This is a genomic window from Virgibacillus sp. DJP39, assembly GCF_049310925.1.
GTDB lineage: Bacteria > Bacillota > Bacilli > Bacillales > Amphibacillaceae > Virgibacillus_F.
In genome coordinates this window covers 1-57,671 of the sequence record NZ_JBMERP010000012.1, presented here as the reverse complement: position 1 = coordinate 57,671, position 57,671 = coordinate 1, and the positions used below count along the sequence as shown (strand labels likewise).

At 38.9% G+C, this 57,671-nt stretch carries 54 protein-coding genes, 1 riboswitch and 2 other annotated features (1 of these 57 running past the window's edge); of the genes, 25 read left to right on the top strand and 29 right to left on the bottom strand.

The genetic code is table 11. The features are described from left to right. The 3 genes in view from hisF to hisC are tightly spaced (at most 2 nt apart) and all read left to right on the top strand, a layout consistent with a single transcriptional unit that may run on beyond the window. Positions 1-193, top strand: partial view of an imidazole glycerol phosphate synthase subunit HisF gene (gene hisF / locus ACOI1D_RS06455; protein ID WP_422500182.1) — the final stretch only. The gene continues 569 nt to the left of window position 1, outside the view; only the last 193 of its 762 coding nucleotides appear in the window; its start codon lies beyond the left edge, outside the window; it ends in the stop codon at positions 191-193. Positions 194-195: 2 nt separating this feature from the next. Then, positions 196-837, top strand: a complete 642-nt coding sequence (gene hisIE / locus ACOI1D_RS06450) for a bifunctional phosphoribosyl-AMP cyclohydrolase/phosphoribosyl-ATP diphosphatase HisIE (protein ID WP_422500180.1) — start codon at positions 196-198, stop codon at positions 835-837. After that, entirely contained in the window at positions 830-1,888 is a 1,059-nt protein-coding gene (gene hisC, locus ACOI1D_RS06445) for a histidinol-phosphate transaminase (protein WP_422500178.1), read from the top strand. The genes hisIE and hisC overlap by 8 nt, the downstream gene beginning before the upstream one ends. Positions 1,889-2,063: 175 nt before the next feature. Here the strand turns inward: hisC and ACOI1D_RS06440 are convergent, their stop codons facing one another. From ACOI1D_RS06440 to ACOI1D_RS06405, 8 genes are all read right to left on the bottom strand, one after another. After that, positions 2,064-2,783, bottom strand: coding sequence for a SurA N-terminal domain-containing protein (locus ACOI1D_RS06440; RefSeq protein ID WP_422500176.1), 720 nt, complete (start codon positions 2,781-2,783; stop codon positions 2,064-2,066). A gap of 292 nt (positions 2,784-3,075) precedes the next feature. Further along, complete coding sequence (locus ACOI1D_RS06435) at positions 3,076-3,798, bottom strand: DsbA family oxidoreductase (RefSeq protein ID WP_422500174.1); 723 nt, start codon at positions 3,796-3,798, stop codon at positions 3,076-3,078. Between the two features lie 71 nt (positions 3,799-3,869). After that, positions 3,870-4,739, bottom strand: a complete 870-nt coding sequence (locus ACOI1D_RS06430; RefSeq protein ID WP_422500172.1) for an MBL fold metallo-hydrolase — start codon at positions 4,737-4,739, stop codon at positions 3,870-3,872. Positions 4,740-4,906: 167 nt separating this feature from the next. Beyond that, positions 4,907-5,347 (bottom strand): DUF2188 domain-containing protein, encoded by a 441-nt coding sequence (locus ACOI1D_RS06425; RefSeq protein ID WP_422500170.1) that lies wholly within the window; start codon positions 5,345-5,347, stop codon positions 4,907-4,909. Between the two features lie 78 nt (positions 5,348-5,425). Beyond that, the gene (locus tag ACOI1D_RS06420; protein ID WP_422500168.1) at positions 5,426-6,289 is read right to left on the bottom strand and encodes a VanW family protein; all 864 of its coding nucleotides are present in this window, start codon (positions 6,287-6,289) and stop codon (positions 5,426-5,428) included. Positions 6,290-6,379: 90 nt separating this feature from the next. Beyond that, positions 6,380-7,435, bottom strand: a complete 1,056-nt coding sequence (gene fni / locus ACOI1D_RS06415) for a type 2 isopentenyl-diphosphate Delta-isomerase (protein WP_422500166.1) — start codon at positions 7,433-7,435, stop codon at positions 6,380-6,382. Positions 7,436-7,452: 17 nt separating this feature from the next. After that, complete coding sequence (locus tag ACOI1D_RS06410; RefSeq protein WP_422500164.1) at positions 7,453-8,376, bottom strand: DMT family transporter; 924 nt, start codon at positions 8,374-8,376, stop codon at positions 7,453-7,455. 543 nt (positions 8,377-8,919) lie between these two features. After that, positions 8,920-9,762, bottom strand: a complete 843-nt coding sequence (locus ACOI1D_RS06405) for a VOC family protein (protein WP_422500162.1) — start codon at positions 9,760-9,762, stop codon at positions 8,920-8,922. A 163-nt stretch (positions 9,763-9,925) separates the two neighbouring features. Here ACOI1D_RS06405 and ACOI1D_RS06400 point away from each other — a divergent pair, with 163 nt between their 5' ends. After that, positions 9,926-10,465, top strand: a complete 540-nt coding sequence (locus ACOI1D_RS06400; RefSeq protein WP_422500160.1) for an HD domain-containing protein — start codon at positions 9,926-9,928, stop codon at positions 10,463-10,465. Positions 10,466-10,534: 69 nt separating this feature from the next. Here the strand turns inward: ACOI1D_RS06400 and rsgA are convergent, their stop codons facing one another. The 6 genes from rsgA to ACOI1D_RS06370 all read right to left on the bottom strand — a co-directional run bounded on the left by rsgA (position 10,535) and on the right by ACOI1D_RS06370 (position 16,803). After that, positions 10,535-11,599, bottom strand: coding sequence for a ribosome small subunit-dependent GTPase A (gene rsgA / locus ACOI1D_RS06395; RefSeq protein WP_422500158.1), 1,065 nt, complete (start codon positions 11,597-11,599; stop codon positions 10,535-10,537). Between the two features lie 325 nt (positions 11,600-11,924). After that, a complete protein-coding gene (locus ACOI1D_RS06390; RefSeq protein ID WP_422500156.1) occupies positions 11,925-12,749 on the bottom strand; it encodes an aldo/keto reductase in 825 nt (274 codons plus the stop codon). 184 nt (positions 12,750-12,933) lie between these two features. Further along, positions 12,934-14,574, bottom strand: coding sequence for a ribosomal protection-like ABC-F family protein (gene abc-f / locus ACOI1D_RS06385; RefSeq protein WP_422500154.1), 1,641 nt, complete (start codon positions 14,572-14,574; stop codon positions 12,934-12,936). Between the two features lie 111 nt (positions 14,575-14,685). After that, the gene (locus ACOI1D_RS06380; RefSeq protein ID WP_422500152.1) at positions 14,686-14,808 is read right to left on the bottom strand and encodes an RAxF-45 family protein; all 123 of its coding nucleotides are present in this window, start codon (positions 14,806-14,808) and stop codon (positions 14,686-14,688) included. Positions 14,809-14,923: 115 nt separating this feature from the next. After that, positions 14,924-16,462 carry a cation acetate symporter gene (locus tag ACOI1D_RS06375; RefSeq protein ID WP_422500150.1) on the bottom strand — a complete coding sequence of 513 codons (1,539 nt, stop codon included), beginning with the start codon at positions 16,460-16,462 and terminating at the stop codon, positions 14,924-14,926. Further along, the gene (locus ACOI1D_RS06370) at positions 16,459-16,803 is read right to left on the bottom strand and encodes a DUF485 domain-containing protein (RefSeq protein ID WP_422500148.1); all 345 of its coding nucleotides are present in this window, start codon (positions 16,801-16,803) and stop codon (positions 16,459-16,461) included. Before ACOI1D_RS06370 ends, ACOI1D_RS06375 begins: the two co-directional genes overlap by 4 nt. Before the next feature lie 277 nt (positions 16,804-17,080). Between ACOI1D_RS06370 and ACOI1D_RS06365 the strand changes: the two genes are divergently transcribed. The 4 genes from ACOI1D_RS06365 (at position 17,081) to ACOI1D_RS06350 (ending at position 21,550) form a co-directional block, all read left to right on the top strand. Beyond that, on the top strand, positions 17,081-18,511 hold the full coding sequence (locus ACOI1D_RS06365) for an FAD-binding oxidoreductase (RefSeq protein ID WP_422500146.1): 1,431 nt from the start codon (positions 17,081-17,083) through the stop codon (positions 18,509-18,511). Continuing rightward, positions 18,508-19,044, top strand: coding sequence for an MFS transporter (locus tag ACOI1D_RS06360; RefSeq protein WP_422500144.1), 537 nt, complete (start codon positions 18,508-18,510; stop codon positions 19,042-19,044). Before ACOI1D_RS06365 ends, ACOI1D_RS06360 begins: the two co-directional genes overlap by 4 nt. A 120-nt stretch (positions 19,045-19,164) precedes the next feature. Next, on the top strand, positions 19,165-20,016 hold the full coding sequence (locus ACOI1D_RS06355; RefSeq protein WP_422500142.1) for a DegV family protein: 852 nt from the start codon (positions 19,165-19,167) through the stop codon (positions 20,014-20,016). 88 nt (positions 20,017-20,104) lie between these two features. After that, positions 20,105-21,550 carry an amidase family protein gene (locus tag ACOI1D_RS06350; protein WP_422500140.1) on the top strand — a complete coding sequence of 482 codons (1,446 nt, stop codon included), beginning with the start codon at positions 20,105-20,107 and terminating at the stop codon, positions 21,548-21,550. Between the two features lie 133 nt (positions 21,551-21,683). Here the strand turns inward: ACOI1D_RS06350 and ACOI1D_RS06345 are convergent, their stop codons facing one another. Continuing rightward, positions 21,684-22,196, bottom strand: a complete 513-nt coding sequence (locus ACOI1D_RS06345) for a hypothetical protein (RefSeq protein WP_422500138.1) — start codon at positions 22,194-22,196, stop codon at positions 21,684-21,686. Between the two features lie 255 nt (positions 22,197-22,451). On the opposite strand from ACOI1D_RS06345, the gene ACOI1D_RS06340 reads away from it, so the two are divergent. Next, positions 22,452-24,209 (top strand): methyl-accepting chemotaxis protein, encoded by a 1,758-nt coding sequence (locus ACOI1D_RS06340; RefSeq protein WP_422500136.1) that lies wholly within the window; start codon positions 22,452-22,454, stop codon positions 24,207-24,209. A gap of 644 nt (positions 24,210-24,853) precedes the next feature. On the opposite strand, the gene ACOI1D_RS06335 is transcribed toward ACOI1D_RS06340, so the two are convergent. From ACOI1D_RS06335 to ACOI1D_RS06325, 3 genes are read right to left on the bottom strand one after another with little or no spacing between them, the layout of a single operon-like run. After that, on the bottom strand, positions 24,854-25,417 hold the full coding sequence (locus ACOI1D_RS06335) for a DNA-3-methyladenine glycosylase I (protein ID WP_422500135.1): 564 nt from the start codon (positions 25,415-25,417) through the stop codon (positions 24,854-24,856). Positions 25,418-25,436: 19 nt separating this feature from the next. Next, complete coding sequence (locus tag ACOI1D_RS06330; protein ID WP_422500133.1) at positions 25,437-26,279, bottom strand: sulfurtransferase; 843 nt, start codon at positions 26,277-26,279, stop codon at positions 25,437-25,439. 30 nt (positions 26,280-26,309) lie between these two features. Beyond that, a complete protein-coding gene (locus ACOI1D_RS06325) occupies positions 26,310-26,804 on the bottom strand; it encodes a GNAT family N-acetyltransferase (RefSeq protein ID WP_422500131.1) in 495 nt (164 codons plus the stop codon). A 107-nt stretch (positions 26,805-26,911) separates the two neighbouring features. Here ACOI1D_RS06325 and pepT point away from each other — a divergent pair, with 107 nt between their 5' ends. Continuing rightward, entirely contained in the window at positions 26,912-28,141 is a 1,230-nt protein-coding gene (gene pepT / locus ACOI1D_RS06320; protein ID WP_422500129.1) for a peptidase T, read from the top strand. 30 nt (positions 28,142-28,171) lie between these two features. On the opposite strand, the gene ACOI1D_RS06315 is transcribed toward pepT, so the two are convergent. Genes ACOI1D_RS06315 through ACOI1D_RS06305 form a run of 3 tightly spaced genes read right to left on the bottom strand, consistent with a single transcriptional unit; the run spans position 28,172 to position 30,674 of the window. Beyond that, complete coding sequence (locus ACOI1D_RS06315; protein ID WP_422500127.1) at positions 28,172-29,368, bottom strand: MFS transporter; 1,197 nt, start codon at positions 29,366-29,368, stop codon at positions 28,172-28,174. A 55-nt stretch (positions 29,369-29,423) separates the two neighbouring features. Further along, a complete protein-coding gene (locus tag ACOI1D_RS06310) occupies positions 29,424-30,044 on the bottom strand; it encodes an NAD(P)-dependent oxidoreductase (RefSeq protein ID WP_422500125.1) in 621 nt (206 codons plus the stop codon). Positions 30,045-30,065: 21 nt separating this feature from the next. Further along, entirely contained in the window at positions 30,066-30,674 is a 609-nt protein-coding gene (locus tag ACOI1D_RS06305; protein ID WP_422500123.1) for an alpha/beta hydrolase, read from the bottom strand. Between the two features lie 156 nt (positions 30,675-30,830). On the opposite strand from ACOI1D_RS06305, the gene ACOI1D_RS06300 reads away from it, so the two are divergent. Then, complete coding sequence (locus ACOI1D_RS06300; protein ID WP_422500121.1) at positions 30,831-31,835, top strand: D-alanyl-D-alanine carboxypeptidase family protein; 1,005 nt, start codon at positions 30,831-30,833, stop codon at positions 31,833-31,835. Between the two features lie 595 nt (positions 31,836-32,430). Here the strand turns inward: ACOI1D_RS06300 and ACOI1D_RS06295 are convergent. Beyond that, positions 32,431-32,964 carry an HD domain-containing protein gene (locus ACOI1D_RS06295; protein WP_422500119.1) on the bottom strand — a complete coding sequence of 178 codons (534 nt, stop codon included), beginning with the start codon at positions 32,962-32,964 and terminating at the stop codon, positions 32,431-32,433. A gap of 237 nt (positions 32,965-33,201) precedes the next feature. Here ACOI1D_RS06295 and ACOI1D_RS06290 point away from each other — a divergent pair, with 237 nt between their 5' ends. From ACOI1D_RS06290 to ACOI1D_RS06280, 3 genes are read left to right on the top strand one after another with little or no spacing between them, the layout of a single operon-like run. Further along, a complete protein-coding gene (locus ACOI1D_RS06290; protein WP_422500117.1) occupies positions 33,202-33,954 on the top strand; it encodes a DeoR/GlpR family DNA-binding transcription regulator in 753 nt (250 codons plus the stop codon). Next, a complete protein-coding gene (gene pfkB, locus ACOI1D_RS06285; RefSeq protein ID WP_422500115.1) occupies positions 33,951-34,880 on the top strand; it encodes a 1-phosphofructokinase in 930 nt (309 codons plus the stop codon). Before ACOI1D_RS06290 ends, pfkB begins: the two co-directional genes overlap by 4 nt. Continuing rightward, positions 34,881-36,770 carry a PTS fructose transporter subunit IIABC gene (locus tag ACOI1D_RS06280; protein ID WP_422500113.1) on the top strand — a complete coding sequence of 630 codons (1,890 nt, stop codon included), beginning with the start codon at positions 34,881-34,883 and terminating at the stop codon, positions 36,768-36,770. A 239-nt stretch (positions 36,771-37,009) separates the two neighbouring features. Here the strand turns inward: ACOI1D_RS06280 and ACOI1D_RS06275 are convergent, their stop codons facing one another. Continuing rightward, positions 37,010-37,462 carry a DUF2269 family protein gene (locus ACOI1D_RS06275; protein ID WP_422500111.1) on the bottom strand — a complete coding sequence of 151 codons (453 nt, stop codon included), beginning with the start codon at positions 37,460-37,462 and terminating at the stop codon, positions 37,010-37,012. Between the two features lie 93 nt (positions 37,463-37,555). Beyond that, positions 37,556-39,358, bottom strand: coding sequence for a ribosomal protection-like ABC-F family protein (gene abc-f / locus ACOI1D_RS06270; protein ID WP_422500109.1), 1,803 nt, complete (start codon positions 39,356-39,358; stop codon positions 37,556-37,558). Between the two features lie 550 nt (positions 39,359-39,908). On the opposite strand from abc-f (ACOI1D_RS06270), the gene ACOI1D_RS06265 reads away from it, so the two are divergent. Then, on the top strand, positions 39,909-41,576 hold the full coding sequence (locus ACOI1D_RS06265) for a peptide ABC transporter substrate-binding protein (protein ID WP_422500107.1): 1,668 nt from the start codon (positions 39,909-39,911) through the stop codon (positions 41,574-41,576). Positions 41,577-41,667: 91 nt separating this feature from the next. On the opposite strand, the gene ACOI1D_RS06260 is transcribed toward ACOI1D_RS06265, so the two are convergent. Continuing rightward, positions 41,668-42,711 (bottom strand): PTS transporter subunit IIC, encoded by a 1,044-nt coding sequence (locus ACOI1D_RS06260; RefSeq protein ID WP_422500105.1) that lies wholly within the window; start codon positions 42,709-42,711, stop codon positions 41,668-41,670. A gap of 220 nt (positions 42,712-42,931) precedes the next feature. On the opposite strand from ACOI1D_RS06260, the gene ACOI1D_RS06255 reads away from it, so the two are divergent. Further along, the gene (locus ACOI1D_RS06255) at positions 42,932-43,492 is read left to right on the top strand and encodes a nitroreductase family protein (protein WP_422500103.1); all 561 of its coding nucleotides are present in this window, start codon (positions 42,932-42,934) and stop codon (positions 43,490-43,492) included. A 654-nt stretch (positions 43,493-44,146) separates the two neighbouring features. Here ACOI1D_RS06255 and ddlA read toward each other — a convergent pair. Then, positions 44,147-45,253, bottom strand: coding sequence for a D-alanine--D-alanine ligase (ddlA, locus tag ACOI1D_RS06250; protein ID WP_422500101.1), 1,107 nt, complete (start codon positions 45,251-45,253; stop codon positions 44,147-44,149). Between the two features lie 143 nt (positions 45,254-45,396). Continuing rightward, positions 45,397-45,644: a binding site (T-box leader), on the top strand. Positions 45,645-45,681: 37 nt separating this feature from the next. Then, positions 45,682-45,937, top strand: a binding site (T-box leader). A 360-nt stretch (positions 45,938-46,297) separates the two neighbouring features. On the opposite strand from ddlA, the gene trpE reads away from it, so the two are divergent. From trpE to trpA, 7 genes are read left to right on the top strand one after another with little or no spacing between them, the layout of a single operon-like run. Next, positions 46,298-47,707 (top strand): anthranilate synthase component I, encoded by a 1,410-nt coding sequence (gene trpE, locus ACOI1D_RS06245; RefSeq protein WP_422500099.1) that lies wholly within the window; start codon positions 46,298-46,300, stop codon positions 47,705-47,707. Then, positions 47,691-48,284: an aminodeoxychorismate/anthranilate synthase component II gene (locus tag ACOI1D_RS06240; protein WP_422500097.1), complete on the top strand. Its 594-nt coding sequence runs from the start codon at positions 47,691-47,693 to the stop codon at positions 48,282-48,284. Before trpE ends, ACOI1D_RS06240 begins: the two co-directional genes overlap by 17 nt. Beyond that, entirely contained in the window at positions 48,281-49,306 is a 1,026-nt protein-coding gene (gene trpD, locus ACOI1D_RS06235; RefSeq protein ID WP_422500095.1) for an anthranilate phosphoribosyltransferase, read from the top strand. Before ACOI1D_RS06240 ends, trpD begins: the two co-directional genes overlap by 4 nt. Before the next feature lies 1 nt (position 49,307). Continuing rightward, positions 49,308-50,102 (top strand): indole-3-glycerol phosphate synthase TrpC, encoded by a 795-nt coding sequence (gene trpC / locus ACOI1D_RS06230; protein ID WP_422500093.1) that lies wholly within the window; start codon positions 49,308-49,310, stop codon positions 50,100-50,102. Beyond that, positions 50,092-50,691 (top strand): phosphoribosylanthranilate isomerase, encoded by a 600-nt coding sequence (locus ACOI1D_RS06225; RefSeq protein WP_422500091.1) that lies wholly within the window; start codon positions 50,092-50,094, stop codon positions 50,689-50,691. Before trpC ends, ACOI1D_RS06225 begins: the two co-directional genes overlap by 11 nt. A gap of 5 nt (positions 50,692-50,696) precedes the next feature. Continuing rightward, positions 50,697-51,902 carry a tryptophan synthase subunit beta gene (trpB, locus tag ACOI1D_RS06220; protein ID WP_422500090.1) on the top strand — a complete coding sequence of 402 codons (1,206 nt, stop codon included), beginning with the start codon at positions 50,697-50,699 and terminating at the stop codon, positions 51,900-51,902. After that, positions 51,895-52,668: a tryptophan synthase subunit alpha gene (trpA, locus tag ACOI1D_RS06215; protein ID WP_422500088.1), complete on the top strand. Its 774-nt coding sequence runs from the start codon at positions 51,895-51,897 to the stop codon at positions 52,666-52,668. The genes trpB and trpA overlap by 8 nt, the downstream gene beginning before the upstream one ends. 344 nt (positions 52,669-53,012) lie before the next feature. On the opposite strand, the gene ACOI1D_RS06210 is transcribed toward trpA, so the two are convergent. Next, the gene (locus ACOI1D_RS06210; RefSeq protein WP_422500086.1) at positions 53,013-53,906 is read right to left on the bottom strand and encodes a GNAT family N-acetyltransferase; all 894 of its coding nucleotides are present in this window, start codon (positions 53,904-53,906) and stop codon (positions 53,013-53,015) included. Positions 53,907-54,006: 100 nt separating this feature from the next. After that, positions 54,007-55,020 carry a S66 family peptidase gene (locus ACOI1D_RS06205; RefSeq protein WP_422500085.1) on the bottom strand — a complete coding sequence of 338 codons (1,014 nt, stop codon included), beginning with the start codon at positions 55,018-55,020 and terminating at the stop codon, positions 54,007-54,009. Positions 55,021-55,141: 121 nt separating this feature from the next. Next, positions 55,142-55,246, top strand: a riboswitch (TPP riboswitch). Positions 55,247-55,465: 219 nt separating this feature from the next. Here ACOI1D_RS06205 and ACOI1D_RS06200 point away from each other — a divergent pair. Beyond that, positions 55,466-56,236 carry a lipoate--protein ligase family protein gene (locus ACOI1D_RS06200; RefSeq protein ID WP_422500205.1) on the top strand — a complete coding sequence of 257 codons (771 nt, stop codon included), beginning with the start codon at positions 55,466-55,468 and terminating at the stop codon, positions 56,234-56,236. Positions 56,237-56,239: 3 nt separating this feature from the next. Beyond that, positions 56,240-57,184, top strand: a complete 945-nt coding sequence (gene lipA / locus ACOI1D_RS06195; RefSeq protein WP_422500084.1) for a lipoyl synthase — start codon at positions 56,240-56,242, stop codon at positions 57,182-57,184. Between the two features lie 108 nt (positions 57,185-57,292). On the opposite strand, the gene ACOI1D_RS06190 is transcribed toward lipA, so the two are convergent. After that, positions 57,293-57,502, bottom strand: a complete 210-nt coding sequence (locus ACOI1D_RS06190; protein ID WP_422500082.1) for a hypothetical protein — start codon at positions 57,500-57,502, stop codon at positions 57,293-57,295. Positions 57,503-57,671 lie beyond the last annotated feature (169 nt).

The window sequence follows — 57,671 nt, the reverse complement described above, 5'->3', positions numbered from 1 at the left end:
AATTGCTGAGAGCGTAAATATTCCTATCGTTGCCAGTGGTGGCGCAGGATCATTTGAACACTTTTCCAAAGTCTTAACCAATGGAAAAGCAGACGCGGCACTTGCTGCTTCTGTATTTCATTATGATGAAATTAGAATACCAGACTTAAAAGATTATCTAATTCGTAATAACATAGCCATAAGGAGTGTGTAATCATGAAGGCAGATTTAGATCAGCTTACATTCGATGAAAAAGGTTTGATTCCTGCAGTTATCCAGGATGCTACTAACGGAGAAGTTCTAATGCTTGGATATATGAACGAGGAATCCTTGGCAAAAACAATGGAAACAAATGAAACATGGTTCTTTAGTCGCTCCAGGCAAGAATTGTGGAATAAAGGAGAAACGTCCGGCAACAAACAGGTTGTCCAGGATATCACATTTGACTGTGACGCTGATACGCTTCTCATTCAAGTAGAACCACAAGGACCTGCATGCCATACGGGAGAAGAAAGCTGCTTTTATCGTACACTTCACGAAAACGAGCCCAACCAACGCAACGTGGTTCATGCATTAACCAAGAAGATACAAGAAAGACACCAAAACCCTGTTGATGGTTCATACACAACTTATTTATTCAACGAAGGCATTGACAAGGTATTAAAAAAGGTTGGAGAAGAGACGAGCGAAGTGATCATTGGCGCTAAAAATAATGATAGACAGGAAGTTATTTGGGAAATTGCGGATTTAACCTACCATACTCTTGTATTAATGGAGATACTTGAGGTTTCCATTAATGACATTAAGAAGGAACTGTATGGACGCCACATACAAAAGGAAGGGAACCAACGTGAATAAATTTTGGAGCTCAGCTGTATTTCGTGCAGAACCCTATGTACCTGGCGAACAAATCGAAAAGGTGGATTTGGTAAAATTAAATACGAATGAGAACCCATACCCACCCTCGCCTATGGTAATAAATGCGATTCAGGCAGAACTGAACAATAAACTTCACCGTTACCCTTCACCAACCGTTGATTCATTACGGGAAAAAATTGCAAGCTATAATAAGCTCGACTCGGATCAGGTTTTTGTTGGAAATGGTTCAGATGAAGTTCTCGCTTTTAGTTTTATGGCATTCTTTGAACCTGATCAGACTATTCGTTTTCCCAGTATTTCATACAGTTTTTACCCAGTGTATGCAAAGCTGTTTAATATACCATACGAAGAAGTGCCGCTTAATCGAGATTTTTCTTTAGCAATTGATAAATTTTTTCAATCAGAAGGCGGTGTGATTTTTCCAAATCCAAACGCGCCTACAAGCGTTTATTTAGACTTGGCTCATGTAGCCGATATAGTGGAAAGCAACCCTAATCGTGTTGTTATTATAGATGAGGCATATGTGGATTTTGCAAAAGAATCTGCAGTAACTCTAGTTAACAGATACGAAAATCTACTCGTTGTACAGACCATGTCAAAATCCCGTTCCCTTGCCGGCCTGCGTATTGGCTTTGCATTAGGCCATCCAGGACTTATTGAGGCGTTAAACCGAGTCAAGAATTCCTTTAATTCGTATACAATTGACCGTCTGGCTATAGCTGGAGCTGAGGCAGCAATAACAGATGAAGATTATTTTAATAACACCGTGGCAAATGTAGTCTCCACTCGGGAATGGGTAACGCAATCACTTAAGAAAATGGGTTTTTCCATTTTGCCGTCGGACACAAACTTCCTATTTGTGTGCCATTATAAAATAAATGCCAATACCGTTTATACAAAGTTAAAAGAACAAAATGTATTAGTGAGACATTTTAATAAATCACCTATAGATAATTATCTGCGAATCACAATCGGTACAGATGAGGATATGGAATTTTTACTAAATAAGCTGAAATTTATTATTCAATAACAAAAGCGTAAGCGCCCTGGGTAGAGACGTACGAAGGCGAGGGAAGTCTCGCTAGTCTCTGGGCGCTGGAGCTGGACGTGGCTGTTACTGTAAGCAAGCTTAACAAAGCCAAATTTTTATACTTTCTTATTTCATGAAAAAGACTCCTGCCATCTAAAAGGCAGGAGTCTTTACTTTATATCATATGCTTAATAGTTGCTTGTTCCTTTAACTGTTTCACTTTAGCCTGTAACTTCTCTTGTTGATCCTGTTGTTTCAATTGGCTTTTTATTTGTTCCTTCACTTCTTCTAATTTAGGCACATCTTTGCTTTGCTCTTTTAACTTTTCATAGTAGGCTTGTACTTCATCTTCAGTAACTTCTGTAGCTTTTAATTCCTTCTTCATATACTTTTGAAGTGTAATTTCAAACGCTAACTGCTCTTTGTAAGTCTCCTCAGTTAGATTATACTGCTCCAATGCCGTCTTAAACTTATCGGCATTTTCTGATTTAATGGTTTCAAACTCTTTTTGAATTTCTTCATCAGTTACCTTAATACCCTTGTCCTCAGCAGCTTGTTTTAGAAGCTCCTGTTCAACGATGACGTTTAACGTTTGTTCCTTCACCTTTTTTACATCACTTACATCTTGTTCATAACGATCCATTAACATTTTTGTTTGGGCATAGGAAGCGTTGTATTGTTTTCCTTTAATCTCTTCTCCATTTATTTTAGTGACAACCTTTTCTTTGTCTACTTTTTCATCATCTGTGATTTTAATTTCTTCGCTCTTCGGTTCAGTGGTTTCTTTAGAGCTCTTGTCATCCTTGTTAGTGCTTGCAGAATCAGAATCATCACTACATGCAGCTAGAACTACAGTTAAACTTAATGCCAAAACTAACATAATCATTTTTTTCATGGGTGAGTCCCTCATTTCATAACTTTATCTTTACATTCAAACACATTTCGGGATAGCAATGCAAGTACTAAGTTCGTGTTAAATCCCTTTAAACCCTTGCACAAACAACAGTTAAACGGGTTCTTTACACTTTGGAGTCATTTTAGTGCTGTTGTACCTTAATTTTGCCACATATATTTGGTTGCACTTATGCAGAAAGAAAGCTTTTATACCTTTCTTTATTGCCAAAAAAGCCGGCATTCAGAAGAAGTTTTAACCCTTCCAAATGACAGCTTTTTCGATAAGAATCAAGCTATTCTGTTTCACTCTCACATCCATCACCAGTACAATAAGTTGTCTCTGACTTCTTTGGATTTAAAGTTTGTATTATTGGCTGATCCTTTTCTTCTTCCCAGACTTTCTCAATTACTTCAGAAAACGCTTCTGGTGGTTGTGCACCAGAAACTGCATACTTCTCATTGAAAACAAAGAATGGTACACCCTTTACTCCAATCTGCTGTGCTTCCTGCTCGTCTCTTCTAACTGCTTTCGCATAGTCGCTTGACTCAAGTACGTCAATGACCGCATCCTTATCTAGGCCTAAATCTTCAGCTATATCTACTAACGTGGCGTAATCCGAGATGTGCAGTGATTCTGTAAAATATGCATGCAGCAAACGCTCCGTCATCTCTTTACCCTTGCCTTGCTCCTCAGCGTACTTTGCAAGTCGGTGAGCATCAAAGGTATTTGTATGTTTCATCGTTTCAAACCGATATGTTAACCCAAGTTCTGCTGCTTGGATTCCCAGGTTTTCATTTGATTGCTTCGCCTTTTCCACACTCATCCCATACTTGCTAGCTAGCAATTCGTGTATCGATTTATTAGGGTTTTTTTCTGCATTCGGGTCAAGTTCATAGCTTTTATATGTGATCGTTACTTTATCTTTATTTGAAAATTGTTCTAATGCTAATTCCAATCTGCGTTTACCAATGTAGCAGAATGGACAAACAAAATCTGAATAGACGTCAATTCTCATAACTAACACCTCATTTCTGTTAGTTATTGTAGCATAGAATAAGGGTTTCTCGATAACATTGTGCTTATGCCCTAATGCAGATTCTTGTCAATATACTTCCCATAATCAGGTATCGCTACTTGATTGAAGTTTTCAACCAGGCTTTTTAACCCGGTTTCAAGTTTTTCACCATCAATTGCAGGACCGTGTCCAGGCACCATTATACTAGGGTTAAGTGCCGCGATCTTATTAACTGATTCACGTGCAGCATCCCAATCTGTAGTAAGGTATCGTGGTGGCCCGTTCAGTTCAGGGCTTTGCATTAGCACATTATAAAAGGAATCCTGCTTAACTGTAATACATGCATCCCCAGAGATTAGTACACGATCTTTTTTCCTGAATAAGGATACATGTCCTGGTGTGTGGCCTGGAGTATGAATCCATTGCCAATCCTCAAGACCGGGTAAACTTCCATCAGCTGGCAACGCTTTTACAGATTCCCCCAAATTTACAGATTCATTCGGAAAGTACGCAGAAGCCTTGGCCACCAGCCCACCTTCGACAGTTGAATCCGGTTTCGGATATGACTTCTCTCCATTTAAATACGGAATTTCCAATTCATGCGCATATACAGGGACCTCCCATTCGTCCACTAAATCTACAAGACCGCCAACATGATCAAAGTGGCCATGAGTGAGAATAATTGCAGAAGGCCTACTTTCCCGTCCAAAGCGATCCACTACAACCGATTTAATTTCAGGTGTAGCTTTAGGCATTCCAGCGTCAAGTAACACCCAATCCCCTGATTCTGGTGTGCCAATAAAACAAATATTTACAATCTGATCGGTATAATAATACACGTCGTTAAGCACTTCACTACCTGTGCCACTTGTAATTGAAGTCATCGGCATAAAGCGCAGCATGCTGTTCTCTATTTGATTTTCATTCGTCTGTTTATCCATTTGTTACACCTCCATTTTTTTAGTATGAGAGGAAATGGACAATATTAACCAAAAAAAGTTACCCTTCACTTTTGAGGGTAACTTGTACTTGGTTTTGTGTGATTTTGGGCCATCTAAGTGTGAACTTGAGCCAAAATCGTGTGAACTTCAGCCGATTGCTCGAAAGTCTATGACTTCTGAACTGTTCCGTCCTGCTTGTACACTACTAGTTTTGTTCCTTCATTCTTAGCAATTTCGCGACCCCGCTTAATTGCGTCATCTTTGTTATCGAAAACTTGACTAGGTTGCTTAGCATTTCTTGATTTCACTGCCCACCCATCTTCATGCGAGACTACTATTTCATCCTCTTCAAGTCGCTCGGGATTGTTGTCATATTTTTTTCCTTCTTCTGAGCGTTTGGTGGGTTGACCATTCTTATCATAGTCGTTTATTTCATTTTCACTGGCATTTTCATACCATTCCTTAGCTTGGCTGGTTGCGATAGGAATTGCTCTATCTTCACCATAACCCTCATCCAGCATTGAATTTGCAATATCAATGGCTTTTTTTCGAATAACTTTATCTAGGTTTTTGAATGATGAAGGATAATCTTCTAAAGTCCAAGGCATATGTCGACCCTCCTGTTTTATTTTTCATGTAAGTATAATACCCCACACAAGTTGTATTAAACTACAGAACATAAAAACTCATTCACCTTTATAAATTTCTGTAGAACTAGAGGAGAAAATTCCGATTTCCATCTTTCCTTCAAAAGATTTTGCACGAATTAAAATTGGTTGATTATATATATTCTTAAAAACGAAATCCGGTCCCCACCAACTAACAGTAGCATCTTTTCCCGGTGGAACATATGGCACACTCCTGCTATGTGAATAGCGTTCAACAATCTGAACTCCTTTTAAGCTGACTGCATTATATAATGTCGATGAAACCTGGCAAATCCCTCCTCCAATATCTTCAGCAATTTCCCCTTTAACAATGACTGGCGCACGTTTATACCCCCGTTCTTTTGTGCGCTTTCCGACAACCTTGTTAAACGAAAATGTTGCACCTGGAAAAACAACACTATTGTTGATTGCAGCTGCAGCAAGTTTAATATTATGTGTCCTTTCCTTGTTACTTTTCTTATAATACGTAACATAATGACCAATTTTATTTTCCTTAATTTCTGATAAAAGTTCCGTATCAACATGTGGATACACTTTTTTTGTAGGGATTTCGATAGTAGTGGTTTTTCCAGAATAGAAAGATTTTAGGAAAAGTAGTTGAAATTTATGTCGATCCAACCCTATCCCGAGTTTTTCTTTATTAATTTCTCCTTTCTTGTTTAATGTTGCATTTACAGGTGCTTTGTAAATATCTTCATTTATTTTATTACTAAGACTTCCTAATTCTTTGTTATTTATGAAATAACTATTTAAGTAAGATAATTCATATTTTGCTAGTTCAATTTTTCGAATCTCCTGTTCACTGGAATTAATGATTAGTTGATGGTTTATATTTTCTAATGGAACCATAAATAAATGCAATGACAAAAAAAATTCAAGCATAAGTTATATCCCTCCTAGTATTAGTATTGCTTAAGGGATAGAAAATCATGTAATCGATTGACATGAAAAAAAAGCTAAAACCCTGGAGTTTTAGCTTTTATCTAATAATGAACGTCCCATTATAGTTACTCGATTCGTATTTTTTAATTCATCAATGGTTTTAACACCTATGCCAAACATGGTCATTTTTAATTCCATCTCAATTTGATCCATTGCTTTAATGACAGCATCCTCCGACTCGGTTGCAGCCTGTAGCAGTTTACGAGCAAAGCCAATTACATCAGCACCAATTGTTAATGCTTTTGCCGCGTCAACTCCTGTTTTCATTCCTCCGCTGGCTACAACTGGTACCGCTGATCCTAGTTCACTTTTAACTGAAACAATACAGTCCTTTGTGGGAATACCCCAGCTGTTAAAGGCTTCTGCCGCCGCTTTTCGTAATGGGTCCTTTGAGCGAAGCTTTTCAACTTGACTCCAGGAGGTCCCACCAGCTCCAGCAACATCAATGTACGAGATTCCTGCATCAAATAATCGCCTTGCAACTGTACCTTCTATCCCAAACCCAACCTCTTTGACGCCAACTGGAACGGTTAGTTTTTTACAAACTTCTTCTATTTTGGGGAGCAATTCATGAAAGTTAATATCTCCCTCGTCCTGGGTGATTTCCTGCAGGCTGTTTAAATGCAGGACAATCGAATCCGCCTCTGTTAAATCAACAATTCGTTGACATTCTCTTGCTCCATATCCGTAATTAAATTGTACCGCACCAATGTTTGCAATCAACGGAGCGGTAGGTGCATGCTGTCGAACAAGAAACGAGTTCATATGCGCGTCACTCTCAAGCAATGCACGAGTGGATCCAAGTGCGATTGCCCACCCTTTTTGCTCAGCAGCTTTAGCCAAATTACCATTAATTTCTTCAGCGAGCTCAGAGCCCCCAGTCATAGAACTAACGAGAAATGGTGCATTGACTTTTTTACCCAGAAAAGTGGTTTCTAACTGAATATCATTAAAGTCAATTTCTGGTAAAGCGTTATGTATAAATGAAATTCCTTCAAGTCCTGTTGTTTTGTTGACACCTTCCACGTTGTCATTTAAGCACAATCGAATATGTTCCGTTTTACGTTTGTTTATTCCTAAATCCATGTGTATACCCTCCACATTTATTTTGCTGCGATTCTTTGTTTATTTTTCAAGTATGGGTGTAATGTTACAAAATAAACACCCATGATCACCATAACCATACCAAGAATTTGCGCCCAAGTGATAGTTGATTGGTAAAAAACAACTGCCAGCCACGCGGTGTTAATTGGGACTAAGTTCATATAAATACTCGCTTTACTGGCCCCGATTTGCTTAATACCATTGTTCCACAATAAGAATCCGATTACTGATGAACAGACAATCATAAAGGCCATTTCTCCCCAAGCCTGAGTTGACATGTCAAGAATGTCACCCCACCCACCTTCAAAAAGAGAAACTGCGCTAAGAAAAATGGAACCAATTAATGTTGTTGCCGCTGTTGTAACTACTGGAGAAACATCTCGCATCGCAATCTTACCTAGAAGACCATGCGCTACCCAGCTGAGCAAACCGCCTATAAACAGTAAATCTCCTGCGTTAAATTCAAGTGATAATATTGTTGATAAGGAGCCTTTAGAGATGACAACAAAGACTCCTAGTAATGATAGGATTAACCCAAAACTAAGTTGCTTATTCCATACCTCACCTAAAAACAATACCGCACCTAGTGTTACAAGTACCGGAGTTGTTGCTACAATTAATGAACCGTTTATTGCTGAAGTAATATCCAAAGCGATAAAAAAGAAAATATTATATCCAAATATACCTGTGATGGCCATAGCCAATACGGTCTTCCATTGTTTTTTAAAAGCTTCTATATCAATTCTTTTATTCCAAAGAACATAGATTGATAGTAATATACCAGCAATGCCAAACCGAAATGCCGCAGCAGTCACTGGGGGGATTTCGGTGATAACATGCTCTGCTGCTACGAATGCACCACCCCAGAACAATGGGACAAGCAGCATCCAGAAATAAATGGCGATAGATTGGTTGTCCTTCATTCGATGAGCCTTCTTCCATATTCTTTCCTGCAAAAACTATATCAAATGCATATGGAAAAAGCCAACTGTGTGTTCCGTGATAATTGTTTAGCTAAGGCAGTTTATCAATAAACTGCGACGTAACATCTGAATTTATTTCCTACCACCATTTATTAGATGGTGCTAAATCCAGCGCTACGGAAAAACACTCGCTTTCCATGGGGAACGCTTCAGCCTCCTCGGAGCAAAAACCGCTCACTGCGGGGTCTTCAGACTGTTCCTTTCCCATTGGAGTCTCGCATTTTTCCTCCGCTTAAATAGCTTTCTGTTCAAGGGAGAAGTATCCCGTAAAAACACAGAATTAATGAGTAGGAATCTATCTTAGTGTAGGCAGAATACGAACCCCGGAAGAAGCGTTCTTTGCTTCTGAGGAGACTGAGGCCGTGCCCGTGGAAAGCGAAGTATTCTGCCGGAACGGCGGCGTCAAAAGAATTTTCACTATGTCGCACTATTCATCAACTGAGATGATTAAAAAGCAGCGAAGCTTATGAAAACATCCCTAAATTAAAAATAGATTTGGTTTCCTGAAGGATCGATAACGAAATACTTATCACCATCAAGATTAACTGAGACACCAATGTTTTGAAAACGTTCAACGGTTTCCATACGTTTGTTTTCTGGTATTACTATAATGTAGCTTTTTAACCCAACCTCGTCACCCGCAGGGACCGCTCCACCCTTACTGTTCCAGATATTTAACCCAATATGATGATGGTAACCTGCTGAGGATATAAATAATGCTTGCGACCCAAAATGATTTACAATATCAAATTCAAAACCTTTTGTATAAAAATCACCTGCAGTTTCTAAATCTGAAACTTGCAGATGAATATGTCCGATAACTGTCCCAACAGGCATCCCCTGCCAGCCATCTTCTGCAATTTCCTTCATTAACTCATTTGCGTCTAGCGGCAACGTACTCATTTCAACTTCATTTCCACTCCAGGTCCATTCTGCTGGATCCCGATCAACATAAATCTCAACCCCGTTCCCATCTGGATCTGCAATGTACAATGCTTCACTAACTAAATGGTCTGATGCACCTTGGACAGGATAGCCTCTGTGCATAAAATGCCGGAGTACTTTTGCTAAGTCAGCCCGTTCTGGCAACAAAAATGCTATATGAAAAAGACCAGTTTTGCTTGAATCTAGTGACCTAGCATTTTTCACTTGTTCTATTGTTAACATTGGTCTTGTTCCACCAGCAGCTAGCTTTGCAAGCATCGGCTGCTGTTCAACTACACGAAACCCCAATATTTTTTGATAAAAATAAAGTGAACGTTGTAAATTGGAAACTTTTAGATGAATGTGGTTAACGTGCCTGGTTTCATTTGAATGAAATGTCATGGCTGTACTCCTCATAATCGATTATTGTTATCTCTAGTTTACTTGTTTTTTGATTTTTTTGAAAGAAAAACGCAATGCTGTACTTACTATATACCCACTTTAGGTTAAGATTATGTTAGGATGCAATTAATGGTAAACGATATCAAGAATAGAGGTGTAAGGGATGAAGCAGCTTGCTAAAGAATTTGCAGAAAAGGCACATCATGGACAAACTAGAAAGAACTCCAAAGCACCTTATATTACACACCCAATCCGGGTTGCTGAAAGATTAGAAGAATCAGGTTATTCCGATGAAGCTGTTTGTGCCGGCTATTTACATGATGTTGTTGAAGATACTCCATATGAAATTGAGGATATTAAAGAAACATTTGGAGCAAGGGTTGCCGAACTTGTTGCTGCTCACACAGAAGACAAATCCAAATCGTGGCAGGAAAGAAAACAACATACTATTGATGTTGTTAAGCACGCTGAAAATGAAGTTAAATACTTGATTGTTGCAGATAAACTTGATAATTTACTAGGGTTGGAACACGATTTGAAGGCTCAGGGTGATTCTGTATGGGATAACTTTAACGCAGGTGTGGAGAAACAGAAATGGTATAATGAAGCAATCGCTACGAATATGTATGTTGGGATTAACTCAGACTATGTCCCTGATTTTTTTGATGAATATGTCGAAGCTGTAAAACGTGTATTTAAATAAGAAGCATGAAAATTTTAGAAGAATAAACACCAGCCTAGAGTTCTCAAGGCTGGTGTTTGTTTTTAGACTTTACCGTTTTTTACGATGTTTGTAGCTATTTTTTTGATTTTTGCTTATCTTTTTCCATTTGTTTTTTTCTTCTATTTGAGCCTTTTGATCTTGCTTTCTTTTTTCATACGCAAGTTCACGTTGTAGTTTTAAAAAGCTTTGGAATCGTTCCTCTGGTAGCTCTCCATTTCCTATAGCCTCTTGGACTCGGCATCCTGGCTCTGTTTCATGCTGACAGTCCGCAAACTTACATAGGCTTGCGAAAACTTCAATATCCTGAAAGGTTGCATCTATTGCTGAGTCCCCTTCCCACAATTGCAATTCCCGCATGCCCGGAGTATCAATCAGCATGGCCCCACCTGGTAACAGAAACATTTCCCGATGGGTTGTTGTATGCCGCCCTTTACTGTCTGACTCACGAACGTCCTTGGTTTCCTGCACAGTAATTCCAACTAAAGAATTCACTAAGGTGGATTTACCTACTCCAGAAGATCCAAGTAGTGCGACAGTCTTGCGCGCAGGAAGGTATGCCATCAACTGATCGATTCCTTCCATTGTAATACTGCTAATCGGTATTATTGGTACACCTATCGCCACTTCTTCAACCTGAGTGATAATCGCATCAACTTCTTCTTGCGAGCAAGCGTCTTTTTTTGTTAGAACTATAATAGGGCTGGCTCCACTTTCATATGCTGACAAAATATATCGCTCGATTCGACGTAAATTTAAGTCATGATTAAGCGAGTTTACGATAAATACAGCATCCATATTAGAAGCAACAATTTGCGCTTCCGTTTTGTTTCCTGCAGCTTGCCGGACAAACTGACTTTTCCTCGGCAATACTCTGTTAATCACTGCCTTTTGTTCGTCTGGCAATTTCTTAACTTCGACCCAATCTCCTACCGCTGGTAAGTCCAATGTGCCATGAGCTTGATTCAAAAACTTACCGCTCAAGTGTGAAAAGTACTCTGTCTCTCCATCTAATAGCCGGTAACTATTTTTCTGAACCGCAATCACGCGTGCGATTTCATCTTCATTAATATCTTGGACAGATTGTTCCCATCCAATTGCTTCAAGCTTATTCAATACTGTTTTCCTCCTATTGTTTAGAGGAAAGACCGTGCTTACGCTGACCGTTCCTCCACTTTGATCTGTGTTTGCTGGTTGAGAAATACAATTTTATATATAGCCATAAAACACCACTCCTTCCAAAATGGATGAACAAGATTTTAATAATAGTATACTACAAAATTACTATCGGTGCGCCTGGTTATTTTGTTAAATTTTAAATAGTCCACATGTATATTTTTTATAATTCCCCGAAAACGACAATAAGTTACAATTTATTTCCCGGGTAATAAATGAAAGAAAAAGCAGACACGGATTCTCTCCATGCCTGCTCAAAATCAACCTATCTTTTATTCATTTCACTTGGTTCAGGACCTTTGCGCTCATTACGATCAAGCTTGGAAATTTTTTCTAAGTCATCTTTGCTTAGCTCAAATCCAAACACATCAAAGTTTTCCTCGATACGCGATGGTGTAACAGATTTTGGAATGACAATTTTGCCACTTTGTAAATGCCAGCGAATAATTACCTGTGCTGGAGTTTTTTTGTATTTCTTTGCAATTTCTTGGATCACTTCATTTTCCAGTACTTCTCCGCCTTGCATAAGTGGGCTCCAGGCCTCGAGGTAAATGTCATTTTTTGTACAAAATTCCTGAAGCTTCGTTTGTTGTAAATATGGATGGCATTCGACCTGGTTAACGACTGGTGTAACTTCACACTCGTCCAAAAGACGTTGGAGATGCTCGATATTGAAATTACAAACTCCTATTGCCTTAACACGGCCGTCCTTGTATAATTTTTCCATCGCTTTATATGTTTCTACATAATCATCAAACTCTGGTGTTGGCCAGTGAATGAGGTATAGATCAACATAATCAAGACCTAGTTTTTCTAAACTTTCATCAAATGCTTTTAAAGTGTTTTCATATCCCTGGTCTATATTCCAAACCTTTGTTGTAATGAACAGATCCTCACGTGGAACTTCGCTTTTTGCAATAGCTTCACCGACACCACGTTCATTTTTATAAACTTTTGCTGTATCAATTGAACGGAATCCGACTTCTATTGCTTTAGATACGGCTGGTGTAACTTCATCTTCAGGAACTTGCCAAACACCATACCCAAGTTGTGGCATACGAAGTCCGTTATTTAGTGTAATAAACTTCATTAAATCGCTTCCTTCCTTACAATTAGTATAGTAGGATTTTATCATAATGAAGTGCTTACTGGAAAAGTTTAAGCTCACATTTTAGCCTCAGAAATTCCAGAGTCCTCTTTATAACTGGTTGGTAGTGTTATCTCCCTTACTTATATTTTCTTTAAAAGGTCATTGCTACCCAATCCGTACTTCCTTAACTATCGGAATCCAGTTCTGTCCACTTTTTCCGAGCAAATGTAAAACTCCCCTCAAATCTTGTTAGCTCACCATCAGCAACCAAATAGGTAAGCGGGAATAATCGATCCAGAAAATAGCGGTCATGTGAAACAGCAAGTATCGTGCCTTCAAATTGCTCTAATGCTTCTTCTAAAACTTCCTTGGATTCAATATCCAAATGATTTGTTGGCTCATCTAAAATCAACAAATTATGGTCCTGGTGTACAAGCTGAGCCAAACGTAAACGCATTTGTTCACCACCACTTAAACTGCTCACTTTTTGGAACACCGTTTTTCCGTAGAAAAGAAACTTTGCCAAAATTCCTCGAGCGTCACCTTCCGTTACATGAACCTGGTCACGGAATTCATCAATAATTGACCTTTCTCCATTTGTTTCAAGCATATGCTGGGACAAAAAACCAACGGATAAATTGCTTCCGAGCTTAATTTTGCCGTCATCATATTGTTCTGTTTCCAAAATCATTTTCAGTAGGGTTGACTTTCCACACCCATTCTCGCCAATAATCGCAATTCTTTCCTGAAAACGTACATGCATGTTCACATTAGTCAGCAAAGGTTGCTGGTTAAATCCTTTAGAAACATCTTTAACAATCACGACGTCTTTTCCGCTTCGTTTATTCATTTGAAAATCCAGGTTAATCTTTTTTTGTTCCAAAATAGGCTTTTTCACTGTCTCCATACGCGCTAATGCTTTTTCCATACTTTTTGCCCGCCGATGCAAGCCGGCATTTGGAGGGTTGGCCTGATTCGCCCATTCTTTCAGACGCTTAATCGTGTCACGCATTTTTTTCATTTTCTTTTGCTGGTCCTGATACTGTTGGAACTCTATTAACAGGCGGGCTTCACGTTCCTTCACATAATTTGAATAATTACTAACGTACCGAATCAATTCACCCTGATCCATTTCCAGAATAGAAGTAACTGTTTCGTCTAAAAAATAGCGATCATGCGATACAATAATCACTGTCCCATGGTAATTTTTTATAAAATCAGTGAGCCACTCAATTGCAAACAAATCCAAATGATTAGTTGGCTCATCCAATAACAATAGGTTTGGAGATTTTAATAAGAGCTGCGCTAATCCCACCTTTGTCCGTTCTCCACCACTCAATTGTCCCCATTCTTTTGCTGCTAAATCTGTAATTTGCAGCCCACTCATTATTCGTCTAATTTGGGAATCTATCTCATAGCCGCCTTCTTCCTGAAACTTCTCCTGTAAGAGGCCATATTTTTCAATATGAAGGTTTAATTTATCCGGATTTGTTTCAGTTGCCATTGCTTTTTCAAGAGTAGTCATTTTTGTTTTCAATTCTGTTAATGAGGCAAACACCTCATATAGAAGTGATTCAACCATCTTGTGATCATCAACATCTGGTGATTGCTGCAAAAGACCAACCGTTATGTTTTTCTTCCAGCTGATAGTACCTTCTGCAGGATCGGTATTCTGCGCTATTAAATCCAATAAAGTTGTTTTTCCTTCTCCGTTACGACCTATTAATCCAATTCGTTCATTCTCATTAATTTCACATGACATATCACTAAAAATGGTATTAGCACCATATGTTTGTGTAACATTTTTCAAACTACAGATAATCATTTTTCTCTTCCTCCGTTTTGAAGAGACAAATAAAAGACGACAGAGATATGTACTCCCCGTCGTCTTCACGCGTTATATCGCTAGTGGGCAGATGTCTCTTACTGGTATTTTTCATTGATTTGTTTGATAAAAGGACAGACGTATCCCGTTACAACAAACTGCAGAAAAAAGCGCATAACACATCCAGAGGTATTCTCTGAATTTTGAAATGCTTTTACCAGTAATTTGAAACATGTTCCCCACCTCCTTTATTTAATGTTTTTAGTTTATTAGAAAAACTATTAGATGTCAATATAAAGGATATTGTAAACTTGTATCTGCAGTCATATAATATCAGTGACCACCTTTTTTAATTCCCAGTTTCACGATATCCGGTAGTTGCCTTAACTTGCACCTTAGCATATTGTTTTAGATCATTTTCCTTAGATAGAAGCGTTCCAATATAACCACCAATAAATCCAAGCGGTACTGATACTATTGCTGGATTGGAATATGGGAAAATTGGTTCACCCAAAAATATTGCTGCTCCCTCTACCGGTGAGAATACATTTGGGCCAATTATTACTAAAATAACAGAAGAAAGCAAACCGGCTAACATAGCTGTCATTGCACCAGAAGTGTTAAAACGCTTCCAGTATATTGTGTAAATGATTACAGGCAAGTTAGCACTAGCCGCAACACAGAACGCTAGAGAAACCAGGAAAGCAACATTCAAATTTTGTGCAAACAAAGCCAACAAGATTGATAAAGCTGCTACTCCAATTGACGCATATTTTGCAGCTAACATTTGCTGCTTATCGGATATTTGTCCTTTTTTAATTATTTGTCCATAAACATCATGCGCAAACGCTGATGCCCCTGATAATACCAAACCTGATACTACAGCTAAAATTGTCGCAAACGCAACAGCAGATACAAATGACATCAGGAAGTTGCCACCCAATGCTTCAGCTAACAATGGTGCAGCCATATTTCCGGCTGGGTTCGCACCTAGAATCGTTTCAGAACCTACAAACGCCGCAGCGCCAAAACCAAGGAAAATCGTCAGCACATAAAAAATACCAACAACCCACGTAGCAGTAACAACAGATGTTCGCGCAGTTTTAGCATCTTTAACGGTAAAAAATCTCATTAGGATGTGTGGTAGTCCTGCCGTACCTAAAACTAGTGCAATCATTAACGAAATTGTTCCGAGTGAGTCTTTGTATTTTAGGCCCGGATTTAAAAAATTTTCTCCATGGCTAGTAACTGTTTTCATTTGACTGAACATTTCAAGAATGTTGAAATTAAACTTCGCTAAGACAAGGAAAGAAATGATAATCGTTCCAATCATTAATAAAACCGCTTTAACAATCTGCACCCAGCTTGTAGCTGTCATTCCTCCAAAAAGTACGTATATCGTCATCATTACTCCTACAATTAATACAGCAATCCAATAATCAATACCAAATAGCAATTGAATTAGTGCCCCCGCTCCAACAAGTTGAGCAATCATGTAGAAGATTACGATTGTTATTGTGCTCAGGGCTGCAACACCTCGAACCTTTTTTGCCTCAAACCGTGAATTTATCATATCGGCCAGCGTGTATTTACCTAGGTTTCGTAATGGTTCTGCTACTATAAACAAAACAACTAGGTACGCAATTAGAAATCCAATACTATAAAAGAAACCATCAAAACCAAATAATGCAATAGCTCCAGCGATACCAAGAAAAGAGGCAGCTGATAAGTAGTCACCTGCAATAGCCAGTCCATTTTGCCAACCTGTTAATCCCCCACCTGCTGTATAAAAGTCACCTGTTGTTTGTGTTTTTTTGGCAGCGAAATATGTAATTACAAGCGTGAGTGAAACAATTGCTAAGAACATAATTACGACGGATGCATTCACTCTACACGACCTCCTTCTTCCAATTGATCTGAGATAATCTGTTTTGCTTCATGATCGAAGGAAGCCGACTTTTTTACATACATCGAACAAAGTACCCATGTCATAACAAATTGTGCTAATCCATATATCCATGCCCACGATATGTCGCCAATAGCTGGTGCATTTAAGATGGTTGTATATGAAGTTAATAGCGGTAAAGAAAAATAAAATAATAAGAAGAAAATAGTTAATGGAAAAATAAATTTTCTTCGTTTGGACAATAACTCTTGAAATTCGGTACTATTTGCCACACTCTCGTAATCAGGTTCACTTTTAAACTCTGACATTTCTGCATTCCCCATATTAAACCTCCTTTATTTTTTAAAAAATCTGAATACACATTCATATTACTTTTAGCACCAATTATTGTCAATAGGCATTTTGAATAAAAAGCGTAAATTACCAGTCAATAGTACCTATTAATATAGTATCTATCTGTTAATTCCAATCGACCTTCCTCAAGCTATGATAATCTATGGTAAAATAAAACAATCAAAACATAAAAACTAAATGGCATTTTGAGAGACTAAGTGATATGAAATGACTGATAACATACGCTAAAAAATCGGAGAGATCATTTTGAAAAAGAGTGTGACGATTGTTACTTTAACTGTATACGGAGTGGCATTAATCTGCTCTCTTTGGTTCTATAACCATAAACCAATTGTTGTGGAGGATGTCGGCCATCTCCTGCCAACTAAAATAAAAGAAATTCACGCAGCCACAAGTAAGTCTGATCTGCAAAGTTGGCTAAAAGGTGCAATAGCAAACGGGGAAAAAGTATCTGTCGCCGGGATGCAGCACAGTCAGGGAGGGCACACCTACTACCCGGGTGGAATAATGGTTGATATGAAGGATTATGACAAGATCCTCGACTATAACCCTGCTAGTAAAACGATTACGGTCCAAAGTGGGGCTACTTGGGAAGATATTCAAAAGAAAATTAACCCTGATCACCTAGCGATTCGTGTAATGCAATCTCAAAACATTTTCACTGTTGGTGGTTCAATTAGTGTAAATGCTCACGGCAGAGATATTAGGTATGGCTCATTGATTGATACGGTAAAATCATTTCGATTGCTTACACCAGAGGGAGATATCATACATGTAAGTCGCACGAAAAATGGTAATCTATTTCCTCTCGTTATTGGTGGATATGGGTTGTTTGGCATTATTTTAGATGTAACGTTAAAACTGACTGACGATGAATTGTACCAAATACGATCAAAATCACTAGACTATCAGGACTATCCAGCATATTTTCTTAATGAAGTTAAAAGAGACCCCAGTATTAGGATGCATATTGCTAGAATTTCAGTTGCACCAGACAGTTTATTACGTGAAATGTTTGTTACAGATTACAAACTATCAGCGGACCAATCCAAACTAACAAGTTTCTCTTCCCTTGAAAAAGAAAAACTGGTCGCCCCTCAGAAATTCCTACTGGGTTTATCAAGGTATAGTGGATGGGGCAAGAACCTACTTTGGGAAGCCCAGGATAAATTTTATGTCAGTCAAGATGGTGATTACATAACACGAAACAATGTGATGCGATCTGACAGTCAATTTATGGTGTATAACAACCCGTCTAAAACGGAAACATTACAGGAATATTTTGTGCCTGTAGATGCGTTCACTTCCTATATTGATGATTTACGGACATTGCTTGAGCAGGAGAAGCTAAATCTATTAAATATTACTGTTCGCTACGTTAATCAGGACGAGGAAGCGGTTTTATCCTATGCAAAAGAAGATATGTTTGCTTTGGTTCTATTAATTAACCAAGGGAGAAGCGAAAGTTCTGTTAAACATACCAAAGAAGTCATACAAAAGATGATAGATGTTACCCTGGAGCACAATGGGTCCTATTACTTGCCATATTACGCTTATCCCACACAGGGACAAATGGATGAAGCTTATCCACATAACAAGGAATTTTTTAATCAAAAGAAGCATTTTGACCCGAATGAAACGTTTATGAATCTATTTTACAAGGAGTACAGCCCATGAATTTCCGTAAATTCCTTACCGCTCAAAGTATCCTGATTACAGCAGGCAGTGTTGTCTTTCCCTTTTATTTATTGTTAATTAAAAACGTTGGGGAGAGTTATTCACAGTTCGGTTGGGCCTATGGATTGTTTACACTATCCGCTGCATTTACCTATCCAATTATCGGTCGGTTTGGCGACAAATTTGGTGACAAAAGAATGTTGCTTATGTATACATGGGGGATGGCAGCGGTAATGTTAATTATCCCCCTTCTCATTCATGTATGGCAGGTATATATAATCCAGATTGTAATGGGGATTTTGGGCGCTGTTCATAAAAATACAGAAAAAGCCTTTCTTGCGAGAGACATTGATAAAAGTATTGCAGGCAAACGGATTGGTAGTTACCACTTAAACGTATCAATTTGGAGTGGGTTAGGAATTATTTTAACAGGTTACCTGATTGATTTTTTAACGATTGCCAGTCTGTTTTATTTGATTTCCTTTGTTTATATACTAGCTTCATTTGTAATTCTTAAAGCGCCGAAAGAATAAAAAGAACATGTATGATGGAGTCCGTTAATGAATGGTTTGCTCTTTTACTGTATAATTAAAGGTAGATAATGAAGGTACAGCATGAACAGCAACGGCTTTATATATGAAAGGGGAGATACGATGAAAAAAATTATTTTGTCGACTGAGAGTGGAGCAGATTTACCTGGAGATTTAGCTGACAAACACGCTGTTCAAGTGGTCCCAATGCACGTCATCATGGGTGGGGAAGATTACTTAGATGGCTCGTTACCAGTAAAGGATATATTTAAAAATTATGAGCAGACGAAAAAAATACCCTCTACAACGTCAACAAATGCGCATGAATATCATGAGTTTTTCACGCAAATAAAAACGGACTTTCCTGATTGCGTCATTATTCATATCGGTTATACGTCAAAGGCATCTTCATCCTTCCAAAATGCAATAATTGCATCAGAAGATTTTAATGACCTTCACCTTATTGACGCATTAAACGTTACAGGTGGATTAACTGCTATCGTGATGTATGCTGTTAATCTATTAGAAAAAGAACCCACGATTGAACCTGAACACTTAATAGAAAAAATTGAAGCAATAGTACCTAAATCAAGGCTGGCTTTCGTTCCAGGCAGTTTAGAATTTCTAAGAGCTGGTGGACGTGTAAGTAATGTCGCTTATCTAGGTGGGGCTTTGTTAAAAATAAAACCACGCATTGAGTTAATTGACGGGAATCTTGTTTCTACTAAAAAATATCGTGGTAAAATGAGTGGAGTAACAGAGAAACTTATGCAGGATTATTTAAGTCAATACGACATTGACCGGGAGCAACTCTATTTTCAATACTCAATTGGTCTCGATGAAAGTATCATGCAACGCATGAATAAACTAGCAAAAGAAGCTGGTTTTAAAAATATAAAATGGATGCAAGCTGGCGCCATGATTTCAACTCACGCTGGACCTGGAGGTTTCGGGATTGCAGGACTAGAGGTTTAAAATCTTCCTGCCGCCTGAGCTACACTGGGTGAATTAGAAAAGTAACACCAGTTAAATAAAATATATAGTTAACACAGGAGGTCACTACATGACTACACAATCTTCTTTCCAACTAAATGAAGCAACCATAACTGACATTCATCGAGCAATGGAATCAGGTGAATTAACAGCATTAACTTTAACAAAAATGTATCTCGAACAAATTGCAGCATTTAACTCTAATGGTCCTAAAATCAATGCAATCATCGAAATAAATCCTGATGCTTTACATATAGCTGAAGCTCTTGACAAAGAATACGCCAAAACTGATAAACTCGGTCCTCTTCACGGTATTCCAATCCTGATTAAAGACAATATTGACTCTGGAGATAACATGCATACAAGTGCGGGTTCTATTGCTTTAGAAAATCATTACGCAAATGATGATGCCTTTATAACAAAAAAGCTCCGTGAGGCTGGTGCTGTCATCCTTGGAAAAGCTAACTTAACTGAGTGGGCAAATTTTATGGCAGAAGGCATGTCAAATGGTTATAGTTCACGGGGTGGGCAAGTACTGAACCCTTATGGTCCGGGAAAATTAGACGTAGGTGGTTCAAGCGCAGGATCCGGGGCTGGAATAGCAGCAAACTTTGCAACTGCTGCCATTGGCACTGAAACGGATGGGTCTATTTTAAGTCCCGCAAGCAGCAATTCACTCGTTGGTATCAAGCCTACAGTGGGGCTTATTAGCAGGTCAGGTATCATACCAATATCAAACAGCCAGGACACAGCAGGTCCGATGACCCGAACAGTGGCAGACGCAGCCATTTTACTCGGAGCTATCGCAGATAAAGATGTACAGGATCCCGCCACACTAATGAACAATAATCAAATAACTAACTATACACCGTTTCTAAATGAGAATGGATTAGATACTGCGAGAATAGGTGTGCCACGCAGCTATTTAAATGACCTTGACGAAACAGAATTGAAACTCGTCAATCAGGCTCTCGAAGACATGAAAAAAATGGGTGCTACTATTGTGGATCCAATCGATTTACCAGATGAACTTCCAGATTCAAGTGTACTGTATCATGAGTTTAAAAATGGAATAAATGCTTATCTAGGTAGCTTACCAACCCATTCACCTGTTCATACATTACTTGATGTCATAAACTTTAATCAGTCACATGAAAGCGAGGCATTAAAGTATGGACAAGCGACACTACTTAAATCTGAAGCAAAAAGCGGCAAATTAGTAGAAGCAGAATATATCACTGATCGCTTAACCGACTTAAAAGCTTCTCAGAAAAAATTACAAGAAGTTATGGATGAGCACAAGCTGGATGCTGTACTTTTTCCAAATAACTTTGGATCTAGTATTGCTGCCAGAGCAGGCTATCCATCTATTACAGTCCCAGCGGGGTATGCTAATTCCGGAAAACCGGTTGGAGTTACATTCACAGGACTTGCCTTTTCAGAGGCGAAGCTGATTGAGCTTGCCTATGCCTATGAGCAAGCAACAAAGCACAGGAAATCGCCGATATTAGAATAGTAATTATTAGAAAACTTGGCTTATCGCCAAGCCCTTATGGCGAAAGCCTTAATTGCACTTATGCAGCAAAAAAATAATTTATACTTTCTTACCTGCTAAAAAAGGAACGGCCCAGTTAAAGGGTCCGTTCCTTTTATCCTTCATTCCAAATAATTTCACCACTTTGGTCCTGATGATCTATTTTCACCTCAAAGCGATGTTTATTATAAAAGTGTTTCAATCTATTGACATGATCAAAGTCTCGCTCGACAATATCACCGGTAATATACTGAATGTTTTCTTCATGAGCCAATTCTTTTAAATGATTCATTAAGATCGAACCATACCCTTTGTTCTGTTCACCCTTGATATCGGCAATGTGAATGGTATTACTATCTTTGTATTCAGCCTGAATTGCTGCGTTCCAATTACCTCGGAAAGCTGTATGACAATCATGAAGCATGAGCTGACAATTATCATCAGCCTTATCAACAAAAATTACAACCCAGTTATCGGCATCAGTTTGATCGATACTAATAATCTCCCATCTCTTAGCTATTTCTTTTATATTTTGTCTCATACGAAAAAGTTGAATTTCTAAACTATCAAGTTCTTTCTTTATATCATGTTTACTTTTATTTTCTTCTAAAAAAGCAGTGTTTATCATATGATCACCTTCATATTATTGAATTGTGTCTACCTTTAAACACAATTTATTATTTTACAATATATGAATGCAAAAAATCAATTGTTAATTTTATGAAATAGTACTTAAGACTTAGTTGAATGATGTCGATATATAGGAAAAAGCTTTTTTTGCAGTTAAGAAAGGATAAATCCTTTCTTACTGCATAAGTGCAACTAAGGCTTTCACCATAAGGGTTGGTGATAAGCCAAGTTTTCTAACCTGGGGGACATACATATGATGAAGAAAGAGAAAAAAAGGATTAACCTTCCAAAATTGAAGAAGAAGCCTTCCAAACGGTTGGGATGGAGAAATATGAAGATTGGGCAGAAGTATCTTTCCGTCTACATATTAACAGCAATTTTGTTTATAATTGCTGGAATATTTGTCTACTTTCAATTAGAAAAAGGTCAGCAGGATATTGAAGCAATTGAACGCAGAAGTGAACGTGTTAATACGATGATGGAATTCTCCTCCATTATGCAATTAAAGGATATTCAAATTGCTGATTTCATTATTACAGAGGATCAGAAATACGTTAAAAAGTATGAAGGCTATCGTCAGGAATTTGAAGCCCTAGGGAAAAAACTTAAACCAAAAATGGAAACACAAAAACAGTTGGATATTTTTGCAACTATCCAGCAAAATGATACGAAAATGAACACTTCTTTCTTAATTAATATTCCGCTTGCTGTTTCAAGAAAATCTGACAATTTGCCTGCTTTGCGTGAAGAAGTGAGTAATCTGCGTCTAGAGAACGTTCAGCTTATGGATGAGTTGATTGCAATTGTAAAAGATAAACAGCAACAGGCTGTTAGTTCTGCTAAGCAAAACATGAATCAAAGTATAGTAGTCCTGGGGATCACAAATGCAATTGCAATTATTATTGGTATTCTAATTATGTTTCTTATCAGTCGGAGAATCTCAGCTAATCTACGTAGAATTATATCCATTAATCACGAGGTCGCAAACGGCAATCTGGCAGTTGCGTCGATGGATTACGAAGGTAGGGACGAAATTGGCCAACTATCTGGTGCGGTAAATCAAATGAAAAGTAATATTCGTAGCATTGTGTCAAAAGTTGCTGCAGCTTCTGAATCAGTCTCTTCCAGAAGTGGCCTGCTGACTCAATCTGCCATTGAGGTAAAAGAAGGTAATGAACAGATTGCTTCGACAATGGAAGAATTGTCCTCTGGATCTGAAACACAGGCTAATAGTGCTTCTAACCTCTCTGAGAATATGAACGATTTCGTGAAAATTGTTCGTCAATCAGAACTGGATGGACAGGACATTGCAACTAAATCTGACGGCGTTATGCACCTAACGGCTGAAGGCACAGCATTGATGAAAAAATCAATGGAACAAATGAAACGAATTGATGCTATTGTTTCCGACGCAGTTGATAAAGTTCAAGGTTTGGACAAGCAGTCAGCTCAAATTTCCAAACTGGTAAAGGTTATTAAAGACATTGCTGATCAAACAAATCTATTATCACTAAACGCTGCAATTGAAGCTGCCCGTGCAGGTGAGCATGGAAAAGGATTTGCAGTTGTGGCAGATGAAGTTAGAAAGCTTGCGGAACAAGTAACGTCCTCCGTATCTGAAATCACTGGCATTGTTTCAACTATACAAAATGAAACGGACCATGTAGTAGTATCTTTAAATAGTGGTTACAGTGAAGTAAAGGAAGGAACTAACCAAATTGAAGAAACAGGAAAAAGTTTTGAGTCTATCAATTCATCTGTTTCAGAAATGACAACTAAAATTATTGCTATTTCTAACAATCTAAAAGGAATCGCAACAAATAGTAACGAAATGAATAATTTGATAGAGGAAATAGCATCTGTCTCAGAAGAGTCTGCCGCTGGTGTTGAGGAAGCAGCAGCATCTGCTCAACAGACCTCAAGCTCAATGGAAGAGGTTTCAAACAGCGCAGACGAACTTGCAGCTCTTGCCGAACAGTTGAATAATGAGTTAAAAGCTTTTAGACTATAATTATCAGAAATTAGAAACCCAACACCGTACATAGGTGTTGGGTTTTCTTGATATAGCACCAGGACTAGTAACACAGAATCTGTAAACTCTGAGGTAACTGCTGTATTTATTTCCCACCAACCATTACTAAGAAAAACACTCGCTTTCCGTGGGGAACGCTTCAGCTCCTCGCCCCGGCAAGGGGTATGCCGATGTTGTCCGCAAAGGACGGTCTTAGTCAGCCCGCGTTATCTACCGCTCATTGCGGGGTCTTCAGACTGTTCCTTTCCCACTGGATAAGGAAAGCTTCTAGAAAGACATCTCACGAAAAAAAATGGGCTTTTCATTTTTGAGGAGTCTCGCATTTTTCCGCAGCTTAAATAGCTTTCTGTTTAAGGGTGTAGAATTTCCGTGAAATCCTCAGAAATAACGCGTTACTTTTTATCTTAGTGAAGGCAGAATACGAAGACTCCTGCGGGAACAGCGCGAGTCCGAAGACCCCGCAGAGTGGTTTTCTCGAGGAGGCTGAGGCCGTGCCCGCGGAAAGCGAAGTATTCGGCCGGAACGGCGGCGTTGAAGAAATTTCACACCTTCACAATTTGTATCAACTGTGAAGGTTAAAGTTCAATAAAACTTACGTAAGATCAAGTTCTACTACTATCACGTTATTTACTGCCATGATACAAAAAACACTCTTTTACATGGTCATTAACCATTCCGGTTGATTGCATATACGCATAACAGATGGTTGGTCCGATAAATTTAAAACCACGCTTTTTTAAGTCCTTACTCATTTTCACAGATTCCTCTGTTGAAGCTGGAACTTCAGAGTGGTCCTTCCAATTATTTAATATTGGTTCCCCGTCAACAAAGCTCCAAATGTATGAATCAAAGCTTCCGAATTCTTTTTGTACTTTTAAAAATGCCTGCGCGTTGTTCACCACGGAGCGAACCTTTAACTTGTTACGGATTATACCTTCGTCCTGCAGTAGTTCCTGAATTTTTTCCTCATCATAATCTTTAATCAAATCAGGATTAAAATTATCGAATGCTTTACGGTAATTTTCCCGGCGCTTTAATATGGTTATCCAGCTTAAACCGGCTTGTGCTCCCTCTAAACAAAGCATTTCAAACAACTCTGTGTCATTATGTGTTGGTCTTCCCCATTCATTATCGTGGTAATCTATATATACTGGATCAGAAGTTACCCAATCGCATCTGTTTTTCATTTTCATCCCCCTAACACATCTATTCCTCTTTCGTTTCTACTCGATTTTCAGTATATGAAATCCAATCACTGAAGCTTCCAGGATAGAGCTTTACATGTTTATATCCGGCCATTTTTAACCCAATAATGTTTGGACACGCTGATACACCTGAACCACAGGAAACAATTATTTCATCGTCTTTCGATAGATTCTTAAAGTTAGACTGAAGTGCCTCGGGATCTTTCCAACTTCCATTCCCCTGTAAAACGTCCTTCCAGAAATAATTCACTGCACCTGGGATATGTCCGGTCCTGGCGTAAAGTGGCTCTGTTTTCCCTAAGTATCTATCTTTGGAACGAGAGTCTATAAGTACTGCAGATTTATCCTCCATTTTTTCCTTAACCTGGGTTATGTCAACTACTTGATCGGCCTGAATATCTGGTCGGAAAGTCTTTGTCTTTGGTACTGGAATATCAGTCGTCAATTCATTTCCTATCTGAATCCAACCATTAATTCCACCATCCAATAGAAAGACATTTTTATGGCCCATGTAATCAAGCAACCACCAGAAGCGTGCTGCAAACATATCATTACTTTGATCATAAACGACTACTGTTGTCGCTTGATCAATGCCGATCTCTCCAATTTTTTCAGCAAATGTATCGATGTCTGGTAGTGGATGGTTTCCCCCGTGATCCGCAGCCGGACCAGATAAATCCTCATTCAAGTCTAAATACATCGCACCTCGGATATGTCCATACTCGTACGCCTTTTTTCCTTCATTCGGATCAGTTAGCGAAAAACGCACATCAACAACCACCAGGTCATCTGTTTCGTTTGCCAATTTCTTTTTCAAACTCTCACTAGAAATCAAATAAGACATTTATAATCTCCTCCTATCAACGGTCCTACACTAATCGAGCAATTTACACATGTAATATTCATCTACGTATTTTCCATTAATTTTCAGTGAGTCCCTTTTCGTTCCTTCTATAATAAACCCGGCTTTATTATATAGTCTTAATGCTGCAGTATTATCTACAACTGTTGTTAACTCCAGACGGTGAATATTTCTAGCCCTCGCCCACCGCTCCATTTCACTGAACAGTTTTGTACCGACACCTTTACCGCGATGTGAATTAAGAATACCAATTACTATGTACGCACTATGCTGTTGCCGGCTTGCATCTCCACCAATAATAAGGAAATACCCTATTAGTTTCCCTTCATCAGCAACAAAAATAGTGGCATTTTCTTTCTGCTTGAAGGTCTCCAGCATTTTTTTCTGGTTTTCCAGTGAGGTTTTTCTTTCACCAGCACTATAAAGCATATATGAGCTTTCTTGTTCAACTAGTTTTACTAATGCTAATAATGATTCAGCATCTTCTATCGTGGCTTCTCTAATCATTCTCTCACCTCTACGTATATTATTCGATGTTTTATCAAAATCCCCTGTTTTAAATAGTGAATAATAATGTGATAAACTTAGTATAAATCACTTTAGGAGATGAGCCTATGAAAAAAGATTTGATTGACCGTCTAACTACATATGTAAAAATAGATACCCAGTCTGATGAGAGTAGCCAGGAGACCCCCTCTACACAAGGTCAACTGGAACTAGCCAATTTATTAGTAGAAGAACTAATGAAAATTGGTATGAGTGATGTAACGATTGATGGTAATGGTTATGTGATGGCAACACTTCCTGCTAACACGGATAAAGCGATCCCTACGATTGGGTTTCTCGCACATGTTGATACAGCTACAGATTTCACTGGAAAAAATGTAAAACCTCAATTAGTGGAAAACTATGATGGAAATGATTTAGTCCTTAATGAAGCACAAAATGTCGTAATGTATGTACAAGATTTTCCCGAACTTCCTGACTACAAAGGCCACACCTTAGTGACTACTGACGGTACAACCTTATTAGGAGCAGATAATAAAGCGGGAATTGCAGAAATTATGACTGCGATGGAATACTTGATTAATCACCCAAGCATTAAGCATGGGAAGATACGAATAGCATTCACACCGGATGAAGAAATCGGGCTTGGACCACACAAGTTTGACGTTACTGCGTTTGATGCCGACTTCGCATATACAATGGACGGTGGCCCACTAGGTGAACTGCAGTTTGAAAGTTTTAATGCAGCTGCCGCTAGAATTACGTTTACTGGAAATAGTGTACATCCTGGTACGGCAAAAAATAAAATGGTTAACGCCGGAACCATGGCTGCCGAATTTATAGGCAAGTTTCCAGAACTTGAAACACCTGAACACACGGAAAAGTATGAGGGGTTTTATCACCTGAGCTCGGTTAAAGGTGACGTAGAAAAAACAACCGTATCTTATATCATTCGCGATTTTGATCAGGAAAATTTTGCAGTACGCAAAGAAACAATGAAAAAAGCCGTTCAAGAAATCAAAGAAAAGTATGGCGAACATCGCGTACATCTCGAAATGGCAGATCAGTATTACAATATGGGTGAAAAAATTGAACCTGTTAAAGAAATTGTGGATATCGCACAAACCGCAATGGAGAACTTAAACATTAAACCACTTATCCAACCAGTCCGGGGTGGGACCGATGGATCTCAGCTATCCTATATGGGTCTGCCAACACCAAATATTTTTACTGGCGGAGAAAATTACCACGGTAAATTCGAATACATTTCAGTCGATAATATGGAAAAAGCAACAAATGTAATTATAGAGATTGTAAGGCTTTTCGAGAAAAAATAATGAATAGAAGCCAGGTGATAAGCCTGGCTTCTATTCATGTTTAATGAAAAAAGCTGCAGTGTATCCTATTGCCAGTAGAAATGCTAACACGCCAAATGTTAAAACGTAACTTCCTGCTTGCATTAAGGTAATTGTAATGATCGGCCCAATCGTAGCACCAATGAATAAAATACACGCATAATAGGATGCCGCTATTGCTCTGTTGTCTCCTCCAAGCTCACCAATAAGCGTCATGATAGCTGGAAAAGTTACGGAAATTCCGGCGACAAAAAACACACTCATCGATACTACAAAAGTTATATTGGAACTAAATCCTAAAGAAAATAAGGCACCAACTGCAGTACCTAAACCCATTTTAAGTATTGGCAACAATCCATATTTTTTTACAAGCACACCTGCAAACAGGGATAAAAGCATTCCCAGTAATCCAGACGTACGAACAAATAAACCATCTTGCTTAGTAAGATTTAAATTTTGACTCATCAGGTCTCCTAAAGCTGTATACATTCCGATAAACGTTAATAGAAGCACAAGTGTAATGATGTAACATAAGAGGAAATTTTTTTGGATGAAAATACGTTTTGTTTGCCTGAGAAAGTAGTGTATATTTATCTTACTTGTATGTTTACCCGTCTTAGGTAAAAACAAAGTAACGGCAATAATGGTACAAAGATACATACCTCCAAAACACAAAAACACCATATTCCATCCAAAAAACTGATCAATTGCACCTGCAAAAACCTGACCAAAGATTCCCGCTGTTAAAAAACCAAAGCTGATAAAGCCAATAGTTGTTACCTGCCTATTCTTTGGGAAAATATCGAATACATATGCTACGGCGGTTGGAGCGAACGTAGCTGCAACAAGCCCTTGTATCCCACGCAAAATTACCAGCCAATAAAATTGATCTGTAAGCCCAATCAAAAAAGTAACGAGAGTAAGTATGTAAAGTCCAGACAAAATAACCCGTTTACGACCATAACGGTCAGACAACGGACTAAAAATAATAAAGCCACATGCGTAAAAAAATGAAAAAATGCTAGTCGTCCATGCCGCCATAGTCTTTGTAATATGGAATTCAGCGACAAACCCACTTGCTAATGGAGTGGTAACATATACACTTGAAACAACTATTAACGCACACCAAAATAGTAAAATTGTTATTAGTGAAAAACTAGGTCGGTTGCCTCCCGATAATTCAACACTACCATCTTTTCCCAATGTCATATCCCCTCTCCTCTTACTAAGGATATGAAACGTAATTGAGAGATGTGTTTAACAATTAATAAGCGATTCCAACGCGTGTTTTTAGAAATTCGTTATTATAAATCATCGAGTAGGCAAATTGAGCAGTATCACCCACCGAAATTTTGTTCCCATCTTTAGGAAGAAAATCCTTTTCAACGCGATATCCCTCTACCGCATCACCATCAGGTAAGAATGTCGGACAAACAATGGTCCAATCCAAATTCGAATTTTCAAGGTAACGAAATGCCGCCAAGTGATCCTGTGCTGCAGTGGTTTTTCTTCGTTTCGATTCATTTGATTGAAAACGAAATAAATCTTGCTCGGTCCTGCTGTTCAAAATTCCAGCTGTCCCAATTGTGATAATACGTGTTAGTTGGTTTTTTTTCATTGATTCTATAAGTATGGGCATACTTTTGGACAATGTATTAGTTTTATCGGTGTTTAACGCACTAACCACAAGATCTACATCCTCCATTGCGGTCGTAACATCCGTTTTATTTAATACATTTCCTTTAAAAACCGTTAAATTGTCTGCTGATTCTGTGAGCTTTTCTGGCGTACGTACGAATGCAAGTACATCGTGGCGGCCAGCCAAAGTATGTTTAACAATCCTTTGGCCAACTCTCCCAGAAGCTCCTAGTATTAGTATTTTCATTAAAACCCCTACTTCCCAGGTTTACCCAAAGTTTCCTTGATACCACTCTGCAGCTTTCTCAACCTCTGAACGTGATAACTGATGACCATTCATCTCCCAGTGCAAATCAACTTTAGCATTAGCTTTCTCTAACAGCTCTTTTAGCTCTTTTGACTCTTCTGGCTTGCAAAGCGGGTCATTTTTACCTGCAGCAATAAGAACAGGATGATCCTTCAAATCCGGAAGTTCAATTCCTCTCCTTGGTACCATTGGATGATGCAGCACTGCACCTTTCAGCGAATTTTCAATATGAAATAACATGCTTGCAGCAATATTAGCACCATTAGAATAACCAATTGCGACAACATTGTTTCGATCAAAATTATGTTCTTTTGCCGCCTGATCAACAAACTCATTTAATTCATTGGTTCGAAAAATTAGATCTTCCTCATCAAAGACACCTTCTTCCAATCGACGGAAGAAACGTGATATTCCATTTTCACTTACGTTACCTTGTACACTCAAAACTGATGCTGTTGGGTCAACCATTTCAGCCAACGGCAATAAATCCTGTTCTGTCCCTCCAGTTCCATGCAGTAATAAGAGTGTGGGTTTGCTTTTATCCGACCCTTCTTTAAATAGAGATTTCATCTAATCATCCTTTCGTATAGCATTGATTGTAAAGCAATTTTATAAGAGACTTTGCTATCTAGCAATCAATCGCACTTGAAAAAATACCGTGAAGTGATCCCTGTACACATGTTATACTAATAAATGCGTTAATAATTCAAGGGAGCGTTACAGTAAATGAAGAAATTATTACTACCGCTTATTTTGCTGATTTTACCTACAATCATAATGACATCATGCACAGAAGCGCGGGACACTAACCATTTAAACGAAATTGATACTTCAATAAAACAAAAACAACATATGACCGAAAATACACTTGTGTTACCAGAACCTATCTTAAAAAATGGTACGAATGGCGAGAATGTTAAAAAACTCCAAACTGCGTTAAATGAGCTTGGCTATAATATAGAAGTTACAGGCAAATTTGATAAAAAATTAACAGCAGCATTAAAAGATTTTCAATCACAACAACCTAAGCTTCTCGTCTCAGGTGAGTACAATCAACCTACAAAAGATTGGCTAGCCAAGGCGATAAGTGGAGAGTTTACTATTAAACCTGGGAAAGGCAGTGTTCCTATTTCTAATCCAAAAGAAACGGTGAAAGTCGATAAACCTTCTGATATTTTAGTTCTAGTTAATAAAAGTCATGCATTACCAGTGAATTACGTTCCCGAGGATTTAATAGCTCCAAATGTGCGTTTTCCATTTGAAAAAGATTTGCCAAAGCGTTACATGCGGAAGGAAGCTGCACTTGCCCTTGAGGAATTGTTTAAGGCTTCTGACAAAGCAGGACTTGATTTATTTGCCCAATCCGGATACCGTTCCTATGAACGACAGGATGCAATTTTTGCTTCCTATGTAGCTCGGGATGGAGAAGAAGCGGCCAATAACTATAGTGCAAGGCCTGGTGAAAGCGAACACCAAACTGGTTTGACAATGGATGTTACAAGTCCCGCTGTTAAGTACAGCTTAACTACGGACTTTGCCAATACTGAAGAGGGTAATTGGCTAAAAGCACACGCACATGAGTATGGATTTATTATTCGTTATCCAAAAGGGAAAGAACATATAACGAAATATCAATATGAACCATGGCATCTACGTTATGTTGGGAGCAAAGTTGCTACAGTTATTCATGCTAAAGGTATTACATTAGAAGAATATCTAGGTGCAGTATAGAGATCAAATTAGTCTGATACAAAGAAGTTACACCTTTAGTTGGTGAACGACTCCACAATACAGAACATCGCGCTAACCTGTTAAAAGGTAGCGCTCTTTTTTTATGCTGTTTTATAAAAGATTGTTGTTTTTTACATAAAATCTATGAACTGCGACGGTCAATTAAAAGGCAGCAACGGGCGTTATTTCCGGATAACGGCCGATTCACGCTCCACGACGGGCGATATTTCCGGGTAACGGCCGATTTCCTCTCCGCGACGGGCGATTTCTCCGGGTAACGGGCGATATCTCCGGATAACGGCCGATTCACGCTCCACGACGGGCGATTTCTCCGGATAACGGCCGATTCACGCTCCACGACGGGCGGTATCTCCGGATAACGGCCGATTCACGCTCCACGACGGGCGATTTCTCCGGGTAACGACCGATTCACGCTCATCCTGCGGGGTTTTCAGACACGGACTTTTGTCTTAAGAAAAGAAAGGCTTCAGCTGCGTTATAACGTAAAAAAAATCCTTTAATCTCCACAAAAATAAGCTCCATTTATAATTAAATGAGCTTACCCGATCCAGATTATCTATATAAATTCCCAGTATCATGCCCTATCGACCTGCTTACTACTTCTCAACTGATCAACCTTTCTGTCCAGATTACGAATTCGTTCAATAGCTTCGTTATCATGAATAGTGCGATAGTGGTGCTTACCACCCGACTCTTCATCTGCTTCATCTGCAAGTGATACAACATGTTGCAAAGGCTTTAAATTCAAGTGTCCTTCTGGGAGATAAGAGTCTGTATGAAGTAAAATTGCTACTGCTATTTCCTTGGCAGCATGTCGGTCTTCACCGATCCGAATCAGTAGCTTATGCGCTCTACTTGCTCCTTTGATCGCATGGATATCATTCTCGCGATATAGCTCGTAGTCCCATTCACCATCTCGGTACCACGTATAATGACCCACATCGTGAAGCAATGCAGCTTTTGTTGCTAAATCGGGATCAACCTGGTGCTTCGTTGCAAATGAACAAGCATACTCCGCGACCCTAATAGCATGTGCTAATCCTGATCGTTTCAGATATTTTTGTGTGATTGGATGTATAAATATTTCCTCCAGATTAACATTTCTCATGTAATCTTCCTCCCCTCTTGGATAGTAGTCCTCTATTATATTTCCGAAAAAAGATATTGTTTATTACAATAGCACTGCACTTTTTCTATTGCAATATATAGTTGCCCAAATAACACGTAAACAAACATCTAATTTCCACACGAGAATGTTTTTGATTGAAATTGAATGTTTTTGATTGATTTTTGTAACCGCTTCCTTTATACTTATTTTATTAAGTTAAATTAAGGGTGATAACACATGCTTACGAATGAGCGGCAGGCAATTATACTAAGGCTCCTGGAAGAAAAACAAACAGTAACTAACCAGGACATTTACGAAGCAACATCTGCATCAGACTCAACTATTCGCCGTGATCTTACGGACTTGGAAAATAACAACAAGCTACAAAGAATACATGGTGGCGCAACTTTAACAGAGAAAAAGTTACAAGAATATAGCATTGCAGAAAAATCCACCAGAAACCTTCAGGAAAAGAAGTTAATTGCAAAACTCGCAGCAGATACTATTCAAAATGGTGATTGTATCTTTCTTGATGCTGGTACCACTACAATGCAACTAATTCCTTATCTGGAAAATAAAGAAGTTGTAGTTGTAACAAATGGACTAACACATTTAGACCTCCTAATAGAGCTTGGGATAACAACATATTTAACAGGTGGCTACGTAAAGCAAAAAACAAGTGCTCTAATTGGACGACAGGCCATTCAAACACTAGAAAATTATCGATTTGACAGATGCTTTTTAGGGGTTAACGGGTTTCACAATGATTTTGGGTATACTACACCTGACCCCGAGGAAGCAAGCATCAAACAAACGGCTTGTTCACTCGCAAAAGAAACCTACGTTTTAGCTGATCATACTAAACTTAATAAGGTGAGTTTTTCAAAGGTTTGTGACATACAACGTGCAATATTACTTACTGACACATTACCTAATCAGGATTACGATATACTTTCAAAAAAAACAATTGTAAAGGTGGTGAATACATGATCTATACCTGTACCATTACACCTTCTATTGACTACACTGTCTATTTACCTGAGTTTTACACTGGCAAGTTAAATCGTACGGAAGAAGTTTACTACTTTCCAGGCGGGAAAGGAATCAACGTTTCCCGCGTGTTAAATCGTCTACATGTGGATAGTGTTGCCCTTGGTTTTGCTGGTGGATTCACTGGTAACTATATCCAAAGTTTTTTAAGTGATGAAGGTGTTCAAACAAGTTTTATCGAAACAAAAGAACCCACCCGTATCAATGTAAAAATAAAAGCCTCAAATGAATCAGAACTAAACGGGCCAGGACCAAATACCACACATGAACAGCGTAAGGAATTGCTGGCAAAATTGGAATCACTTGAAACTGGCGATTGGTTTGTTTTAGCAGGCAGCTTACCAAACACTATTCCAGACGCATTTTATAGAGCGCTGGCAAGCCGTTGTCATAAAAGAGGAATTAACTTTGTATTAGATACTTCTGGTGGCGCATTGAAACAAATGATAGATACCAAGCCATTCTTGATCAAACCAAATCAGCATGAATTAGGTGATTTATTTGATACAAAAATAAACACAAACAAAGAGGCTGTCTTCTTTGCAAAAAAACTCGTGGAACAAGGTATCACACATGTAATCGTATCAATGGGTGGAAATGGAGCAATTTTGGTAAATAAACAGCAAACTTTAGTTGCAGAAGCACCAAGAGGTCAGGTTGTTAATACCGTTGGCGCCGGTGATTCTCTCGTATCAGGATTCATCGCGTCATATGTCCAGGATAACGATGTTGCCAAAGCATTTCGTTATGGAATTGCAAGTGGTAGCGCAACGGCATTCAGGACTGATTTATGTGAGAAAAAGGATGTTGAAGCATTGGTTTCAAAAGTTAGTATAAATACATTTAAAGAAGAGGATGTGACCTAAGTGAAAATCACAGAATTACTAAGTCAGGATACCATTATTCTAGATTTACAGGCACAATCAAAAAAAGACGCGTTGAACGAGTTGGCTAATCAGCTTAATGCTGCTGGGAAGCTTAACGACAAGCAAGCTTTTATTAATGATATTTTCAACCGTGAGGAACAAAGCACCACTGGAATAGGCGAAAGTATTGCAATTCCTCACGCAAAGTCAGCAGCCGTTAAGGTTCCTGCAATTGCATTTGGCCGTTCGGATTCCGGAATTGATTTTGAATCACTTGATGGACAGCCTGCACATTTATTTTTTATGATTGCTGCAAGTGAAGGAGCGAACAATGCACACTTAGAAGCATTGTCACGTTTATCCACATTCTTAATGGATGAGAAGTTTCGAGACAAAATATATAAAGCCTCTTCAAAGGAAGAAATATTGGACGCTGTTAACGCAAAAGAAATTGAAGTAGATGAGCCAGAAAAGGCAGAGGCAACACCTGAATCAAAAAATTCTAAAATTCTCGCTGTAACAGCTTGCCCAACAGGAATTGCTCATACGTACATGGCTGCTGAGAAGCTTAGAGAAACAGCAAAAGAAATGGGTATCTCAATTAAAGTAGAGACAAATGGTTCAAGTGGAGTTAAAAATCGTTTAACTGATGAAGAGATTGCTGATGCAGATGTTATTGTCGTCGCAGCTGATACAAAGGTTGAAATGGCCCGTTTTGCTGGAAAGCCTGTTATTGAAACTGGTGTTGGAAAAGCAATTCACGAGACAACAGATTTATTAAATCGCGCTGTTAAAAAAGATGCTCCGATCTATAACGCTGAAAAAAAGGAAGGATCATCTGAGGAATCAGGTGGCCGCAGTGGCTTTTACAAGCACTTAATGAATGGTGTATCAAACATGCTTCCATTTGTAGTCGGTGGTGGTATATTAATTGCAATATCCTTCTTCTGGGGAATTGAATCAGACAATGAATTTGCTGCGATGCTGAGTACAATAGGTGGTGGAAAAGCATTCTTCTTAATGGTTCCAGTGTTGGCTGGTTTTATTGCATCTAGTATTGCCGATCGACCAGGCTTTGCTCCAGGTATGATTGGTGGCTTAATTGCAATTACCGTCACAGAAGCTGAGGGCGCTGGTATGGGTTCAGGTTTCCTTGGTGGCCTTATCGCAGGTTTCTTAGCAGGTTATGTAACATTACTTGTTAAAAAAGCATTTGCTGGTTTACCAGATTCACTTGAAGGTTTAAAGCCAGTATTATTTTTCCCTGTTTTCAGTATAGCTATTACCGGAATCATCATGATGTTGATCAATCCACCACTAACTATGATCTATACAGGTCTATCGTCATTTCTAGAAAGTATGAGTGGTACAAACGCAATTTTACTTGGACTTATTTTAGGTGCTATGATGGCATTTGATATGGGGGGACCTGTTAATAAAGCAGCCTATACATTTGGTCTTGCCACCCTCGCTACTGGAAATTATACTGTCATTGCAACTGTCATGGCAGCTGGTATGGTACCACCACTTGGAATGGCACTGGCAACAACCTTATTTAAAAATCGTTTTACAAAAACAGAGCGTGAAGCTGGAAAAACAGCCTATGCATTGGGTGCATGCTTTATCACAGAAGGCGTAATCCCATTCGCAGCGGCCGACCCTGCTCGTGTTATTCCATCAACTATGGCAGGCGCTGCAGTAACTGGTGCATTAACTATGTTGTTTGATATTGCATTACGTGCACCACATGGCGGAATATTTGTAATTGGACTTGTTGATGGAGGAGTTATTAAAATTGTTCTGTACATCCTGGCAATAATTATTGGTATGATCGTTACTGCTTTACTTGTTGGAGTATTAAAAAAGGATCTTACTAAACAAGCTACTTAATAGCTCTTCATTAGAGTTTGGAGATTAAAATTCGAGCAACATATTGCCGAAATCGAGCACTATTGTATAAAAATAGAGCACTGACCAAGTAAAATCGCGCACTGACTATTCGGTGCGCGATTTTATGTGTTTGGTGCTCGATAATTTTATTTGGTGCTCGAAATTTCAATTTGATGCGCGATTCCCCGAAGTTTGTGCGCGACAATCAAAAACGAGCAACCCTTTGGTGGTTACTCGTTTTAAAATGGTTTAGTAATCATTAACACAATTACTATTAAAAAAATTGCGTTTTCAATCCGTTCAAAGAAAAATAGTTTATTTGATAATACATAATATTGTTCTGGTATTTCTTTTCCTTTATAGTTTTCCAAAAAATCTTTAACTGGCTTAGACCTTGGTGATAAAACAGTTGGTCCAAAGGCTAACGCTATTAAAAACAAAATTAAACTTAACACGTACCACCCTGCTTTAAACAACGCAGGATTTAACACTCCCAGCAATATTCCGGTTACAAGAAGCAATGTTCCACCCACCATTACAAATATATGCAGGCGATTTCGTATGAAGTAAGCATGTCGTAGCTCGCTCATATTGGTGGCATGCTTTACGATATAAATCATAACGAATCCCGGTCCCATCCCTAATATCGCAGAAAATATATGAATAAGTACAAGAAACATGTAAAGAGTCATGGATTTCCCTCCATTTAGCCAAATAATCTACTTCCATCATACACTATTTGGACCCTGAAAAACCTATGCGAATGTTGGCTATTTTATAACAGTTTATCTTGTTAATTCAGTTAATTGCTTTTTTAGAGCTCTTATCTCATCAAGTATTTTAATTTGGTCTGACTCGTTTTCGACATCTTCCATAACCATCAACTGTGTTAACCGCATTTTCAACTCTTGGATTTCGGTATCACTCTCATATCTTTCCTTTGTAGTGTCTTCAATAAAGTTTTCGTATGAACCTTGATAATCAACCCATTGCTTCTTCCCCAGTTGAATGATCCGATTCGCAACCTTTTGTACAAAAAATCGATCATGTGAAACCACAATTAGCGCCCCGGGATAACCTTGAAGAACTTCTTCAATAACCTCCTTGGTCGCTACATCTAAAAAATTTGTCGGTTCATCGAGTACTAATAGGTTTGCACTACTATAATAAAGGTTTAAAAAAGCAACACGGCACTTTTCTCCCATACTTAAGTCTTTGATTTTTTTGAAAACATCATCTTGAGAAAAAAGAAAGCAACCCAATATGGTTCGCGCTTCGGTTTGCGTCATGTCAGGTAACTTCAGCATGCTGTCAAGTAAGGTTTTATCGTTATCCAGATTATCAAGTTCCTGGGCAAAATATCCAATCTTTGTTTGTGGATTTAATCTGATCTTTCCTTCATCAGGGATAAGATTTCCTGTTATTAACTTTAATAATGTAGTTTTACCTGAACCATTTTCACCAATTATGGCAAGCTTATCCCCACGGTAGATGGAGATTGTTTTATTGGCAAACAAAGGATCTCCAGCCTGATAAGCAAAAGAGAACTTTTCCAAATTAACCAGTCGCTTTGCAGTGAATTCACTGCTTTCAAGTTTCAAATTCAACGATTTGTTGTCTCTTGGGCGATCAGTTTGTTCTTTTTCCAGCCGCTCCAATTCTTTTTCCTTCGCCTTGAAGCGCGAGACATTTTTCTTTGCTTTCGCACGAGCAAAGTCATCTTGTCCTGCGGCCGTGTGCGCTTGTTGAAACCACTGCTGGTAATTTCGAATCGTTTGCTCGAGTGCAGCACGCTTCTGTTTCTGTTTCTGGTAAAGTGATTCTTGAGTTTTCCGTTCTAAATCTTTCTGTTTTTGATAGGCACTATACCCACCTACAAAACGTTCCGATGAATTGCCCGTCAGCTCATACAATGCATGAGCCGTTTTGTCTATAAAATACCTGTCGTGAGATACATATAAAATAGAGCCTGAATATGACTTCATCCACTGCTCCAGCCATTCGACCGTCTGTTGATCCAGGTGATTTGTCGGCTCATCCATTACGATACATTCAGGCTGTTGCATCAAAATTTGTGCTAGCTGCGCCCGTGTCTTTTCACCTCCACTTAATTGGTCAAAAGCTGTTTGCCAGGTTCGATCATCAAGGTTTACTTCATGTAAACATTTTTCAGCTTCTGATTCTAAATTAAAGCCATCGACTTCTAGAAATTCAGCATAAACAGCATTGTATTCATCCAATAGTTTGGAACTCTCATTACTCACTTGTTCTTGCAGGAGCTCAAGTTTCTGTTTTAATTGCATCCGCGTCTTTGCACCTGATTGAACAAATTCAAAAGTAGTTGTTTCCGCATTAATGAGTGGATCCTGTTCAAGTAACCCCCATTTTTCAACTTGAATGAAGCGCTGGATATGCCCAGTATCGAATGAAAATTTACCCATTAAGCCATTTAACAGGGTTGTTTTGCCAACACCATTTCTTCCAAATAAAGCGATGTGTTCGCCTTTTTTTAATTCGATATCAACATTTCCAAACAGAGTCTGCCCATTCCAATCTTTGCGCAATCCTTTTGCCTTAAAAATAAACATACACATTCCTCCAAAGCTATCAAAAGTAGCATTTACCGCTTAAAAATTCAGAAGCTATCCACTTGAGCTAGAATATATTTTAAAAAATCCCATAAAAAAACACAGGTGGCTGCCTGTGAATGGGTGATCGCGTTATGGATAGACGTACGTTCAGAAAATTTATTTCCGACTGAAAAGGCTATCCCCAAAAAAGTTCACACGTATCCCATTCGTTTCATGCAACCGAAACTCTTGTTTGATATTATTCAAACATAATTGGATAAACGTGTTTTTACTTCATTGGCGGATAATGCCCCCTTCTTCTTAATTTCTTTTATCATACTTATGCTAATTTGTTTTGTCAAATAATCTTTTAAACTTTCAAAAACATCATGAAAAAGGTTCCAGAAATCTAGTTAATTGTAAAAACCTTTACTAAACTAGTTTAATTATCGGAAATTAAAAATTCTTTACAATATTACCAATGAACAGTTATACTAATAACTTCTAAACTTCTCATAACTTCTTAGAGTTGTTTGTCAGAAAATTAAATTTACGGGAGGTCTATTAAATGCAGCAAAAGAATTGGCTTTTAATGCTAGCATTCGGTCTATTACTTAGTTTATTAGTAGCTTGTAGCGGAGATAGTGAAGAAACTAAGGAGACTGAAGAATCATCTGATACATCATCAACAGAGGGACAGAAGGTACTTAACTTTACAAATCCTGTAACAATACCATCCATGGATCCTTCACTCGCAACAGACGAATCATCGTTTATCTATTTAGCCGCAACAACGGAAGGTCTTTACAGATTAGACGAAAATGCAAAACCTGTTGCTGGAATTGCAACTGATCACAAAGTAAGTGAAGATGGACTTACTTGGACCTTTAATTTGCGTGAAGACGCAGTTTGGGAAAATGGCGACCCGGTAACTGCTCATGATTTTGTTTACTCGTGGAGACGTGCAGTTAACCCGGATACAGGATCAGAATACGGTCCATACATGATGAATAGTGTAATTAAAAATGCAACTGCAGTAAGCACAGGGGAAGTTCCAGCTGAAAAACTTGGGGTTTCTGCAAAAGATGACCACACGTTTGTAGTAGAACTGGAAAATCCAACACCATATTTTGAATCACTAACTACTTTTGGCACATTTCTACCACTAAACCAGGAATTTGTTGAAAAACAAGGAGAGAACTTTGCAACAAGCTCTGATACATTATTGGCAAATGGACCATATACAATTGATAATTGGAAGAGTACAAGCAGTTCTTGGGATCTTGTTAAAAACAAAGATTACTGGGATGCTGATACCGTCCAAATGGACAAGATAACATTTGAAGTTATTAAAGATCCGCAAACAGCAGTAAGTCTTTACACTTCAGGTCAGGTAGACCGTGTGGATTTAACTGCCGACCTTGTTGATAAATATAAGTCACATGAAGACTATGTTGTTACACCTGATACATTTGTTTACTTCATAAAGTTTAATCAGGAATCTAACAAAGCTCTTGCAAATGAAAATATACGAAAAGCTATTAGCAAAGCTTTTAACAAGCAAGCTTTAGTTGACGAAATTCTTAACAATGGATCATTGGTTGCAAATGGTCTCGTACCAGCTAACTTTACTCCAATGCCTGAGACAGGAAAAGATTTCCGGGAAGTTAGTGGAGACCTTGTGACTTACGATAAAAAAGAAGCTTTGAAATACTGGAAAAAAGGGTTAAAAGAACTTGGAAAAGAAAATTTGGAACTTGAGTTATTAACAGGTGATGATGAAACCACCAAGACAATGGTTCAATATATTTCAAACCAACTTTCTAGAAACCTGCCAGGATTAAAGGTTAATTTAAAGCAAGTACCGAAAGAACAACGTCTTGATTTAGACACAAAAATGGATTATGAAATGCAAGTTTCCAGATGGGGCCCTGACTTCCTTGATCCATTTACGTTTATGAATCTATGGACAACAGATAGCGGAAATAACGCAATGGGCTATTCAAATCCTAAATATGATAAATTAGTGAAAGAAACGGCTACATCACTAGCCCAGGACAATGTAGCACGGTACAAAAACTTCTTAGAAGCTGAGAAAATTTTATTTGAAGATGCAGCTATTGCACCTATATTCCAAAGTTCCAGAGCACAATTGGTTTCGCCGAAAGTAGAAGGTGCCCATGTGAATCCATTTGGAGCAACTTATGAATATAAATGGGCAAATGTGAATAAATAATAATCTACGGGAAACACGGAAGAAATTTTGAAAAGCACGTATGTTTTCACAAGACAGTAAAGGAAGGCCCTGAATCACAGGGCCTTCCTTTTTATTCGTATGAAATTTTCATATCGCCAGGCTTAATCCATCCTTTTTTCCGAAAGTAAGCTGCTACCAATAAGCTGATAACAGCCGGCGCAATTATATGAAGGATTAACACAGCTCCAAAAATATCCCATGTGAAGCCCATCGTTTCAAACGTCATTATTTGTCCAACTAAACCACTGGTACCCATACCTGCTCCAAGTGAATTATTTTCCATCTCCAGCCAGACCGTGGCAAAAGGCGCTATAACAATAGCTGCTACTGTAGGTGGAATAATGAGCAGTGGTTTTTTTAATATATTAGCAACCTGTAACATAGAGGTCCCAATACCCTGGGCAAAAAATCCACCCAAACCATTATCTCGATAACTGATCACGGCAAATCCAATCATTTGAGCTGCACATCCAATTGTTGCTGCACCTGCTGCAAGCCCATCAAGTGAAAGCATCATGGCGATTGCAAGACTTGAAATCGGAGCAGTTAATGCCCAACCCATCAGCACTGCTACAAGGATTCCCATAATAAATGGTTGTTGAGCTGTCGACCAATTGATTACTTCACCAAACCAAGTCATGAATGTATTAATTGGCGGACCAATAAATGTCCCTGTTAAAAACCCTGCGAGAATCGTAACAAATGGAGTAACAATTATATCTACTCGCGTCTCTTTATATACCAGTTTACCAAACTCAGTTGCAAACAAAGCTGCAACATAACTCCCTACCGGGCCACCTAATTCTGCCCCAAAAGCTCCGGCAAATAATGCGGAAAGCAGGACCAATGGTGGTGCTTTTAACCCGTAGGCAATAGCTACTCCAATTGCACCACCCATGATTTTTGTTTCCATTGCATAGGCACCCATACTTTTAAGCGCTGTTTCAATATCATTAGGAAACCAGGCAAACTGCCCCAGCTGTTCTCCCGTCGTTTTGATGATTAAGCCAATTATTAAAGATGAAAATAATCCTAATGCCATATAGCTTAATGCTGTAACGACGTACTCTTTCCACGATAATGTAACTCCCTTACGTTTTAAAAACGCTTTCATTTATCTCCCTCCCCATTGTGATAAATTTCACAAACCTAACCTACATGTAATGCATTCATATAACTTTTTCTATTATCACGTGAATTAATTCACATGGCAAGTGTTTTTTAAATTTTTTTTTAACATTTTTACATTGCAATGTCAGGCATAGTTCGTTACAATTTAATTGATAACTGTTATCAATTAAATTGTCATATAAATGTTTTAGGGGGATATAAACATGGAACATGCAAAACAACTTACTAATCTCGCAAAACTTATCCGGGAACGCCGTTCAGTTAAAAACGGATATACAGATAGAACAGTAGAACAGGAGACAGTTTTAGAACTGCTTGATAGTGCTGTATGGGCACCTACACACGGGATGCGTCAGCCATGGCGGTTTATTTTTATTGGATCCGATCAAAAAGAAACGTTCGCAAAAAAGGTAGCTTCTACTTATCCAGAGGAAAAGCAGGAAAATCGTGAAGCTTACCTTAACGAACCTAATGCGTTTTTAATTGTTGTCATGGATGTACCTGACAACCAAAAACAATACGATGAAAACTTTGGCGCCACCGCTTCGATGATTCATAACTTCCAATTGCTTGCTTGGGAACAACAGCTTGGTGTTGTATGGAAAACCAATCCACACATTTATGACGAGAACGTGAAAAACATATTGGACGTATCAGAGAACGAAAAAATTGTTGGTTTTATACATTTAGGATATTTTGATGAGGCGCCAATTGCAAAACCAAGAAAATCAGTCGCAGATAAATTTTCGACTTTTAAAGGATAATTAAAGACTCTTTTCGTAAGTTTTGTTGCTTTTTGAACTTCGTAGTTGATAAAAACTGCGACGTGTGAAAATTCTTTTGACGCCGCGTTCTGGCAGAATACTTCGCTTTCCACGGGCACGGCCTCAGAAGCAAAGAACGCTTCTTCCGGGGTCTTCGGACTCGCGCTGTTCCCGTAGGAGTCTTCGTATTCTGCCTTCACTAAGAAAAGTGCGCATGACCCCTATGTTTGACTGGGACTCCTTCACCCTTGAGAAGAAAGCTATCTAAGCTGCGGAAAAATGCGAGACTCCGGTGGGAAAGGAACAGTCTGAAGACCCCGCAGTGAGCGGTTTTTGCTCCGAGGAGGCTGAAGCGTTCCCCACGGAAAGCGAGTGTTTTTCCGCAGCGCTGGATCAACACTAATCTAATCTAATAAAGAGTGGTAAAAACAAAATATGGCATTTACGTCGCAGTCTATAGATTTTACGACAAAAACAACAATCTTTTAGAAAACACCCTAATTAAAAGACACCAGCCTGCAATTCTGCTGGTGTCTTTTACATTTATTTATCATCTTTCATGCTCTGGGAATTGGCCGTAATCCAATAATACCCATCATCGCGCCCGCTGTATCAACAAATTTAGCGAGAACTTTTTTAACATAAACTCATCTGCTATGCTTCATCCCAAACTGCACTTTTTAACATTCCATCAAGCTCATGACGTTCGATTGCCAACTCAATCAACCGGTTAATTAGCTCAGGGTATGATACCCCACTGATTTCCCATAGTTTAGGGTACATACTAATTCTAGTGAATCCCGGCAAAGTGTTTACTTCATTAACATAGATCTCTCCGTTTTCCTTCAAAAAGAAGTCTACCCGCGCTAACCCTTCGCATTCTAGGGTTTGAAACACATCAATCGCAGCTGCTTGGATCTTTTCTACCATCGCATCAGGAAGATCTGCTGGAATAGCCAGCTTTGCACCACTTTCATCAATATACTTTGATTCATATGAGTAAAATTCCGTTTGCGGTAATATTTCACCCGGTATTGAGGCTTGTGGATCTACATTTCCAAGGACAGCGCACTCTACTTCGCGGCCGACAACACTTTCCTCGACAATAACCTTATGATCGTATTGGAATGCAACTCGGATTGCTTCATCAAATTCTTCCTTCGTCGAAACTTTACTTACCCCAACCGAGGAACCTTGATTTGCAGGTTTAATAAACATTGGAACATCTATTTGCTCCTTTACCTCGTCGAAGTTTATGTTGTTTTTCTTAGCCCGAGTGAACGCGAACCCTTTGGCAACATTAATCCCTGCTTCTTTCAGTAAGCGCTTTGCAATATCTTTATCCATACACACAGCCGAACCAAGAACACTGGTACCAACAAATGGCAAATTCGCTATCCGAAGCATTCCTTGCATACTACCATCTTCGCCCAAGGTTCCATGAACAATTGGGAAAACAACATCTAGTTGATCTATGCTCATTTCCTTTGATGCGTGTATTAGCTGATGGCTCGTTTCACCAGGTACAATAGCTATGTTTTCATTTGATTTATTTAATTGAATTAATTTAGGGTTTTCTTCATTTATTAAGTATGATGTTTGGTCATTAATATGCCACTTTCCTTGTTTATCGATCCCAACCAAAACGACCTCATATTTTGTTTTGTCAATTGCATCTACAATATTTTTGGCTGATTGCAAGGACACTTCATGTTCCGCAGATTTGCCACCAAAAATAATACCCACTTTAGTTTTTTTCATCATAAACGCCCTCTCTTCTCCAATAACCTTACTATTAAAATACCACAAAACGAGCTCTATTTAACAGAAGAATTATTATTATTAAAAAAACCACTTGACATTTGCTCCAACTTTCTTTAATATTAGTTTCAATAATTAAATCGTGCAAAGTGATGATGAAGAATAGTAATCAGGATGTTTCCTCTTTAGAGAGCTGGTGGGGCTGCGAACCAGTGTGGAACGCTTGATGAATGGCCTTTTGAACTTCCAAACTGAACCATACATCGTATGCAGTAGGATTTGGCGAACGTCTTATCGATAAAAAAGACAACTATTAAGTTTTAACTTGATAGCAAAGTGAGTTGAGTAAATCAGCTAACAAAGGTGGTACCACGGGGTCCTCGTCCTTTTCTGGATGGGGGCCTTTTTGTATTCTAATAATTATATATAACAAATTGATGAGTAAGAATAGTAAACATTTGCTGAAGCGTTACAGAGAGCCGGTGATGGTGTGATTCCGGCACGTGAATGTATGTTGAATGGCCTTATGAGATGTTTCTTGAAAATGAGTAGGGAAACACGGTGCTCCGCCGTTATACGGATAGGGTTTAACATGATGCTTGGCGCAAATTTTGTACCCGAAATGAGATGAAGGGATTCTGTATTCCTTTCAACTGAGGTGGCACCGCGATAATCGTCCTCTACAAACACATTTTCATCTGTGTTTGTAGAGGACTTTTTTTATTTTTTAAGCTGTTTATAAAAAATTGTTGTTTTTACACAAAGTCTGCAAACTGCGACATACCGCTAGATTGATTTCCGCTACGGAGAGTCAGATTAGATGAATGACCGTTTGTTAAGTACTACGCCAGTGAAGGAAATACACGAAGACTCCTGCGGGAGGAAAGGCATAGGTGAGACCCCACAGTGCGTAGCACGAGGAGGCTCACCAGCCTCCCGCGGAAAGCGTAGTGTATTTCCGCAGCGGTTAGTAACTTCACAGTTTGTATCAGCTGCGACGGTTAAAAAGCAACAAAATTTACGAACTACAAAGGAGAATCGGTTATGCAAACTAAAAATCAAACTACACTTCCATATAAACTTGTTAAACAAAATGCTGACATGTTAACACCCATCGGAATTTATACCAATCTAGAAGGAAAGAAAAAGTTCCTGTTAGAAAGTTCTTTTCCACATGAGAAAAAAGGGAAATTTTCATTTATTGGTGCAGATCCTTATTTAGAGCTTATTGGTGAGGATAATGTTACTACTGTTCTAAATCATAACAAAGGAACCGAAGAAAAAATAGATTCACCTGTCTTATCTGTTTTACAGAAACAGTTGCCTAAAATGGAAATTGACCTTCCACTTCCTTTTGCCGGGGGGGCAATCGGATACATTGGCTACGATGTCATTCGTTCTTATGAACAGATTGGAGCTGACTTAGAAGACACGATTGACATGCCTGAGGTACACCTCATGTTATACAAAAATGTTATTGCTTTTGATCACCGAAATGAAGCTGCTTACTTGATTGCGATGAATCCTGATGAACAATCAGAAAATGTATTGGATGAACGAATAGAAACGATGAAAAGAGCCTTAACATCAACGGTAACCATCCCTACCTATGATGAAAAGAATATGACCTTTCAACCTGAAATGGACAAAGAACAGTTTATGGAAAACGTAAAGGTTGCAAAACAGCATATTCAGCAAGGTGATGCTTTTCAGATTGTACTATCACAACGGATGAAAGCAACGATTAACGGAGATCCATTTTCTTTTTATCGAAAATTAAGGAAAGCTAACCCCTCTCCATATATGTTTTATATTGATTTTGAAAGCTATCAGGTTTTAGGTGCATCACCAGAAAGCCTCGTCCAAACGACCGGCAAACGAATTGTAACTAATCCTATTGCAGGAACACGACCTCGCGGAAAGACAGATGAAGAAGATGCAACACTAGTAAAAGATCTGCTTGCTGATGCGAAGGAAATTGCTGAACACCGGATGCTTGTTGATTTAAGCAGAAATGATATTGGTCGTGTTTCCGAAATAGACACCATCACGATTCCTACTTTTATGGAAGTAGAGAAGTATCAGCACGTCATGCACATCGTATCTGAGGTCCACGGCAAGCTTAGGGATAACTACTCAAGCATTGATGCTCTTATTGCATGTTTACCTGCTGGAACAGTTTCAGGCGCACCAAAGATCCGTGCCATGCAGATCATTAATGATTTAGAAGAAAGTAAACGCGGTGTCTATGCGGGTGGTATTGGTTATATCAACTTTAATCATGATATCAACATGGCATTGGCTATCCGTTCACTCGTAATTAAAGAAAACACTGCATACCTACAGGCTGGTGCTGGGATTGTCTATGACTCTATTCCGGAAAATGAGTACAATGAAACGCTTTACAAAGCTAAATCACTAATGGAGGTAAATAACCATGATTCTACTAATTGATAACTATGATTCCTTTACCTATAATGTCTACCACTATTTTTCAAGTGAAAATGCCGATGTTACGGTAGTTCGAAATGACGAGATTACGAGCATCGAAATTGCTGAACTAAACCCTGAAGCTATTGTTATCTCACCTGGTCCTGGAACACCGGAAACAGCGGGAAATTGTATCAATATTGTGAAGGAATTTTATAAACGTATACCCATTCTTGGTATTTGTTTAGGTCACCAGATTATTGCAGCTGCTTTAGGCAGTGAAATCAATCAGGCTAAAGTTATCAAACATGGTAAAACATCAATGATTACCCATAACGGGCTTGGATTGTTTAGTTATTTAACACAGCCATTAGAAGTAATGCGGTACCATTCTCTGGTTGTTGACAGGGTGACTCTTTCCGATGAATTAGAAGTCGTTGCAACATCCTTGGATGACAACGAAATTATGGGGGTTAAACACTATGATTATCCCGTATACGGGGTACAGTTTCATCCTGAATCAATTGGCACACTATCAGGCAAACAAGTAATTCAAAACTTTTTACAAGAAACTGGGATTAAGAGAGGAGCATTACTATGAAACGACAGCTTGAAAAATTGTTGAATCAACAAAATCTTACAGTGGATGAAATGAAACTAGCAATTGAGCATTGCTTTAAAACGGATATTACAGATACAGAGATTGCTTCACTTTTAACTGCTTTACGGTCAAAAGGAGAAACTGCTGATGAAATCACTGGAATTGTTGAAGTAATTCGTGCGGAGTCACAGTCAGTTCCTACATCCATTCCCTATGTAATGGATAACTGCGGAACTGGTGGCGATCAGTCACATAGTTTTAACATTAGTACGACTGCTGCGTTCGTCATTGCAGGTGCCGGTGTTACAATCGCAAAACACGGAAATCGGAGTATCTCCAGTAAAACAGGGAGTGCCGATGTGTTGGAACATTTGGGAATCTCTCTATCCTTACAACCTAAGCAGACGGAGGAAATCTTACGGGAAAATGGGATCTCGTTTTTGTTTGCACCCCATGTACATCCAAATTTAAAACGTTTTATGAAGGTTCGAATAGAGTTGGGTTTACCAACGATTTTTAATCTGATTGGCCCGCTAACAAATCCGGTTGATCTTGACTCGCAGCTCCTAGGAATTTACCGTCGTGACATGTTAGGGATGATGGCAGTGACATTGCAAAAACTTGGACGTCGTCGAGCATTAGTGGTGAATGGCGCGGGGTACATGGATGAAGCATCACTCGCAGGTGAAAACCACCTGGTACTACTGGAGAACGGCCAGTCTACTTCCTTTACACTCCATCCAGAAGAACTGGGTTTGCCTGTTTACGAAAATGATAAAATCCGTGGCGGTGACGCAAAAGACAATGCTGTTATTTTACAAAATGTCCTACAAGGAAAGCAGGGTCCTTACCGAGATACAGTACTACTAAATGCTGGACTCGGACTTTTTGCAAATGGAAAAGCATCTACAATTGAAAAAGGTGTTGAATTAGCTAAAGAAAGCATTGATTCAGGTGCTGCTCTTGAAAAACTGCGGCGATTAGTGGAATACAGCAAACAAATTCCCAGCGAGGTGATATAAGGTGACCATATTAGATAAAATAATTGCCCAAAAGGAAATAGAAGTTGAACAGCTTAAATTGGCTGAATTTAACGGTTCCAATGATTTTTTCAAAGAAGTAAAGCCGATTTTCTCTAGCAGGAATTACATGCAGATTATAGCAGAAATCAAGCGTTCCTCCCCATCAAAGGGAGCGATTGACATGGCAGTTGACCCAGTCAAACAGGCCAAAGAGTATGAAAGCTTAGGTGCTAGCGTCATCTCAGTTCTAACCGATAAAACATTTTTCAATGGATCTATGGACGATTTACGAGCAGTCCGAGGTGCTGTTGACCTTCCACTGCTCTGCAAGGATTTTATGATCGACAACGTTCAAATCAAACAGGCAAAACAGGCTGGCGCTAACATTATATTACTGATTGTTGCAGCACTGTCTGAAAACAAGCTGAGGGAGCTTTACAACTATGCAAAGGAAGAAGATTTAGAGGTGCTTTGTGAAGTGCATAATGAAGCTGAAATGGAAGTGGCAATTGAATTAGGTGCAACTTTAATTGGAATCAACAACCGGAACCTAAAAACATTTGAAGTTGATTTGAATGTTACGGAAAGACTTGCTTCAATGGTTAAGGATCAAGCTACCACCCTGATTAGTGAAAGTGGCATCAAATCCCGAATAGACGTGGAACGTACCGCACAGGCTGGAGCAAAAGGAATTCTAGTTGGTGAAACACTGATGAGATCGGATGATTTGGCCGCAACATTTTTCGACCTGCAAATACCACTTAAGGCTAAGGACGTGAATTTCAGTGCTCGTTAAAACATGCGGAATTATGAGTAGGGAAGCAGCTGAAGCGGCAGTCACGGCTGGAGCAGATTTTATCGGCTTTGTATTTGCACCAAGCAAACGATTTCTGACACCTGAACAAGCGACCGATATCGCCTCCATCGTTCCATTGTCCGTTAAAAAGGTCGGGGTTTTTGTAAATGAAACGATGGAAACAATAACATCTATTGCAGAAAAAGTAGGGCTTGATTATATTCAGCTTCACGGAGATGAACCAGCTGAATTTGCTGAGCAACTACCCTATCCAGTAATCAAAGCATTTCCAGCAACTGTGGAAAACTTTTCCAAAATAAAGGTTTATCCATGTGATTATTATTTAATTGATAGTCCATATGGTGCAAACCGTGGCGGAAATGGCACTGCATTTGACTGGACAATATTAAAGGAACTGAATCTAGATAGCGATAAACTGATTTTAGCTGGAGGACTGACCCCTAAAAATGTTCAACAAGCTATAAACTTAGCAAATCCAGTCGGTGTTGACGTTTCAAGTGGTATAGAAACAAACGGTAACAAGGACTTAAGCAAGATCAAAGAATTTATTTTACAAGCGAAAGGATGAGTAACATGACAACCTATTCAATGCCTGATAAAACTGGCCGTTACGGTAATTTTGGAGGAAGATTTGTTCCAGAACTATTAATGCCTGCTTTACTAGAATTAGAAACAGCTTTTGAAGATGCTATGCAGGATCCTAGTTTTGTAGAGGAAGTAAATTATTATCTGAAAGACTATGTAGGTCGCGAGACTCCTCTGTACCATGCTGAAAGATTAACCAAAATGCTTGGTGGTCCTGAAATATATTTAAAGCGTGAGGACCTTAACCATACTGGTGCACATAAAATTAACAATACTGTTGGTCAAGCTCTGCTGACACTGCGGATGGGCAAGAAAAAAGTCGTCGCTGAAACTGGTGCTGGACAACACGGAGTTGCGACGGCTACGGTTTGTGCACTTCTTGGATTAGAGTGTGTCGTGTTCATGGGAGAAGAAGATATTCGCAGACAAAAGTTAAATGTCTTTCGAATGGAACTGCTAGGTGCTCGAGTTGAAAGTGTTTCACAAGGAAGTGGCACGCTTAAAGATGCAGTAAATGAGGCTTTGCGCTATTGGGCAAGCAATGTTGAAGATACGCACTATATCATTGGGTCTGTAGTAGGCCCGCACCCATTTCCGAAAATTGTTCGTGACTTCCAGGCAGTAATTGGAAATGAAACGAAGCAACAAATGTTAGCAAAAACAAATAAATTACCAGATGCTGTGATTGCTTGCGTTGGTGGAGGCAGTAACGCAATGGGAATGTTTTATCCATTTATCGAGGATACAGATGTAGCACTATATGGCGTTGAAGCCGGTGGATCAGGTGTAGAAACCAATAAACACGCTGCCACACTGACAGCCGGAAACGTAGGCGTATTGCATGGAACGATATCACATTTACTGCAGGATGAACATGGACAAATTCAGGAAGCTCATTCTATCTCGGCAGGCCTTGATTATCCTGGAGTCGGCCCAGAGCACAGTCACATGCACGAGACATCTCGTGTGACATACACATCGATTACAGATGAAGAAGCATTAGAGGCATTTCAATTGTTATCCAAAAAAGAAGGTATTATCCCAGCACTTGAAAGCGCACATGCCATCGCATTTGCCTTGAAACATGCAAAAGAAATGACCAAGGATCAGACACTGGTTATTTGCCTATCCGGTCGTGGGGATAAAGACGTTGAACAAGTAAAAGCAGCATTGGAGGGAAATGACAATGGGTAAATCACGGATTAATCAAGCCTTTCAGAAAAAACTTGAGAAGAATGAAAAACTTTTCATCCCTTATATTATGGCCGGAGATGGTGGTTTAGAGAATTTGGATGAGCGAATTGAATTCCTCCAATCCTGTGGTGCGAGCGCAGTTGAATTGGGAATTCCCTTTTCCGATCCTGTTGCAGATGGCCCTACAATACAGGGTGCAGGACTGCGGGCACTTGCCAAAGGAACAACCTTGTTCGGTGTGCTTGAAACCTTGAAAAATAGTAAAGAAAACAGGAATATACCTATTATTTTAATGACATATTTTAATCCCATTTATACGTATGGAGTTGAAAAATTTACTACTGATTGCGCTGCGTCTGGGGTAGATGGCATAATCATTCCCGATCTGCCGCTTGAAGAGGAGTCATTGATAGCTGGAAGCTTACAGGAAAACTCCATTGCTTTTGTAAGGCTTGCTGCATTAACTAGTGGTGAATCACGTCTAGCCGAAATCGCAAAACGATCAGAAGGCTTCCTCTACGCTGTATCCGTCACTGGAACAACTGGCGCAAAGGCTACACATAGCGCGAATGTTAAAGGCTTTTTACAAGGTTTAAAAGAAATTGCTAACGTTCCCGTATTGGCAGGATTCGGCGTGTCCAATTCAGATCAGGCAAAGGAACTAGGCGGAAATTGTGACGGTGTTATTGTGGGTAGTAAGATTGTCGATTTGTTTCATGAAGGTAAACGGGACGAAATTAAAGAGTTAATTAAAAGCAGTTTATAGAAAGAAATTGCATCTGTTTACCATATTGGTGGGCAGATGCTTTTTTGGTTTATTTTGCGTTGTTTGGGGGTGGGTGGCGCAGCGGACTTTTTCGAGCACTGACATGCGGAAATCGAGCACTGATTTTGAATATCGAGCACTGATCAGTCACAATCGAGCACCAAATTGTTGGTGCTCGATTTCTTGAGTCGGTGCTCGATAATTCAAGTTGGTGCTCGCTTTTATTGGATCTGCGCTCGATTTTGGACACAGAGCGCTCGATTTTTTTAGAAAACTCAGCTTACCGCCAAGCTTTAATGGCGAATTATACTGATATCGATTCTAATGAAAACAGTATTGGATTTTTATTTAAAAAACCGATTCATTTCTTTTTCCATGCAAACTTGTTCTACATCTACTGAAAAAGAGTGTTCTAACAATACGCCATATGTTAATTGACTTCCCTTTTTAGGCATATTCACCACAACACGTTTAATGTCTGCGGATAGATCATCAAAAACATAACCTATTAACAACTTCGTAATCTCATACGCATCATTATGATTTGGATCTGCTTCGCATTGGTATAAAACCGTTGCCTGATGATTAAAATCGTCATCAAAAACACGACGATAGTATGCATATCCTACCGGTTCAGCATTTTCACCAAAGACAATTACTGCTTCCCCATTACTCATACTCTTCCAGTGTGTTTGCCATGTATAATCAGCTTTATAAAAAGGCAATTGCCCTGTTTCCTGTGGGATTGTTTTTTTAATAGAATATTTTTTAGTAGTTACTTCGGACTCAATAGTTTGTGGACCATTTAATGAAAAGTTAGCTACTTCATCTTTTATGACATATCCCATATTTTTATACAACTTAATGGCATGTTCATTTTCCTTAATAGCTTCCAGAGTTGCTATCTCCACATTTTGCTCTTCATAGATTGATAGCAGATGGTCCATCATATGTTTGCCCACACCTTGATTACGGTAATCTTTGGCTACACCTGTCCCGCCATTCCATCCTACTTTTTTTCCATTGATGATTCTTATACCAGTTTTAATAATTCCAACTGGTTTGCTGCCATCAAATGCTACAATCGACAATTCTGGTGAAAACCCTTCTGTCACCATACGACTGACAAACCGTTCCAACGTCATTGATAAATCAACAAAATAACCTTCAAACCCCAGGTTCCAGGCTTTTAATACATCCTCTAATGGACATTCCGATAATCTTTTAATTGTAATCATGTCTCACCTCATAATAATTTGATAGATAATTTCCATTTGACACATGTGGCATTTAACGTAGAACAAACGTTAGCATTCACTTAATCAGCAGATTACAATGTCACTTAAACCATTGTTCGATTTGTCCTTTGCCTGCCTTCACTTCAATCTCAGCATAGGCCCCATTAATAAGCGTGACTTGTGGTGGAACATGCCCACAGTCGATGTCATAAACTATTGGGACATTCAGTTCGTTCTCCACATCCCTATAAACATCCAGTACATCATAATTTTCAACCGGGTCATTCGCGCTGCTTCTCCCAAACATAATACCAGAGCAATTTTTAAACCACCCTGCTAGTTTCATTTGAAATAGTGTCCTTCTTAAATCTGTTGTATTCAGCTCACAGTTTTCAAAGTACCATAGAATTGGCTCATTACTGATTGTTTCCTCTTGGAACTGTTGTATATCTCCATAAGGAGTACCAATCAAATGTCTAATTACATCTATGCACCCACCTAACAATCTACCTTTTATAAAAGCATATTCACCTGAAAGCGGCTTCCATTTCGTTTGCTCTGTTAAATGAAAGACTTCTGGCGAGGGATTATCATGATCCGATTTTCTTTGGAACTTTTTAGATGAATACTGCTTAATGGAATCCCCTTGTTTTGTTGATAAAACCTTCTCCCACTTGGCTGTTGTTTCATCTGAATACTCTCCGCGTAAATCAACGAAATTAGTACCATGAGCAGTTGCCATGCCTGTTTTTAATGTCGTTGCAAGCAGTAAGACACTCGTGTCAGAATACCCGAGTATCCACTTTTTTTGAAAGGAATTATATTCTAGTTTATCAATTATTTCAATAAGCAGTTCTCCTCCCCAAGGGGGAACTATAAAATCAATCGTTTTATCTTTCATCATACGATTAAATTCCTTTGCTCTTACTTCAGCTGATGCTGACTTTCCCCTAACCTGTGTCCAAACCGTCTCTCCGCACACTACTGGGTAGTCTTTTTCTTCACTACGCTTGCAAGCTTTTTTTAACATGTCATGCAACTCAGGTTCTAGCCCGGATGACGGCGCAGTAACTCCAACTGTACTTCCCTTTGTTAAAAATGGATAAGTAATCATGAGTACTACCTCCTAGATAATTTCACTAAGTATATCGCACACTCCTAGGAAAATACAGCTAGTTTTTTAAATTGCCTTTACTTTCGCTCTTCGCTTTATTAAGATAGACGTAGAAATTAAATATTAACACTAGGGGAGCAATTTACAGCTGAGAAGAACAATAGTGTTCTGACCCTTATACTCGAACTAAGGTAATACTAGCGTGAGGAAGTGTCGTTGACTGTACTGTGTATATTTTTAACCCAAGTATATACACAGAACCGAACAGACTGCACTCCAATAACAAAAGGAATGCAGTTTTTTTATTTGGGTAAAATAATTAGAGGTGCCAGGCACTTTTACCGGTTACTAGTAAAAGTGCCTGGCACCAAGAGGGGGTGTTTGTTTGAGTCATTCTGAAACTTGGGCTTTTATTGATACGGGTTATAGTAGTGCGTCGGTTAATATGGCGTTGGATGAGTTGTTGCTTGATTGGCATAGTGTGGGGGAAATTCCGCCTACTTTGCGATTTTACGGTTGGTCGAAACCTAGTCTTTCTGTGGGGCATTTTCAAAATACTGAACGTTCAATTGATTTTTCCAATGTGAAACGTCATGGTTGTGAATTTGTACGTCGCCTGACTGGTGGCAGTGCTGTGCTGCATGATGATGAGTTGACCTATAGTATTGTCGTTTCAGAAGACAGGGACTATATTCCGACATCCATCCAAGCGGCTTATTATGTTTTGTCAAAAGGAATCTTAGAAGGGTATAAGCAATTAGGAATCCATGCAGATTATGCTACACCTAAGAAAAGTACAGAACGAACGGATGTCTGCTTTGAAAAGCCTGCCTTCTATGAAATGGTCGTTGACGGCAAAAAGATTTCAGGAAATGCGCAAACACGGAAGCAAGGTGTTCTTCTGCAGCATGGATCTATTCCAATGAGTATTGATAAAAGTATGTTATTTGATTTATTTATTTTCCCAAACGAGAACATTCGAGCAATGAAGCGTAATGCTTTTTCTAAGAAAGCAATTACAATTAACGAAGTCACCATGAAGAACCATACATACGAGGACCTAAAGGAAGCATTTCTTAAAGGGTTTAAGACTGGACTTAACATGGACTTTGTTCCGCTTAAGCTTACAGAGAGTCAATGGGAAAAAGTTCACGATTTGGCCAGGACTAAATATTCTGTAGAAGAATGGAATTTATATCATCAAAGGAGTGTGTGACGGGTGGCAAAACAAGAAGAATACATACGTAAACCAGAATGGCTTAAAACGAAAATTAATACCAACAAATCCTACACTGGTCTAAAAAAATTAATGCGTGAGAAAAAATTAAATACCGTATGTGAGGAGGCGCGCTGTCCAAATATCCACGAATGCTGGAGTGAGAGAAAAACAGCTACCTTTATGATTCTAGGGGACACGTGTACAAGAGGCTGTCGCTTCTGCGCTGTGAAAACAGGCTTACCGAATGAACTTGACTGGGGCGAAGCTGAACGTGTGGCAGAAACAGTGGGAATCATGGGTCTAAAGCACACTGTAGTAACCGCTGTAGCCCGAGATGACTTGAAGGACGGCGGTGCAGCAGTTTTTGCGCAAACTGTCCGCGCAATACGTAAAGCAAATCCCGGTGGTACAATTGAAATCCTGCCGTCTGATATGAAGGGTGATTACGAGAGCCTGCATACATTGATGGACAGTGAACCTGATATCTTTAACCACAATATTGAAACAGTACGAAGATTGACAAAAAAAGTACGTGCTCGTGCTATGTATGACCGTTCCCTGGAGTTACTAAAACGGGTCAAAGAAATTGCACCTAAGACACCTACAAAATCCAGTATCATGGTTGGGCTAGGTGAAACGAAAGAGGAAATTATGGAAGCAATGGATGACCTTTTGGCACATAATGTAGATATAATGACCATTGGACAATATCTGCAGCCTACTAAAAAACATTTAAAGGTTGAAAAATACTACCATCCAGATGAATTTGCTGAGCTAAAGGAGATAGCACTAAAAAAAGGATTCCAGCATTGTGAATCCGGTCCACTCGTCAGATCTTCCTATCATGCAGATGAACAAGTCAGTCAAACATCAGCACAACGAAGAATTAAGTATATGAAGGAATATGAAGCAACTGAAAAGAAACAGGTAGACTTCACATTCTAACAAAGGCAGGTTTAATGTACTATTTACACATTAAATCAATCAAATTGCTCTTACAAAAGCACCAATTTCTATTAATAGAAATCGGTGCTTTGTTTATTTTCTATACGTTTATCTTGACTCTTTTGGCGGTTGACACGAGTCACATTTACGTTGGTTTTTATTTTTAAATTTCGTAAATGTTTTTTCAAAATTGTTACCACACTCACATTTAAACAGTAAATTTTGAGAAAAACCGTGATATTCTGTTGTTAGCAATTTACTTTTTGAATTTTTCTCAACAAATTCTTTAATTTTACTGATTGTCCATCGTTTATTCATTCTCTTACACCTCCATATTATATCGCTAGGCGGAGGCTTTTGCCATTAATGCATGGCGATAAGACACGTTTTCTAAGCATCCGTTCAATTTCCTGAGCAAAAACCGTAATTACCCTAAGTTCTTTATTATACCATGAGATAGCACACAATGCGTACTAGATTCATTTCA

What these genes read in the sequence shown, in the direction of transcription:
- ACOI1D_RS06190 (WP_422500082.1), bottom strand. Translation starts at nt 57,502, where the DNA reads ATGAATAAACGATGGACAATCAGTAAAATTAAAGAATTTGTTGAGAAA.
- ACOI1D_RS06420 (WP_422500168.1), bottom strand. Translation starts at nt 6,289, where the DNA reads ATGCTTGAATTTTTTTTGTCATTGCATTTATTTATGGTTCCATTAGAA.
- ACOI1D_RS06260 (WP_422500105.1), bottom strand. Translation starts at nt 42,711, where the DNA reads ATGAAAGCGTTTTTAAAACGTAAGGGAGTTACATTATCGTGGAAAGAG.
- ACOI1D_RS06400 (WP_422500160.1), top strand. Translation starts at nt 9,926, where the DNA reads ATGAAGCAGCTTGCTAAAGAATTTGCAGAAAAGGCACATCATGGACAA.
- ACOI1D_RS06210 (WP_422500086.1), bottom strand. Translation starts at nt 53,906, where the DNA reads ATGATTACAATTAAAAGATTATCGGAATGTCCATTAGAGGATGTATTA.
- ACOI1D_RS06360 (WP_422500144.1), top strand. Translation starts at nt 18,508, where the DNA reads ATGAATTTCCGTAAATTCCTTACCGCTCAAAGTATCCTGATTACAGCA.
- ACOI1D_RS06325 (WP_422500131.1), bottom strand. Translation starts at nt 26,804, where the DNA reads ATGATTAGAGAAGCCACGATAGAAGATGCTGAATCATTATTAGCATTA.
- ACOI1D_RS06380 (WP_422500152.1), bottom strand. Translation starts at nt 14,808, where the DNA reads ATGTTTCAAATTACTGGTAAAAGCATTTCAAAATTCAGAGAATACCTC.
- ACOI1D_RS06345 (WP_422500138.1), bottom strand. Translation starts at nt 22,196, where the DNA reads ATGATAAACACTGCTTTTTTAGAAGAAAATAAAAGTAAACATGATATA.
- ACOI1D_RS06265 (WP_422500107.1), top strand. Translation starts at nt 39,909, where the DNA reads ATGCAGCAAAAGAATTGGCTTTTAATGCTAGCATTCGGTCTATTACTT.
- trpD (WP_422500095.1), top strand. Translation starts at nt 48,281, where the DNA reads ATGAAACGACAGCTTGAAAAATTGTTGAATCAACAAAATCTTACAGTG.
- ACOI1D_RS06440 (WP_422500176.1), bottom strand. Translation starts at nt 2,783, where the DNA reads ATGAAAAAAATGATTATGTTAGTTTTGGCATTAAGTTTAACTGTAGTT.
- ACOI1D_RS06335 (WP_422500135.1), bottom strand. Translation starts at nt 25,417, where the DNA reads ATGAAAAACAGATGCGATTGGGTAACTTCTGATCCAGTATATATAGAT.
- hisIE (WP_422500180.1), top strand. Translation starts at nt 196, where the DNA reads ATGAAGGCAGATTTAGATCAGCTTACATTCGATGAAAAAGGTTTGATT.
- ACOI1D_RS06310 (WP_422500125.1), bottom strand. Translation starts at nt 30,044, where the DNA reads ATGAAAATACTAATACTAGGAGCTTCTGGGAGAGTTGGCCAAAGGATT.
- trpB (WP_422500090.1), top strand. Translation starts at nt 50,697, where the DNA reads ATGACAACCTATTCAATGCCTGATAAAACTGGCCGTTACGGTAATTTT.
- ACOI1D_RS06240 (WP_422500097.1), top strand. Translation starts at nt 47,691, where the DNA reads ATGATTCTACTAATTGATAACTATGATTCCTTTACCTATAATGTCTAC.
- ACOI1D_RS06305 (WP_422500123.1), bottom strand. Translation starts at nt 30,674, where the DNA reads ATGAAATCTCTATTTAAAGAAGGGTCGGATAAAAGCAAACCCACACTC.
- ACOI1D_RS06205 (WP_422500085.1), bottom strand. Translation starts at nt 55,020, where the DNA reads ATGATTACTTATCCATTTTTAACAAAGGGAAGTACAGTTGGAGTTACT.
- ACOI1D_RS06330 (WP_422500133.1), bottom strand. Translation starts at nt 26,279, where the DNA reads ATGTCTTATTTGATTTCTAGTGAGAGTTTGAAAAAGAAATTGGCAAAC.
- trpE (WP_422500099.1), top strand. Translation starts at nt 46,298, where the DNA reads ATGCAAACTAAAAATCAAACTACACTTCCATATAAACTTGTTAAACAA.
- fni (WP_422500166.1), bottom strand. Translation starts at nt 7,435, where the DNA reads ATGGATTTAGGAATAAACAAACGTAAAACGGAACATATTCGATTGTGC.
- ACOI1D_RS06200 (WP_422500205.1), top strand. Translation starts at nt 55,466, where the DNA reads ATGGCGTTGGATGAGTTGTTGCTTGATTGGCATAGTGTGGGGGAAATT.
- ACOI1D_RS06300 (WP_422500121.1), top strand. Translation starts at nt 30,831, where the DNA reads ATGAAGAAATTATTACTACCGCTTATTTTGCTGATTTTACCTACAATC.
- abc-f (WP_422500154.1), bottom strand. Translation starts at nt 14,574, where the DNA reads ATGATTATCTGTAGTTTGAAAAATGTTACACAAACATATGGTGCTAAT.
- ACOI1D_RS06340 (WP_422500136.1), top strand. Translation starts at nt 22,452, where the DNA reads ATGATGAAGAAAGAGAAAAAAAGGATTAACCTTCCAAAATTGAAGAAG.
- ddlA (WP_422500101.1), bottom strand. Translation starts at nt 45,253, where the DNA reads ATGAAAAAAACTAAAGTGGGTATTATTTTTGGTGGCAAATCTGCGGAA.
- ACOI1D_RS06390 (WP_422500156.1), bottom strand. Translation starts at nt 12,749, where the DNA reads ATGAAGTTTATTACACTAAATAACGGACTTCGTATGCCACAACTTGGG.
- pfkB (WP_422500115.1), top strand. Translation starts at nt 33,951, where the DNA reads ATGATCTATACCTGTACCATTACACCTTCTATTGACTACACTGTCTAT.
- ACOI1D_RS06315 (WP_422500127.1), bottom strand. Translation starts at nt 29,368, where the DNA reads ATGACATTGGGAAAAGATGGTAGTGTTGAATTATCGGGAGGCAACCGA.
- ACOI1D_RS06290 (WP_422500117.1), top strand. Translation starts at nt 33,202, where the DNA reads ATGCTTACGAATGAGCGGCAGGCAATTATACTAAGGCTCCTGGAAGAA.
- ACOI1D_RS06350 (WP_422500140.1), top strand. Translation starts at nt 20,105, where the DNA reads ATGACTACACAATCTTCTTTCCAACTAAATGAAGCAACCATAACTGAC.
- ACOI1D_RS06425 (WP_422500170.1), bottom strand. Translation starts at nt 5,347, where the DNA reads ATGCCTTGGACTTTAGAAGATTATCCTTCATCATTCAAAAACCTAGAT.
- ACOI1D_RS06255 (WP_422500103.1), top strand. Translation starts at nt 42,932, where the DNA reads ATGGAACATGCAAAACAACTTACTAATCTCGCAAAACTTATCCGGGAA.
- ACOI1D_RS06355 (WP_422500142.1), top strand. Translation starts at nt 19,165, where the DNA reads ATGAAAAAAATTATTTTGTCGACTGAGAGTGGAGCAGATTTACCTGGA.
- abc-f (WP_422500109.1), bottom strand. Translation starts at nt 39,358, where the DNA reads ATGTTTATTTTTAAGGCAAAAGGATTGCGCAAAGATTGGAATGGGCAG.
- ACOI1D_RS06370 (WP_422500148.1), bottom strand. Translation starts at nt 16,803, where the DNA reads ATGGGGAATGCAGAAATGTCAGAGTTTAAAAGTGAACCTGATTACGAG.
- ACOI1D_RS06405 (WP_422500162.1), bottom strand. Translation starts at nt 9,762, where the DNA reads ATGACATTTCATTCAAATGAAACCAGGCACGTTAACCACATTCATCTA.
- ACOI1D_RS06410 (WP_422500164.1), bottom strand. Translation starts at nt 8,376, where the DNA reads ATGAAGGACAACCAATCTATCGCCATTTATTTCTGGATGCTGCTTGTC.
- trpA (WP_422500088.1), top strand. Translation starts at nt 51,895, where the DNA reads ATGGGTAAATCACGGATTAATCAAGCCTTTCAGAAAAAACTTGAGAAG.
- ACOI1D_RS06295 (WP_422500119.1), bottom strand. Translation starts at nt 32,964, where the DNA reads ATGAGAAATGTTAATCTGGAGGAAATATTTATACATCCAATCACACAA.
- ACOI1D_RS06275 (WP_422500111.1), bottom strand. Translation starts at nt 37,462, where the DNA reads ATGACTCTTTACATGTTTCTTGTACTTATTCATATATTTTCTGCGATA.
- ACOI1D_RS06435 (WP_422500174.1), bottom strand. Translation starts at nt 3,798, where the DNA reads ATGAGAATTGACGTCTATTCAGATTTTGTTTGTCCATTCTGCTACATT.
- pepT (WP_422500129.1), top strand. Translation starts at nt 26,912, where the DNA reads ATGAAAAAAGATTTGATTGACCGTCTAACTACATATGTAAAAATAGAT.
- ACOI1D_RS06430 (WP_422500172.1), bottom strand. Translation starts at nt 4,739, where the DNA reads ATGGATAAACAGACGAATGAAAATCAAATAGAGAACAGCATGCTGCGC.